We start from the raw sequence: 57,671 nt of genomic DNA, 5'->3' as shown, positions 1-57,671 counted from the left end.
GGGTGAATACGGTGTGCTGGTCGGCGAGGCATTCCAGCTGCGCGACGATCTGCTCGGTATCTTCGGTGAGCCGTCGCTCACCGGTAAACCCGCGAACGCGGATCTGCGGGAACGTAAAGCCACCACGGTCGTCGCGCTGGCCGAACGCTTGGCCGGGCCGTCCGGGCGAGCCCGGCTACACGACCTCTGGCGGCGCGACACCTTCGATGACAGTGCGGTGCAGACAGCCCGGGAGTTGATCGTGGACAGCGGTGCGCCCCAACGCGCCGAGCAGATGATCGCCGACCGCGTCGAGGACGCGCGGACGCTCCTCGCGGACAGTGTTCTCGACCCGGCGGCGACCGCCGCTCTGCAGCAGATGGCACTGCTGTGCACCCGACGTAGCACCTGAATCCGCAACATCACGCGACACAGCCAGACGGCCGGAACAAAGAGAAAGAAGGACCATGCGGACCGTAACCGGGAGCACCGACCGTGTCGTCGTGGTGGGCGCGGGACTTGCCGGGCTCGCCACCGCACTGCACCTGGCCGGACGCGGGCGCGCGGTCACGGTCGTGGAACGCGAGCCCGTGCCGGGCGGGCGAGCGGGGCGGCTCGATATCGGTGGATATCGCCTCGACACCGGCCCGTCGGTGCTCACCATGCCCGACATCGTCGCCGATACCCTCGCGGCGGTAGGCGAGGACATCGGAGCCCGGCTCGATCTGCAACCCGTGGTACCGGCCTACCGGGCCTGCTTCGCCGACGGCAGCGCACTGGACGTGCACAGCGACCGCGACGCGATGGAACACTCCATCGCCGAATTCGCCGGACCGGGTGAGGTGGCCGGCTATCGAAGACTGCGGCAATGGCTGACCGAGCTGTATCGCATCGAGTTCGACCGGTTCATCGCCGCCAACTTCGACTCACCGCTGTCGCTGGTGACCCCAGCGCTGGCCCGGCTCGTCGCTTTGGGGGGCTTCCGCCGTCTGGATCGGGTCATCGCCGAGTTCTTGACCGATGCGCGGTTGCGCCGAGTATTCACTTTCCAATCTCTGTACGCGGGTGTGTCGCCGCAGCGGGCCTTGGCTTTGTATGCGGTGATCGCTTATATGGACACCGTCGGCGGCGTGTACTTCCCGCGCGGGGGGATGCGCGCCCTGCCCACCGCGCTGGCAGCAGCCGCCACGGACGCCGGCGTGCTGTTCCACTACGGCGAAGCGGTGACCGAACTGGAACGGCGCGGCAACCGCATCAGCGCTGTACACACCGATAAACAGCGGCGGATCACCTGTGATGCGGTGGTGTTGGCCACCGAACTGCACACGTCCTACGAGTTGCTGCGCCGATCACCGCGGCGGCCGGTGCGGGCGCAGCCCGCGCCGTCGGCGGTCGTCGCGCATATCGGTGTGCCCGCCGGTGCGCCGACCGCACATCACACACTGCTTTTCGGTGCCGCCTGGGAGCAGACGTTCGACGAACTGATCAACCAGGGCGTGCCGATGAGCGATCCCTCGCTGCTGGTCACCCGTCCCACTGCTACCGATCCGGCCCTCGCCCCGCCCGGTCACGACCTGTTCTCGGTGCTGGCCCCCGCCCCCAATCTCGACCGTGGCGCACACCTGGATTGGCAGCGCCGAGCTCCTGGATACGGCGCGAACCTGGCCGCGATCGTCGAACAGAGGCTGTTGCCGGGATTCGCCGAGCACGCCGATATCGTCCATCTGGACAGCCCCGACGACTGGGCACAACGGGGCATGCCGGCGGGTACACCGTTCTCGCTGGCGCACACCTTCACCCAAACCGGACCGTTCCGGCCGGCGAACCTGCCGCGCGGCGTATCGAATGCGGTGCTCGCCGGCTGCGGCACAGTGCCCGGCGTCGGAGTGCCGACCGCCCTGCTGTCGGGCCGGCTCGCTGCCGACCGCATCACCGGCGCCGCCGCCGGCCGCAACAACCCGGCACCGACCGCGAACACCAGCGGGGTACGGCCATGATTCGCGCCGAACTCGACGCCGCCGGCATCGGTGACCCGCGACTGCGTGACGCTTACCGGCAATGCCGCGACCTCAACGCCACTCATGGGCGCACGTTCTTCCTCGCCACCCGGCTGCTCGCACCGGCACAACGTCCGCCGATCCACGCCCTGTACGGATTCGCCCGGTGGGCCGACGATATCGTCGATCTCCCCAACGGGCAGACCCTCACTCCGGTAGAGCGTTTGGAAGCATTGGCGCAGCGCCTGTTCGACGGTATCGACAACAGTGCCGGGGCAGACCCGATCGTGGCCGCGGTGAGTGACACCGTCGCACGTTTCGATATCGACCGCGCTTTGTTCCAGGATTTCCTGGCCTCGATGCGGATGGATCTGACGGTGACCGACTACCCGGACCGGGCCGCGTTGGATCGCTATATGCGCGGATCCGCCGAAGTGATCGGCCTGCAGGTGCTCCCGGTGCTCGGCACCGTCGGCCCCACCGAGAACGCGGAACCCTCTGCGGCCGCGCTCGGCAAGGCATTCCAGCTCACCAACTTCCTGCGCGATATCGCCGAAGATCTCGACCGCGGCCGGGTCTACCTTCCGGCCGACGAATTGGCCGCCTTCGGCGTGGACCGCGACCGGCTGCAGTGGTGCCGTGACCATCTATGCACCGACACCCGGGTGCGCTCGGCGCTGGCGGCCCAGCACGCGATCACCCGCCACTGGTACCGGGCCGCTCGCACCGGAATCGAGCTGTTGCACCCGGTGTCACGGCCCTGCGTCACAACGGCGGCAATGCTGTACGCAGAGATTCTGGACCGGATCGAGGCAACAGAATTCGCGGTGTTCTCCCAGCGCGCGACCGTCGGCCGCGCCCGCCGCGCCGGTGTCGCAGCACCCGCACTGGCCCGCGCGTTGTGGGCCCGCCGCGGTGGTGCCGCCGGCGCACTCACTACGGAGATGCCGTCGTGACCGGGCAATCCGGAGAGCGCGTGGTACTGCTGGACGCCAGCGGCGGGCACGCTGGATCGATTCCCGGTCCGACAATTTGCCGTGCGTCCGCACGGATCGGTAGTGCCGATGAGCGTGTCGGTGACAGAACCGATTCGCGGCCGAATGGGTCTGAACCGCGTACCTGGAGTGGCCGTTGGCGCTGATTTGGGTCGGCCGCAACCCCGAAACCGGCTGCAGAACCGCCGCCGGCCCCGAAATTACGGCGACGCGCATAACGGCAATATGCAGGCAACCACCACAGTTACCCCTGTTTCTGGTGCCCTCGGCAGGACACACAAAACATGGGCAACTGGAAAACGCCTGGTCATAGCTTGTAGTTACCCAGTCAAAGTACAGGTATGTACCTGCGTTGTCGCTCGCCGTTTGCCATGGGCGGGCGCGGGTGGGGTGGACGGGCCCCCGGTCGGCAATCCAGCCCCATCAATCACGCAAACCGTCACAGATCTATGGTTTTCCGGCATCACCGTGACCACGAGTTACTGACGGAACCTCGCTCCCGCGATGCTGGTCTCCGCGGTCGGGTTCGTCTTCGGCGTGATGGGCGCTGACCCCAGGCGGCGGTGTATCACGTGGACAGCGACAAGGCGGGCATCGCCTCCGCCCTGCTGTACTCGGCCGAGCAAATCGGCGTCGCACTTGGCATTGCGATCATGGCCGGCGTTGCCGCCACCGGCACCGCCCAATCCACACGCACCTATTCCGGAGCCGCGCTCATCGACGGGTACAGCGCCGCCCTTCTGGTGTAGTTCGCCATCCACTTCTCGAGCGAGCAAGCCGCGTTGAAGTGCCTGTATCTCGTGACCCGGTCCCTGGATCACCGGCGGTGGTAAGAGACCGTGGGCGATGCGGTGGAAACCCGCACTGAACGCATTCGCGATCATCGTCGAAGGCCGGATCACTCGGTGGGTCAGGGGGCGAGGAATTTCGCGGCGATCGGGGCGAACTTCTGCCAGTACTGGAAGATGCCGCCGTGCCCCGAGTTCGGGTAGATGATCAACTCGCTGTTCTTGATCCGCTGGTGCAGGTCCTCGGACAGGACGGATGGGACCATGCGGTCGTTGTCGCCGTTGACGATCAGTGTGGGCTGGGTGATGACGGACAGGTCGGAAGACGTGGAGCGTCCGTACTTCGCGATCGCCTTCAGCTGGGTCCGGAACGCGGAGAGCTTGATGTTCTTGTCCCGGTCCGTGGTGCGTTCCTCGAGCCGCTTCACGAATGCCTTGCCGGCCCTCTTGCCTTCGGCGTCGCGGTTGAAGAAGAGGAACTCTTTCGGGTCGGAGAAGGTCACGGCAGCGCGGAGCATATCCCAATAGGTGGTGGCGATGACTTTGTCGATGTCCTTCCCGCCGCGGGGTCCGGTGCCGGTGAGGACGAGCTTGCGGACCAGATCGGGGTGCTCGAGGACCAGGTCTTGGGCGATCATGCCTCCCATGGAGAAGGAGAAGATGTCGATCTTGTCGTACCCGAGGCCCTTCGTGATGAAGGTGTAGGCGTCGTCGGCCGCCTTTTCGAGGGTGTCGGGGACGCGGCCGCTGGATGCGCCGACACCGAGCTGGTCGAAGGTGATGACCCGGCGGTTCTTCGCGATGGCGTCCACGATGCGCGGGTCCCAGTTGTCGAGGGTGCCGGCGAGGTGCACGAAGAAGATCACCGGGATCTCCGCTACGGGGCCGAGCTCGCGGTAGGCGAACGTGTCGCCTCCCGCGATGAGGGTCTTCGCGGGTGCGTTCGCGTATGCGGTGATGACGGGCTCGTCGGCGGTGCTCATAACGCTTTTCTCCTCCTGGGATCGGGTTGAATGCAGTTGACGACTTGGCGGTGGGTTCGGTGGTCGGCGCACATCGACGTGTTGTCGGTGCGGGATGTGTTGCCTTCGAGCTGATAGAGAGAAACTTCGCGCGCCGGGCCTCGGCTCTGGTCCAGTACGGACGTCGATCAGGGCGGGGCGGGTCGAGAGCCTCGCAACCGATGTCAGCTTCGGAACATCGGGAACTAGGCACTCCAACCATCCTGTTCCGTAGATGGGTTGCTTCGTTGGAGGCCAGGCTGATGTCTTTTCCTGATGGCCGGATGGTTAGTCGGCGAGGAATTGCAACGCGTCGGGTACGAAATTCCGGTGGTGCTGGAAGATGCCGCCGTGCCCGGAGTCCGGGTAGATCTCGAGTTGTGCGTTGGGTAGTCGGCGCGCCATATCGGCGGAGTGGCTGCTGGCGACCATGAGGTCGTTGTCGCCGTTGGCTACCAGGACGGGATGGGTGATGACGGACAGGTCGTCGGGTCGGGAGCGGCCGGCGTGCCGGATGGCCTTGATCTGGGCGATGGCTGCCTGGATCGAGATCCGCTTGTCGCGGTTGTCGGTCCGTTCTTTGAGGCGGCGCAGGTAGTCGGCCGCGGCCTGTTTTCCTTCGGGGTTGCGGGGGAAGAACAGGAAATTGCGGGGGTCGCTGAGGGTGAGCAACGCTTTGAGGTAGGCGCCGGCGACGATGGAGCCCATCTTGTCGATGCCGCCGCCGCCGCGGGGTCCGGACCCGGCCACGATCAGGCGGCGGACCAGTTCGGGGGCTTGCAGGACCACCATCTGGGCGACACCGCCACCGAGTGAGAACCCGAGCAGATCAACTTTCTGCAGGCCGAGTGCGCGGATGAACGCGATGGCGTCGGTGCCCATCTGTTCGACGGTGGATGGCACCGATCCACCGGTGGCGCCGACGCCACGGTTGTCGAAGGCGATGACGCGATGGTGTGCGGCAATGCCGTCGATGACGCGGGGGTCCCAGTCGTCGAGGACCGCGGTCAGATGGTGCAGGAACACCACGGGGACCTCGGAGGGTTCGCCGAGTTCGCGGTAGGTGAAGGTGGTGCCGTTGATGTCGATCGTGCGGTTGGGCGCGTCTTTCCAGGTCGCCATGGCGGGCCTTTCTCAGTAGATCCGGTGTATCTGTCCGGCGAGTGCGATCAGGGGGCGATGGCGTGGCTCTAGTGCGGTCAGGATTCACATAATCGTGCTGGTCGCGGGTTCAGGGCACCTGTCCGCACAGCAAGCCCGCACCACTTAGCTTATGTTCATAATATTATGACCGTAAGCCAATCTGGTAGGCTTGACAAGTACGAGATTTTCGACAGTGATCAGGAACCCAGTAGCCATGCCGAGATATGACGCGCAACACAAAGCCGAAACCCGGCGCCGGATCGTCGATACTGCCAGTGCACGCTTCAAGCAGACTGGCATCGACGCATCAGGCATCGCGACACTGATGTCGGACGCGGGCCTGACCAACGGCGCGTTCTACGCACACTTCGCCTCGAAGAGCGACCTGGTGGCCAACGTGATGGCCGATCAGCTGCGCATCCAGTACGAGACCCTGAGCGCGCTACCGCCCGGACTCGCAGCAATCGACGAGTTCGTGCGCGAGTACCTTTCGCCATACCATCGTGACCATCCCGAATCGGGCTGCCCCAACGCCGCCCTGCTCGACGAGGTCGGCCGCTGCGACGATGCCGTGCGCCAGGCTTACACCCGCGGCATGCAGGCCATCGTCAACGAGATCGCCGCGCGCTTGTCCCCTGCTGATCCCGCCGGGGCGCGGACCACTGCGCTGGGACTGTTCACCATCCTCGTCACCACACTGCAACTCGCTCGCGCCGTCTCCGACCCGACACTGTCCGACGAGATCCTGGCCGCTGGGATCGGAAATGCCCACAAGCTCCTCGAAACGTAATGCGTACAGGAACTTTCATTCTCCACGCGGCCTCGAACAAGAAGACAAGGTTATGAAGGGTTCGCCGTCGCGCGACACGGAAAACGAGGTACCCGCGACAGTCTCGATGCCGCCGCCCGCCAACAGAAAGGCAGATTTGTCATGAAGGCGTTCGTCGTTCGGAAATACGGCAAAGAAGGCCTGGGCGCCGCAGTGGTACCGGAGCCGACCGTGGGCCCTACCGACGTGCTGGTCAAGGTGAGCGCAGCGGGCATCAACCCATTGGACACAATGGTCCGCAACGGCGAGTTCAAACACCTGCTCGAGTATCGCAAGCCATTCATCCTCGGACACGACGTCGCGGGTGTAGTCATCGAGGTCGGTTCGGCGGTGCAGGGTTTCGCGGTGGGCGACGAGGTCTATTCGCGGCCCCGTGACCTGTGCATCGGTACCTTCGCCGAGTACATCGCGATCGATCAGGCCGATCTGGCACTCAAGCCGGTCTCGTTGAGTTTGCCCGAAGCCGCAGCGGTTCCGCTGGTCGCTCTCGCCGCCCAGCAAGTCCTGCTCGACCGTGCACACCTGCAGCCCGGTCAGAAGGTCCTCATTCACGCCGGTGCCGGAGGCCTGGGATCCACCGTCATCCAACTCGCCAAGCACCTCGGCGCACACGTCGCCACGACCGCCAACGGTCGCGACACCGACCGCCTGCACACGCTCGGCGCCGATATCGTCATCGACTACACCAAGGAAGATTTCTCGCAGATGCTGTCCGGGTACGACTTCGTACTGGACTCGCTCGGCGGGAAGAACCTCGAAAAGTCCATCACCGTACTCAAACCGGGAGGCCTGGCCATCGGAGTCGCGGGCCCACCCGACGCCGGCTTCGCCAAGCAGTTGGGTCTGCCCCGCGTCATGCGGCTGCCACTGGATCTGCTCAGTCACCACATCCGCAACGCCGCGAAAAAGCGGGGCGCGCGGTACGAGTTCTTCTTCATGCAAGCCAACGGAGCGCAACTACGTGACCTTGCCGCCCTCTACGACGCCGGCGTCCTTCAGCCGGTCCTGGACCGAACCTTCCCGTTCGACCGAACCCTCGAAGCCCTGGCGTTCGTCGAACAAGGCAAAGCCCACGGCAAAGTCGTCATCACGATGGACTGAAGAACCTCCCCGCCCTCGCAGAAGTAGCGACTGCGGTAGCCACACCCCGCACGCAGTGGGCCAACTCGGGCCTCTCCGCGAGCGCTGCTCCCGCTCTATCACCAGGAGGCGCCCGTCAGGTTGTCCGGGGCAAGGCGGAGGTGGAATCGATGGTCGCGAGCGTGACCCGCATCCGCATTCCCCGGCGCGCACCCTGCGCTGGTCCGCCGATTCGTCAACACCATCGGGCCCGGCAACAGCCGCCGCGCCTACACCATGGCGGTCGTCGAGACCCTCGACCGGCTCGACGGCTGCGCACCCGACGCTGCCCGGCCCCAGCCGGGCCGTGGACTCGGTCTCCGACGACGAGATCGGCGCAGCCCTCGAAACACCGTGGGGCCCAGCGGCGGCAATACCTGGAACGCGCGTCGTGCCGCGGCACCCGTCGACGTCATCCGAGGTCACCGACGTCGTGTGAGGCGGCATTCTTCTCGTCCGGCATCGCAACAGCGACGATGCGGCAGGCCGGGACAGGCGCCGAGCCGAATGCGAGGAACGCCTGGCAGCGGCCGACGGACCTCGGGTCGATCCCATTATCCGGCCTATTCGCCGCAGGTGAGGAAGCCGACGCGGCCATGGTCGATCGAGCCGAGCGGAAGCAGGATGTCGTCTCCGTGTCGGCGGCTCGGGTCGCGGCCGCCGGCGGCCAATGAGACGAGCAGGACATCGCCTTTCGCGATCCGGCTGCAACCCACCTCGAGTTCGAATCGTCGGCCGCGAATCGGAATGGCATGTGCAGGATCAGCGGATTGCGGCGCAGATCTCCTTCACCACCGCGTCCCAGGATATTTCGCCGGCCAGCTGACCCTGAATTCCGGTGACTTGCCTGGTCCAGTTGCCCTTGTTTTATGTTTCCCCGAGGATCGAACCAGGGCAACCGTTCGACGTGCACATATACGGTTCTGCTGCTGATTTACCAGCCCGCCGCAGATCGAGAAATCCAGTTGACCTGCGGAAATGCTGTCACAGATTGTGCCCTCGGCAGGATTCGAACCTGCGACACCCGCTTTAGGAGAGCGGTGCTCTATCCCCTGAGCTACGAGGGCCGGCCGAGGGCCAGTGGGCAGGAGTCTACCGGGTCCCCCGCCCGGGGGCCGCATCGTCGTCCGACCGGCCCCGGGTACTCAGGAGGCGAGGGTTGTCTCGTAGTCGGAGGGGTCGAAGGTGCGGGTTTTCCAGCGGTAGAGGACCGTGGCGCCCGGCCAGTTGTTGGTGATGCGGCCGGAGGCGTTGCGGTACCAGCTGGAGCAGAAGTTCCAGGGGGTGTCCTTCAGGCGTTTCTGGAGCCAGGTGTCCCAGCGCTTTTCGGTTTCGGTGTGGGCGGCGACGCCGCGGCCGGGGTTGGCGCGGAGGTAGTCGATGGCCTGGCGGATGTAGCGGGCCTGGGATTCCAGCATGTAGACGATTGAGCCGGACCCGACGTTGGTGTTGGGGCCGTACATCATGAACAGGTTGGGGAATTTGGGGACGGAGACGCCGAGGTAGGCGCGGGCGCCTTCGGCCGCCCAGGTGTCGGCGAGTTTGCGGCCACCCGCGCCGTAGATGTTCATGGGGGCGAGGAATTCGGTGCCCTTGAAACCGGTGCCGTAGATGATGACGTCGACGTCGTGGTGGATACCGTCGGCGGTGCGGACGCCGGTTTCGGTGATCTCGGTGATCGCGTTGGTTTCCACGGTGACGTTGGGCCGGGCGAGGGCGGGGAAGTAGTCGTTGGAGAACAGGGCGCGTTTGCAGCCGGGTGCGTAGTCGGGGGTGAGCTTTTCGCGCAGGATCGGGTCGGGGACCTGGCGGGCGCGGTGGCCGTCGGCGACCTTGACGACGGGCTTCTGGATGCCCTGGAGGTCGGTGAGGGCGAGGGCCATCACCTCGAAGAACATCCACCAGCCGAAGCGTTCGGCCCAGCGAACCGGGGGAACGTATTTGAAGACGGCGTGGTGGCGGGGTTCGTATTCGGCGTCGGCTTTGGGCAGCACCCAGGCGGCGGAACGCTGGAAGAGGGTGAGGTGTTCGGTGAGCGGCTGGATGCGGGGGATGTATTGGATGGCGCTGGCACCGGTGCCGATACAGGCGACTCGTTTGCCGGTGAGATCGACGGAGTGGTCCCATTCGGCGGAGTGGAAGGCGGGGCCGGCGAAGGTGTCGATACCGGGGATGCTCGGCAGCGCGGGGCGGGAGAGCTGGCCGACGGCGGAGATCAGCACGTCGGCGGTGAGGGTGTCGCCGTCGGTGGTGCGGATCTGCCAGGTGGCGGCCTTCTCGTCGTATTCGGCGTCGCTGATCTCGGTGCCGAAGCGGATCTTGCGTTCGAGGTCGTATTTGCCGACGACGCCGCGCATGTAGTCGTGGATATCGGCCTGCTCGGAGAAGCGCCGGGGCCAATCGCTGCGGGGTTCGAACGACCAGGAATAGAGGGGAGAGGGCACGTCGCAGGCGGCGCCGGGGTAGGTGTTCTCCCGCCATACGCCGCCGAAGTCCTGGGCGCGCTCCACGATGGTGAAATCGCTGATACCGGAACGCAGGAGCTCGAGCCCCATGCCGAGCCCACCGAACCCGGCCCCGATGATGATGATCGACGGCGATGTCATGCTCCAAGATTAGGGCGGTGGGGGGCCGGATCGAAGAGAAGCACGGACAGCGAATCGATATTTTCGGCCACGGCGTGCCGGTGCCCGTGCATATGTAAGCGATGACGGATTTAAGTACTACTTTGGTGCGTTATGGGAATAACGTGTGGTCGGAGTGTTCCGCTGAGCGGAATTCGTCCCATCGGTCGGTACACGGATCCGGGCTGTGTCTCGTTTGGATGTCATTCCGTTATCTGACTTGGCAGTGAGCCGAAATCCCGGTTATCACATACGAGTGCTCGGCGGCGATGGCGCAGTGCCGGTGGCCCGCAGGGGGCGTCGCGGGCGCTGCGTCTCATCCCGTGTCCGATATTGCGGGCACCCGGCCTCACTTTCACCCCGCTGACCTGCGCGCTCCCGGAAATCTCCCCGTTTCGTCCTACTCGCGCCATGTGTGGCTACTCCACGGTAGTGTGCGGCTGTGTGATGTGAGTCATGTTCACTTCTATGTCTCACTGGGAAGCGGGCCGGCTCACATCACCACCGTCCGCCACCCAGAGAAGTGAGGGGTTTTCCCGATGTTGAGCACGATGATGGACGACCAGTTGTCGCTGGCGACCCTGCTGCGCTACGCGTCCACGTTCGTCGGTGATTCCACGGTGTCCACCTGGACGGGCGACGGGGTGCGCACGATGACCTATCGCGAAGTCGGCGCCGATTCGGCCCGGCTGGCGAATGCGCTGACCGATCTCGGTATCGGCGGCAGCGACCGGGTCGGCACATTCATGTGGAACAACAACGAGCACCTGGTGGCCTATATCGCCATTCCGGCGATGGGGGCGGTGCTGCACGCGCTCAATATCCGGCTCTCGGCCGAGCAGCTGATCTTCGTGGCCAACCACGCCGAGGATCAGGTGGTACTGGTCGACGGCAGCCTGGTGCCGATGTTCGGCCGGTATCTGCCGCATCTGAAATCCGTCCGGCACGTGATCGTGGTCAACGGAGACGCGGCCGCGGTGGACGCGCCGGCGGGTGTGACCGTGCACGACTACGCCGAGCTGCTCGCGAAGTACCCGGACACCTACGACTTCCCGGTTCTGGACGAACGGACCGCGGCCGCGATGTGCTACACATCCGGCACCACCGGTGATCCGAAGGGCGTCGTCTACTCGCACCGGTCCAACTGGCTGCACGCCATGCAGGCGATCATGCCCTCGGGGATGGGGCTGCGGACCGACGACACTGTGCTGGGGATCGTGCCGATGTTCCACGCCAACGCCTGGGGCCTGCCGTACGCGGCACTGATGACCGGCGCGAATGTGATCATGCCGGACCGCTTCCTGCAGCCGGTGCCACTGCTGGAGATGATGGCCGCCCTGAAACCGACCTTCGCGGCGGCGGTTCCGACCATCTGGGGTGGGGTGCTCGCGGCGCTGGCCGCCGCCCCGCAGGACATCTCGCACCTGCGCGAGGTCGTCGTGGGTGGTTCGGCCGCGCCGCCGTCGATGATGAAGGCGTTCGAGGAGAAGCACGGAGTGAAGGTCGTGCACGCCTGGGGGATGACCGAGACCTCACCACTGGGCAGTCTGGCGCATCCGCCGCAGGGAGTCAGCGGCGAGGACGCCTGGGCCTACCGGGTGACGCAGGGGCGTTTTCCGGTGGGTGTGCAGGCCAGGCTGATCGGTGACGACGGCAGCGTGGTGCCCAATGACGGAAAGTCGCTGGGAGAGCTCGAAGTCCGCGGTCCGTGGATCACCGGCTCGTACTACTCGCCGGACGATGTGGCCGTGGACCCCGGAAAGTTCGACGACGGCTGGCTGCGCACCGGTGACGTGGGCAAGATCAGTGCGGACGGCTACCTGACGCTGGTGGACCGGTCCAAGGACGTGATCAAGTCCGGCGGGGAGTGGATCTCCTCGGTGGATCTGGAGAACGCGGTCATGGGTCATCCGGCGGTCGCCGAGGCCGCGGTGATCGGAATCCCGGACGAGAAATGGGACGAACGCCCGCTGGCGGCCATCGTGGCGGCCGAGGGGGCGACGGTGACTCCGGAGGAACTGCGCGAATTCCTCTCCGCGAAGTTCGCGAAATGGCAGCTGCCGGAGTACTGGACGTTCATCGCGGAGGTGCCCAAGACCAGTGTCGGAAAATTCGACAAGAAGGTGCTGCGGGCGCGGCACGCCGACGGCGAACTGGATGTGACGACCGTGCGCTGACTGCGCGGGCGTTCCCCGGCGCGAAACCTGTTCGCGCCGGGGAACGGACGCAGTCAGCAGTTACGCAGTTCCGGGCTCTGGTTGAGGAGCTGGTTCCGGGGGCTGATGAACCGGTTGTAGGTTTCGCCGCCGACGGCGGCCAGCGGGAACGCGGCCACGCGGTGGCAGTTCTGGAACGCCAGTTTCACGCCGAAATGCCGTTCCAGGCCGCCGCGGATGGCGTCGGAGGCCAGGGCCCGCAGCAGCTGACCGCGGGCGGTCTCGTCCGGCGGTTCGGTCTCGTTGTCGGCGAATTCGGCGGTGCCGGAACCCAGTTCGCCGGCGACGCGGCTGACGACCTCCCATGCGTAGGGCAGAGAGGTGCGGACGCATTCGACGAATTCGGCGTCATCGATCTCGCCGCTCTCGGCGCGTTCCAGTAAAGCGGTGGGGACATCTAGGGACACGGTGACCTCCTGGGTGCACTGGTCAGTGACTGGTGGTGCGGAACTCCGCGGCAGATCTGCCCGGCCGAGTCTAATCGAAATCGGTTGTCAATAGCAGTAAATCGCCGCCGAAAGTTGTTCGAGGGTCGCACCTTTCGGGTTAGCCGGGGTATTGCCCGAGGTGGCGGGCGGTGCGCCGAGGGTGTGTGGAGCCCGCGGAGGGAGTCCGGCGCGCGTCGGGGAGGCGGGGTTGCTGTCTTGTTCCCCGGGCGGCTGCCCGATCTGTTCAGGGGTGTGGAAATATCACGGAATCAGGGCCGATCGTAACCGTTTCACATTGGTTTCCATGGCTGTGACCTGGTCGTTTTTCGAAAAGGTTGCGATATGGTCACGGGGCGGTAGAGTTACCGTCACAACGGATGCCGAAACGTTACGTTCACCGGAGCCGGCGCAATAGCCGAAGCAACTGGATCCGTACACGGCGTTCGAGAACTTGTTGACCGGATAGCGAGGACGGACCTTTGGCGCACCACCGACTGGGCCCCAGTTCTATCACCGTGATGAGCCTGATCGGCGACGAAGTCACCGCCCGCCCGCGCCGTCACCGCGCCGAAGTCACCAAGGGCGAAAAGGTCCGCGCCGCCGCCGGCGCCGCTGTCGCGGCCGGTGCGCTGATCGGCACCGCCTCGCAGCTCGCTCCCGCGCTCGCCTACGCCGCGCCGCTGCTCCCCGGCGGCGGGCACGACGACGCCCTCGAGGCCGAATCGGTGGCCCCGGCGCCCCAGCAGGCCGCGCCGGTCGCCGCAAAGATGGCGGCGCCCGCACCCACCCCTGACCCCGCACCTGTGCAGGCCGCGCCGATCGCGGCCCCGGCCCCGGTGGCCGCGCCGTTCGGTCTGCAGAACCTGCCGCCCGAGGTCGCCGCCCCGCTCGCGCACGCCGAACAGCAGTTGCACCAGCTGCAGCAGCAGTTCGCGCCCGCCCCCGTGGTCCGCCCGGTCGCCGGCGCCGTCAGCTCGCAGTACGGCAGCCGCTGGGGCTCGATGCACTACGGCCTCGATTTCGCCGATACGCTCGGCGCCCCGATCAAATCGATCGCCGACGGCACCGTGATCGAGGCCGGGCCCGCGTCCGGCTTCGGAATGTGGGTCCGGGTGCTGCACGACGACGGCACCACCGGCGTCTACGGCCACGTCAACGATATGTATGTCACCCAGGGGCAGCGGGTGAAGGCCGGCGATGTGATCGCCACGGTCGGCAACCGCGGCAACTCCACCGGCCCGCATCTGCATCTGGAGATCTGGGACCAGGGTGGCAACAAGATCGATCCGATGAACTGGATGCTCTCCAAGGGGGTGCCGCTGGAGTGGGGTCCCTCGCACTGAGCTCGACGAGCTCCCTCGATCGTCCGATACTTGCCACCCCCTCGGGGTTGCAGGCAGAACTGCGAACTCCCGGCGTGACCGAACTGGCCGAAATCTTCGAACCCGACTCGATCCACGGTCGTGTCTACGCGACCCTCGTGCATCGACCCAGGTCGGCGCTCGCGGAGATCGCGCGGCATACCGGTCTGTCCGACACCGAGACCGAAACCGCGCTGGCCGAGCTGTGCGGCCTGCGGGCCGCGGTCCGGCTCACCGATCCCGACGGGACCGCCCGCTGGGACGCGCACGCACCGGAATCGCTGTCCGAGGCCGAGGCCCGGCGGCGCCGCCAGCAGATCAGCACCATGCACGCCGCAGCGGCCAGGCTCAGCGAGACCTTCCGGTCGGTCCGGCGTTCACAGGGCTGGAACGGTGTGGTGGTTCCCGTCTTCGAACGGGCGGAACTGCTCGCCGATTTCGAGGCGCTGCACGCCAACGCGGGCGAATCCGTGAAAATGGTCGACCGCAGCCCGCATCTGAGCGACCCCGAACGCGACAGCCGGATCTCCGAGCTGAAGCAGGCCCGGATGGCCGAAGGCGTCCGGTACCGGATCCTCTACCAGGACACGATCTATCAGGACGCGGACCGGCTGCGGCACACCCTGGCCACCAACGCGCGCGGAGCCCAGGCGCGTACGCTGCCCGATCCGCCGTTCAAACTCATCATCGCCGACGACGAACGCGCCAGCCTCGTCCTGCACACCGACGAACGCCGGCCCGACCCGATGGCCCTGCGGATCAGCGGGTCGCCGTTACTGGACATGCTGACGCGCAGCTTCGACGTGCTGTGGACCCTGTCCGCGCCCATCTCGGTGCGGCCCGCCGCCGACGAACTCGACGAACGCGACCGGGCGATCCTCACCATGATGAGCATGGGCGCGACCGACGATACGATCGCGCGCCGGCTCGGCATGTCGCGTCGCACGGTGGTCCGGCGTACCGCGCGGCTGCTCGAACGGCTCGGAGCGAGCACTCGTTTCCAGGCCGGAGTACAGGCGATCCGTCGCGGCTGGCTGTGACCTGATTCACCGCCGGCGGCCCGGTCTGCAACGCCGGGCGGCGTGGCAACGATGTAGCACCCGGAGACGATTCGGCGGGCGCGTGCCGGGAGTGGCAGACAGCGTCCGCCGGTTTCGTTCCCCGGGCGGCGACACTGGGCGCTCCCGATATGATGGCCAGACCGCGCTGGCCCCCGGTCGAGATGCCCCTTCGCCATACGGGCACGCAGGGGCGGCCGGGGTCCTGGCTCAACGCGAGAGGTGATTGCACTCGAATGGAAACTGCCCGTCGTTCTTCGCGTGGTAGCCGTCGGCGCCGCTCGGGCAGCCCGCTCTTCGGACAGCTGCTGACCGCCGCGGTCGAATCCGCCGCCTCCGAGGTGGCGATCCGTTACAACCCGACGGGCGAACCCGCCGACCAGCGGGAAATGACCTACCAGCAGCTCGACGAGGCCTCTTCGCAGCTCGCGCGCGATCTCATCGAACGCGGAATCGGTCCCGGCGATGTGGTGGCGATCGGTATCGCGCGCAGCCTGGAATCGGTGCTGGCCGTCTGGGCCATCGCGAAGACGGGCGCGGCCTACGTCCCCATCGACCCGAGCTACCCCGCCGACCGCATCGACCATATGGCCACCGACTCCGGTGCCGTGCTCGGTCTGACCACCTCGAAACACCGGTCCGCGCTCGGCCGGTCCCTGTACTGGGTGGAGCTCGACGATCCGGTGCAGGCCGAACGGATCGCCCAGCGGCCGAGCCACCCGATCTCCTACGCCGACCGGGTGCGCCTGCTCGACGAACGCCACCCGGCCTATGTGATCTACACCTCGGGGTCCACCGGTAAGCCCAAGGGCGTGATGGTCTCCCACAGCGGTCTGGCGATGGTGGTCGCGGCCGCCAACGAGTACTACGGGATCACCAGCGACTCCCGGGTGACCCATCTGTGCTCCCCGAACTTCGACGTCTCGATCCTGGAACTGCTGCTCACCTTCACCAGCGGCGCGACGCTGGTGATCGTGCCCGCCGGGGTGCTCGGCGGGCAGGAAGTGGCCGATCTGGCCCGTCGCGAGCGGGTCACCCATATGATCTCCACGCCCGCCGCCCTGGAATCCGTGGACCCCACCGGGCTCACCGATCTGGCGCTGGTGGTCGCCGTCGGCGATAAATTCGGCCCGGAGCTGGTCGGCCGCTGGGCGCGGGAACACGCGTTCATCAACTCCTACGGTCCCACCGAGGCCACCATCATCGCGACCAGCACCGGCGCGATGGACCCGGACGAGACGATCACCATCGGCACCCCGCTCAGCGGATTCGGTGTCTTCGTGCTGGACGCGCGATTGCGCCCGGTGCCCTCCGGTGTGGTGGGCGAACTGTATCTGGCGGGCCCGGCGCTGGCGCACGGCTACCTGAACCGTCCCTCACTCACCGCGGAACGGTTCGTCGCCGGGCCGTTCGGCGCCGACCTCGGTGCGCCGGGCACCCGCATGTATCGCACCGGTGATCTGGTGCGCCGGATCGACACCCCGCACGGGGAGCACATCGAATATCTCGGCCGCACCGATTTCCAGGTGAAGGTGCGCGGGTTCCGGATCGAACTCGGCGAGATCGACAACGCGCTCACCCGGCACCCCGGCCTCGACTACGCGGTGACCATGGGTAAGACGCTGCCGTCGGGGTCGACGGCGCTGGTGTCGTATGTGCTGCCGCAACGGGGCGCCACGGTCGGCGGCGAGGAGCTGTCCGCGTTCCTCGCCGAATCGCTGCCCTCCTATATGATCCCCGCCGCGTTCGTGGTGCTCGACGAGATCCCGTTGACCCCGGTCGGCAAACTCGATCGCGCGGCACTGCCCGAACCGGTCTTCGAAACGAGCGGTTCCCGCGCTCCGGCGGGCGAACTCGAAACCCGCCTGGCGGAACTGTTCGCGCAGGTCCTCGGGCTCGACGAGGTCGGCGCCGACGATCCGTTCTTCGCCCTCGGCGGCGACAGCATCCTGTCCATCCAGCTGGTATCGCGGGCCCGGAACGCGGGGATCCTGTTCACCCCGCAGGATGTGTTCGAGCACCGGACGGTCGCCGAACTCGCCAAGGTCGCGGTGGCCGGTGACGCCTCCACGGTGCAGCGGCTCACCGAACTCCCCGGCGGCGGCCTGGGTGAGGTACCGCTGACCCCGATCCTCGCCCAATACCTGGGCGAGGGTGTGCATCCCGGATTCGCGCAGAGTATGGCGCTGGCGCTGCCCGACGGCATCGATCGCGCCGGTCTCGCCGCGACGCTGGGCGCGGTGATGGACCGCCACGATATGTTGCGCGCGCGACTGGTCGCCGAGGACGGCGGGTACCGGCTCGAGGTGCCCGAATCACAGCCGACGGCGGCGGGCGCGATGGTCTCCGAGGTGGAGGTGCCCGCGGGCAGCAGCGCCACCGAGGTCACCGAGCTGGCCGGTGCCGCGATGAGTTCGACGGTGGCGCGACTGGACCCGGCGGGCGGCCGGATGGTCGCCGTGACCTGGCTGCGGCGCCCGGACGCGCGCGACGCGCTGCTCATCGCGGTCCACCACTATGTGGTGGACGGGGTGTCCTGGCGCATTCTGATCTCCGATCTGGTGCTGGCCTGGGCCCAGGTGTCGCAGGGTCTGCGCACCGAACTGCCCGCTGTCGGCACCTCGTTCCGGCGCTGGGCGCACGGTCTGGTGGAGGCCGCGACCGATACCGGGCGCGCCGGGGAGCTGCCCTACTGGCGCAAGGTCCTCGCCACCCCCGATCCGCTGATCGGTTCCCGCCCATTGGATCCCGCGGCCGACACCTACGCGACCGTGCGCCGGTTCGCGGTGGAGGTACCCGCCGATATCGCGGGCACGGTGCTCACCGAGGTTCCCGGGCTGTATCGCACCGGTGTGAACGATCCGCTGCTGGCGGCACTGGCCCTGGCGGTGCGCAACTGGCGCATCCGGCGCGGGGTGGACAGCGCGGTCACCCGGATCCGCCTGGAAGGGCACGGCCGGGAGGAATCCGTGCTGCCGGGGTCCGATATCACCCGCACCGTCGGCTGGTTCACCACCGCGTACCCGGTGGCCCTGGATCTCTCCGATATCGACCCGCGGGCCGCGCTGGCCGGTGGCAAATCGACCGCCGCGCTGCTGCGTTCGGTGAAGGAACAGCTCGTCGCGGTCCCCGAACGCGGTATCGGCTTCGGACTGTTGCGACACCTCGCCCCGGAAACCGGTGACGATCTCGGTGCCGGTGCGGTCGCCCAGATCGGCTTCAACTACCTCGGCCGGGTCTCCGCCGGTGATGTACCCGCCGGAATCGACGATACGGCGTGGCTGCCCACCGGTGACCTGGGCGAATTCGAGGCCGAATTCGATCGCGGGATGCCGGCGGGCATGGTGATCGATATCAACGCCATCGCCGCCGCCGGGGGCGGGATCAGCGTCGCCTTCGCCTACGCCTCCGCGTTGCTCGACGAGACCGCGGTCCGCGAACTGGCCGACGAGTGGCTCGCCGCCGTCACCGCGATCGCCCGCCACACCGAGGACCCGGAAGCGGGCGGCCTGACCCCGTCCGATCTGCCGCTGGTGCGGGTCGGGCAGGGGGAACTCGACACCTGGCGCGGCGCCTACCCCGGTCTGACGGAGGTGCTGCCGCTGTCGCCGCTGGGCGCCGGCTTGTTCTTCCACTCCCAGCTCACCGCCGGTGGACCCGACGACTACGTGATGCTGTTCGCCATCGAACTCGGCGGCGCCGTCGATCTGGAGCGGTTGCATACCGCCGCGCAGGGCCTGGTGGACCGGCATCCGGTGCTGCGCACCGCGTTCGTGACCGCCGCCGACGGCAGTCCGGTGCAGCTGGTCACCGAGCATGCCGAGGTGCCGTGGCGGGTGGTCGACAATGTCGGCGACTACGAAATGCCCGAACTGCTGGAAGCCGAGCGGCTCACCCGGTTCGAGGTCGGTACCGCGCCGCTGCTGCGGATCACGGTGTACCGGACGGTGTCCGGACGCACGCATTTCGCCCTGGCCGCCCACCATCTGCTGTTCGACGGCTGGTCGATGCCGATCCTGCTGAAGGATCTCCTCACCCTCTACGCGCTGCGCGGCGACCGGTCCGCGCTGCCGCCGGCTCCCGCCTACCGCGACTACCTCACCTGGCTGGCCCGCCAGGACGCGGAGGCCACCCGCGGCCGCTGGTCGGAGGTGCTGCTGGGCGCCCGGCCCACCGAACTCGCCGCGGTGCTCGCCGCGCCGGCCGAACCGGAAACCGGGGTCGGGGAACTCGATCTCGCGCTGAGCGAAACCGAGACGGCCGCGATGACCGCCTACGCGGCGGAAGCCGGGGTCACGGTGAACACCGTGGTCCAGGCGCTGTGGGCGCTGCTGCTGGCGAGCCTGACCGCCCGCGAGGACATCGTGTTCGGCGCGGTTGTCTCGGGCCGGCCGCCGGAACTGCGCGGGGTCGACGAGATCGCCGGTCTGTTCACCAACACCATTCCGGTGCGGGTGCGTTTCGAACCCGGCTGGACGGTGCGGGATCTGCTCACCCGTATCCAGTCCGAACAGGCCACCCTGCTCGAACACCACTACCTGGGACTCGCCGATATCTCGCCGGGCACGGCCGGATTGTTCGACACGTTGCTGGCCTACGAGTCCTATCCGGTGGACGCGGAGGGGTTGCGTGCCGCGGGCGGCGGTATCGACGGACTGGAGATCCTGGATCTCACCTCCCAGACCTTCACCCACTATCCGGTGACCCTCGTGGTGGAAGCGGCCGACCGGCTGCTGCTGCGGCTGTGGTACCGGCGCGATACCGTCGCCGAGACCGCCGCCCAGGCGCTGAGTGCGCTGCTGCACGCGCTGGTGGGTCAGTTGCTCGCGGTGCCCGCGGAGACGATGGCCCTGCCGGCTCCCGACTGGTGGCGCGCACCCGGCGCACTCGGCGGGCACGGTGAACTGCCCGCCGACCGGCCGCGTCCGGCCACACCCTCGCGGCGCAGCGGGCAGGTGTCGCGGCAGTTGGATGCCACGCTGCTCGACGCGCTGAACGCGCTGGCCCAGGACCGGGCCACCAACGCGTTCACCGTGGTCCAGGCGGGTCTGGCGACGCTGCTGGCCCGGCTTTCCGGCGCCCGGGATATCGCCGTGGGCGCGTTCACCGCGCACGATTCCGCCGCCGGCCTGGCCGTATTGCATACCGAGGTGGATCCGGCGCTGAGTTTCGACGCGTTGCTGAACGCCGCGCGGGAAGCACGCGGGGCGGCGCTGGGCACGATGGGGCGCGGCGGCGAACGGCTCGGATCGCTGATCGACACCGTGCGCACCGTCGCCGGGCAGCCGCCGTTCCGGGTGCTGCTGGCCGCCGACGAGGAGCCCGGCGATCTGCCCGGCACCCTGGATCTGCGGGTCGACCTGACCGATACCGGCTCCGGTCCGAAGCTGACCTTCACCTACGCCCGCGATCTGTACGACGCGGCGACCGTCGGCGATCACGCCGACCGGCTGATCCGCGTCCTCGCCGCGGTGGCCGCCGACCCCGGGGTCACCGTCGGCGATATCGATCTGCTCGCCCCCGGTGAACGCGAACTGGTACTGCGGGAATGGAACAGCACCGGGGCGTCGGTGCCCGCGGTGACGCTCGTCGACCTGATCGAGGCCCAGGCCCGGCTGCGGCCGCGGGCACCGGCGGTGCGTTTCGGCGACACCACCGTGACCTTCGAGGAACTGCTGGCCCGTTCGGCGCGGGTGGCGCGCGGGCTGATCGAGGCCGGGGCGGGACCGGAAACCCTGGTGGCGGTGGCGATGCCACGTACCGAGGAACTACCGGTCGCGCTGCTGGGCGTACTGCTGGCCGGAGCCGGGTATCTGCCGATCGATACGACCTACCCGCGGGCCCGGCTGGAATTCATCCTCTCCGACGCCCGCCCGGCCGCGATCCTCACCACCGGATCCGAACTGGACGCGGTACCCGCCGGGGAGACGCCGGTGGTGCTGATCGAGGACACCGCCCAGCACTCCCCGGCCCCGGTCGCCGATTCGGATCGGCGGGCGCCGCTGCGTCCCGGCAACCTGGCCTACGTCATCTACACCTCCGGGTCCACCGGCGTCCCGAAGGGCGTGGGCGTCGCGCACCGCAATGTGGTGGAACTGTTCGCCAACACCCAATTGCTGTTCGAATTCGACGACGCCGACGTCTGGACACTGTTCCACTCGTTCGCCTTCGACTTCTCGGTCTGGGAACTGTGGTGCGCGCTGGCCAGCGGTGGTTCGGTCGTGGTGGTCGACTACCTGACCTCCCGGTCGCCGGAACAGTTCCGGGAACTGCTGGTCCGCGAACAGGTGACGGTGCTCAACCAGACGCCGTCCGCCTTCTATCAGCTCGCCGAGGCCGACCGGGTCGCGCACGCCGCCGACTCCGCCGGCGCGCTGGCGCTGCGCTATGTGGTCTTCGGCGGCGAGGCACTGGATCTGCGCCAGCTGCGGCGCTGGTACGAGCGGCACGGCGGGCCCGCCGCCGGCGGAACCGAATCCCCGTGGCTGGTCAATATGTACGGCATCACCGAGACCACGGTGCATGTCTCGTTCCTCGCGCTGGACGAACAGCTCATCGACAACCCGGCCAGCGTGATCGGGCGGGCGCTGCCCGGCCTGGACGCCTTCGTCCTCGACGACCGGTTGCATCCCGCGCCCGTCGGGGTGCCGGGGGAGATCTATGTGGCCGGTGACCAGCTGACCCGCGGCTACCTGGATCGCCCGGGCCTGACCGCGACCCGGTTCGTGGCGAACCCGTTCGGCGCGCCCGGATCCCGGATGTACCGGTCCGGCGATATCGGCCGCTGGGCCGGATTCGGCGGCCGCGCCAATCTGGAGTACGCCGGTCGCGGGGACGCGCAGGTGCAGTTGCGCGGATTCCGGATCGAACTCGGCGAGATCGAGGCCGCGCTGCTGCGCTGCCCGGGTGTGGGCCAGGCGGTGGCGCTGGTGCGCGGTGACGGTGACGCCGGAGACCGGCTTCTCGGCTATGTGGTGCCGGCCGCCGACCAGGAGACGGCGCCGGACCCGGCGCGGCTGCGCGAACAGGTCGCGGAATTCCTCACCGACTACATGGTTCCCGACGCGGTGCTGGTGCTGGACGCACTGCCGCTGACCCCCAACGGAAAACTCGATCGCGCGGCGCTGCCCGATTCCGCGATCGTGAGCCAGGTGCCCTACACCGCGCCGGATGGCCGGGTGGAAACGGTGGTGGCCGAGGTCTTCGCCGATCTGCTCGGCGCCGACCGGGTCGGCGCGGACGACGATTTCTTCGCCCTCGGCGGTAACTCCCTGCTGGCGACCCGGGCGGTGGCGCGGATCAACGAAGCGTTGTCGGCCGATATCGCCGTGCGGGCGCTGTTCGAGACGCCGACCGTCGCGGCCCTGGCCGCAGGGGTGGTGCCCGGCGAAAGCCCGCAGATCCCGCGGCCCGTACTGGATCGCGCGGAACGCCCGGAGCGGATCCCGCTCTCGCCGGCCCAGCACCGGATGTGGTTGCTCAACCAGTTCGACCAGGAGTCGGCCGCCTACAACATCCCGCTGGCCATCGGTCTCACCGGCGCGCTGGACACCTCGGCGCTGCGCTACGCCATCTCCGATGTGCTGGAACGGCACGAGGCGCTGCGCACCCGGTACCCGGCGGGTCCGGACGGGCTGCCCTACCAGGAGATCCTGCCGGTGGCCCAGGTGCTGCGCGGTGGTCTCGAGGTGGCCGAAACCGAGGACGCGCTGAACCGGATCGGTGAACTGCTCGCCGCCGGGTTCGATGTCACCGCCCAGGCGCCGATCCGCGGCCTGCTGCTCACCACCGGCGCAGACGAACATGTGGTCGCGCTGGTCGTGCACCATATCGCCGCCGACGGCGCGTCGCTCGCCCCGCTGGCGCGTGATCTGATGACCGCGTATCTGGCGCGGGTCAGCGGTGAATCGCCGCGCTGGGCGCCGCTGCCGGTGCAGTACGCGGACTACGCGATCTGGCAGCGCGCGGTGGTCGGCGACGATTCCGACGAGAACTCCGTCGCGGCCCGGCAGCTGGACTACTGGCGCGGTCAGTTGCGGGGGTTGTCCGGGGAACTGGAACTGCCGCTGGACCGGCCCCGCCCGGCCCTGCCGTCGATGCGCGGCGGCGCCGTCGGGTTCGCGGTCGGCGCGGGTGTGCACCGGTCGCTGGACCAGCTGGCCCGCGATCGCGGCGCCACGCTGTTCATGGTGATGCACGCCGCGGTGAGCGTGCTGCTGCACCGGCTGACCGGGTCCGACGATATCGCTGTCGGCACGCCGATCGCGGGTCGCGGTGAGCGCGCCCTGGACAACCTGGTGGGTATGTTCGTCAACACCCTCGCCCTGCGCACCCGGGTGCGGCCGGCGCTCACCTTCACCGAACTGCTCGACGCCACCCGCGAGACGGATCTGTCCGCGTTCGCCAACGCCGATATCCCGTTCGACCGGGTCGTGGAGGTGGTGGCGCCGGGCCGGGCCACCGCGCACAATCCGCTGTTCGGTGTGGTGCTGTCGTTCCAGAACAATGAGCAGGCCACGCTGAAACTGCCGGGACTCACGGTGCGCGGACTCGGTCAGGGCACCCTCGCGGCCAAATTCGATCTGCAGATCGATATCGACCCGGGCCGCGAAGCGGACGGGACTCCCGGTGAACTGCAGGCCGCATTGACCTACGCCACCGATCTGTTCGACGAGGAGACGGCCCGCTCGTTCGGGCGGCGGCTGGAACGAATCCTCGCCGCCGTCGCCGCGGATCCGCGGGTCCCGGTGGGCGATATCGATATCCTCGACGAGGCCGAACGTCACCGGCCCGCCGCGACCGCCGAACCGACGACCCCGGCCGCCACCGCGGGTACCGCGCTCGCCCAGACACTGAGCGCGTCCGTGGAGGACGATCCCGACGGCCCGGCGGTGGTGTGGGGCGAGGAACTACTCACCTACCAGGAGCTGGACGCCAGGTCGTCGCGGCTGGCCCGGGTGCTGATCGCCCGGGGCTGCGGGCCGGGCACCGGTGTGGTGACCGCGCTGGAGCGCGGTACCGATTCGGTGATCGCCACCTGGGCCGTGCTCAAGGCAGGTGCGGCGCTGGTTCCGGCCGACGCCGTGGACACCGATGCCGTGGCCGACCTGGTGGTGGAGACCGGTGTGGCCGCCGGGCCCGCGCCCGCGGTGCCGGGCGTGAAATGGCTGGTCCTCGACGATCCGGCGGTGACCGCCGAAATCGCGGCCGAATCGCCGCGACCGGTGACCTACGCGCACCGGGTGCGGCCGCTGCGCGGGACGGATCCGGTCGCGGTGGACGCCGCCGGCTGGCGGACGGGTTACGACCAGCTGGCCGCGGCGGTCGCGCAGGTGCATACCGCCGCGGACCTCAGCTACGAATCCCGGACCTATCGCTACGGTCGCGGCGACGATCCCGCCGCGGTGCTCGAGATCGTGGCGGCGGGCGCCGCGGGCGCCTCGGTGGTGCTGACTCCCGGCGAACCGGGGACCACCACCCCCGCGGGTGAATGGGTGACCCACCTGTGGACCGGCGGCGCCGGGCTGAGCGCGCTCGACCCGGACGCGCTGGAGGATCTCACCGCGCTGATCCTGGACGCGGAGGAGGATCCCGGCGCGGCCTGGTCCGGGATCGAAACAGTGCTGGATCTGCCCACACTGCTGGGCCGATAGGGGTCCGGGGCGGCCGGTAACGGCCGTCCGGGATCGGACCGATGCAATGATAGCGACGCGAGCGAACAACACAGCGAGCGTGAACACGACGCGAGTACCGCGGCGGCGCTGTGCCGCGCCGGGTGCGCCGCGGTGGCGACGAGGCAGACGAGGCAGGTAGATGGGTTCGGTAGTCGGACAGCGGTGTGAGCACGTTCAGGGTGTGAGGCAGGTATGACCCGCCCCGCACGTACCCGGCCCACCCGCACCCGACGGCCCCGGCTCACCGCGCTGCCGCAGCTCATGGCCACCGCGGTGGAAACGAATCCGACCGGTATCGCGGTCGTGCACGCCGACGCCGGCGCCACCCTCGCGACCCTCACCTACGCCGAACTCGACGAACGTTCCAATCGGCTGGCCCGGCTGCTCATCGCCCGGGGCATCGGGCCCGAGGACCTGGTCGCCATCGGTATCCCGCGCTCGGCGGATTCGGTGGTGGCGGTGTGGGCGGTCGCCAAGACCGGCGCCGGGTATGTCCCGGTGGACCCGAACTACCCGATCGACCGGGTACGCCATATGGTCACCGACTCCGGCGCGGTGTTCGGGCTGTCGGCGGGCGAGGCCGCCGCCGGCCTGCCCGAGCAGGTGCAGTGGCTGCGGCTCGATTCCGCCGAGACCGCCGAGCGGCTGGCCGCCGAATCCGCCGATCCGGTGACCTTCGCCGACCGGGTGCGCCCGCTGCGCGCCGAACACCCCGCCTACGTGATCTACACGTCCGGTTCCACCGGAACCCCCAAGGGTGTGGTGGTCACCCAGGCCGGGCTGGCCGGATTCTGTGCCGAGCAGCACGACCGGTACCGGGTCGACACCTCCTCCCGGACCCTGCATTTCGCCTCACCGTCGTTCGACGCGTCGGTCCTGGAACTGCTGCTGGCATTGGGCGGCGCGGCGACCATGGTGGTGTCCTCGCCCACCGTGTACGGCGGTGACGAACTGGCCGCGCTGTTGCGCCGCGAGCGGGTGACCCATGCCTTCATCACCCCGGCCGCGCTGGCCTCCCTCGATCCGGCGAACCTGGACGACCTGCGGGTCGTGGTGGCCGGCGGCGAGGCCTGCCCGCCGGACCTGGTGCGCCGCTGGGCCGGAACCCTCGCCGACGGCCGGCCGCGCGAGTTCTACAACGGTTACGGTCCCACCGAGACCACCATCATGACCAATATCAGCGATCCGCTGGCTCCCGGCGATACGGTGGTCATCGGTGCGCCGACCCGGGGTATCACCGAATACGTGCTGGACGAACGGCTTTCGCCGGTGCCGAACGGCGTTGTGGGGGAGTTGTACATCACCGGCGCGCAACTGGCCCGCGGCTATCACGCCCGCCCCGGCCTGACCGCCGCGCGGTTCGTGGCCGACCCCTTCGGTGACGACGCCTCCCGGCTGTACCGCACGGGCGATCTGGTGCGCCGGCTGCCCGACGGGGCGCTGGAATATCTGGGCCGCAACGACTTCCAGGTGAAGATCCGCGGTTTCCGGATCGAGCTCGGCGAGATCGACGCGGTGCTGGCGAGCCACGAGTCCGTGGATTTCGCGGTCACGGTGGGGCACGACGTCGACAGCGGCGCCACGGTATTGGCGGCCTACGTCCACGCCGCGGACGGGTGCACGGTCGATACCGAGGAACTGCTCGCGCTGGCGGCGAGCCGGCTGCCCGCGCATATGGTCCCGGCCGGTGTCACCGTGCTGGACGAGATCCCGCTGACCCCGGTCGGCAAGCTGGACCGCGGGGCGTTACCGGCCCCGCAGCTGCGGACCAGGACCTACCGGGCGCCGGAGACAGCCCTGGAGAAGCGGGTGGCCGAGGTGTTCGGCGATCTGCTGAACCCCGCCGACCCGATCGGTGCCGACGACGACTTCTTCGAACTGGGCGGTAATTCGCTCATCGCCACCCAGGTCGCGGGGCGGCTCGGTGCGGCGGTGGACGCCCGGGTGCCGGCGCGGATGATCTTCGAGGCGTCCACCGTCGCTTCGCTGGCGGCCCGGCTGGCCGAGCTGAGCGGTACCGGCGGACGTCCGGCCCTGCTCGCGAAGGAACGCCCGGACAGCATCCCGCTCTCCCCGGCTCAGCAGCGGATGTGGTTCCTGAACCGGTTCGACCCGGCGTCGGCGGCCAACAACATTCCCTTCGCGGTGCGGTTGTCCGGTGAGCTGGACGTCGCGGCGCTGCAGGCGGCGCTCACCGATGTGCTGCGGCGGCACGAATCGCTGCGCACCGTGTACCCGGAGGTCGACGGGTCCGGGCATCAGGTGGTGCTGCCCGCCGAGCGGGTCGCCCCGGAACTCACCCCGCGGCCGATCGCGGCGGACGAGGTCGAAACCTGGATCGTCGGGCAGGCGCTCACCGGATTCGATGTGGCGGCCGCGGTTCCGCTGCGGATCGCACTGGCCCGTATCGAGGGCGCCGAACCCGCCTATGTGCTCTCGGTGGTGGTGCACCACATCGCCGCCGACGGTTCGTCGATCGGTCCGCTGGTGCGCGATCTGATGACCGCCTATCTGGCCCGGACGTCCGGAGAGGCACCCGAATGGGCGCCGCTGCCGGTGCAGTACGCCGATTACACCCTGTGGCAGCGGGCCGTGCTCGGCGACGAGGACGACCCGCGTTCGGTGGCCGCCGCGCAACTGGCCTACTGGCGAGAGCGGCTCGCCGGTATCCCGGACCGCCTCGACCTCCCCGCGGACCGTCCCCGGCCCGCGGTGGCCTCCGGTGCCGGTGCGATCCACGGGTTCGAGGTGGATGCCGCGACCGGCGCCCGGCTCGAAGAACTCGCCCTGGCCTCGGGCGCCTCGGTGTTCATGGTGGTGCACGCGGCGCTGGCGGTGCTGCTGGCGCGACTGTCCGCGACCACCGATATCACCATCGGCACCCCGGTCGCGGGCCGCGGCGAACGCGAACTCGACGATCTGATCGGCATGTTCGTCAATACTCTGGTACTTCGCACCGAGGTCGACCCGGGGCGCGGGTTCGCGGATCTGCTGGCGGGGGTGCGCGAATCGGACCTCGCCGCGTTCACCCACGCCGATCTGCCGTTCGAGCGGCTGGTGGAGGCCCTGGACCCGGTGCGGTCGCAGGCGCATCACCCGCTGTTCCAGGTGGCGCTGTTCTACCAGAATATGGAGACCCCGGCGCTGGAACTGCCCGGGCTGTCCGTGCAGGGGGTCGAATTCGACGGCGCGGTGGCGAAATTCGATCTGCAACTCTCGATCGGTCCGCGCGACGACGGTGGTCTCGGTGCCATGTTCACCTATGCCACGGAGCTCTTCGACCGCGCGACGGTGGCGGAATTCGCCGACCGGCTGCTGCGCGTGCTGGACGCGGTCGTCACCGACCCGGACCGGCCGGTCGGCGAGATCGAAATTCTCGCCGCGCCCGAACGTCTGCGGATCCTGCGGGAATGGAACGACACCGCGCACCCGCTTCCGGCGGAACTGCTGCTCGACGGTTATCGTCGCGCGGCCGCCGCGTATCCCGGCGCGGTGGCGGTGGTCTACGAATCCGAACGCCTCACGTACGCGGAGTTCGACGCGCGTGTCAACCGGCTGGCCCGGCTGCTGATCGAGCGCGGCGTGGGTCCGGAAGTGCTGGTGGGGCTGGCGATCCGGCGGTCGCTCGATCTGGTCGTGGGTATGTACGCGATCGTGGCCGCGGGTGGCGCGTACGTCCCGCTCGATCCGGACCACCCCGCCGACCGTATCGCCCATGTGCTGGATACCGCCCGCCCGCTCGCGGTGCTCAGCACCACCGGCGCCGCCACCGGGCTGCCGTCGGACGCGCCGGTGCTGAACCTGGACGAACTCGATACCGCGCAATACGAATCCGGGCCGATCAGTCCGGCGGAACTGCCTATCCCGGTCCGTCCGTACCACCCGGCCTACGTCATCTTCACCTCCGGTTCCACCGGCCGGCCCAAGGGTGTCGCCGTCCCGCATGCCGCCATCGCCAACCAGATCGCCTGGATGCTGCACGAGTACCCGATGGGTCCCGGCGATGTGTACCTGCAGAAAACGGCGACCACCTTCGATGTCTCGCTGTGGGGCTATTTCATGCCGCTGCGGTCGGGTTCGGCCCTGGTGGTCGCCACCCCGGACGGGCATCGCGATCCGGTGTACGTGGCCGAGGCCATCGCGGAGCACGGGGTCACGGTCACCGATTTCGTCCCGTCCATGCTCACCGTTTTCGCCGCGCACACCACGCCCGGCAGCTGCCCGACCCTGCGCGATATCTTCGTGATCGGGGAGGCGCTGCCGCCGGAGACGGTGGCCGCGGTGCGCACCGTCACCGGTGCGGCGGTCCACAATCTGTACGGGCCCACCGAGGCCGCGGTATCCATCACCTACTGGCCGGCGGAGCAGTCGCTGGACCGTTCGGTTCCGATCGGCCTGCCGCAGTGGAACAGCCGGGTCTACGTTCTCGACGGCCGGTTGCGCCCGGTGCCGGTGGGTGTGCCCGGCGAACTCTATCTGGCCGGTGACCAGCTCGCCCGCGGCTACACCCGGCGGCCCGACCTGACCTCCGACCGGTTCGTCGCCGACCCGTTCGATACCGGCCGCCGGATGTATCGCACCGGCGATCTGGTGACCTGGCGCGTCCATCCGGATACCGGCTCGGTGGTGCTGGACTATCAGGGGCGCACCGATTTCCAGGTGAAGTTCCGCGGTCAGCGGATCGAATTGGGTGAGATCGAGACCGCCCTGCTGGCCGAACCCGTGGTGAGCCAGGCGGTGGCGCTGGTGACGGCCTCCGATCTCGGTGACCAGCTGGTCGCCTATGTGGTGCCCGCACCCGGCGCGACCATCGACACCACCGCCGTCCGCGCCGGTCTCGGGGACGTGCTGCCCGCGTACATGGTTCCGGCCGCCCTGGTGGTGCTGGACGCCTTCCCGCTCAACCCCAGCGGGAAACTGGACCGTAAGGCGCTGCCCGCGCCGGAATTCGCCGGACGGGACTTCCGGGCCCCGGCCACCCCGGTGGAGGAGATCGTCGCGGGCGTGTTCGGCGAGGTGCTGGGCGTCGCCCGGGTCGGCGCCGACGACGACTTCTTCGCGCTCGGTGGTAATTCACTGGTCGCCACCCGGGCCGTGGCCCGGCTGGGTGCGGCCATCGGGGCGACGGTTCCGGTGCGCGCACTGTTCGAATCGCCGACGGTCACCGCGCTGGCGGCGGTGGTGGAATCGCAGATCCACGACGGTCGCGGGATCACGCTCACCGGTATCGAGCGCCCCGAAACGCTGCCGCTGTCGCTGGCCCAGCAGCGGATGTGGTTCCTCAACCGGTTCGATCAAGGGGAGGACGCGGCCGCCGCCGCGGGCTCGGCCGCCTACAACCTGCCGTTCGCGCTGCGGCTCACCGGCAGTCTGGATATCGCGGCGCTGGGGGAGGCGCTGCACGATGTCGCGGCCCGGCACGAGGTGCTGCGCACCGTCTACCCCGAAACCGGTGACGGGCCGGTGCAACTGGTACTGCCCGCCGGGCGGGTACGGCTGGACACCGCCGCGCATCGGGTGGAAGCGGCCCGGGTGCCCGCGGAGGTGTACACCCTGGCCGCCGCTGCGTTCGATGTCACCGAACAGGTTCCGGTCCGGGTACGGCTGCTCGAGATCGCCGATATCCCGGCGGGTTCGGACCCCGAATACGTGCTCGCGGTGGTGGTGCACCATATCGCCGCCGACGCCTCCTCGATGGCGCCGCTGGTGCGTGACGTGATGGTCGCCTACGCGGCGCGCAGCGCCGGCTCGGCCCCGGAATGGGCGCCGCTGCCGGTGCAGTACGCCGACTACGCGCTGTGGCAGCGCGCGGTGCTCGGGTCCGACGATGATCCGGATTCGGTGGCCGCCCGTCAGATCGGTTACTGGCGCGAAACGCTCGCCGGGTTGCCGGATGTGCTGGAACTGCCCACCGACCGGCCCCGGCCGGCGGTCGCGTCGATGGCGGGCGACCGGGTCGCGGTGGCGATCGACGCCGAGACCCATACCGCGCTGCTACGGCTGGCCCGCGCGCACAACGCCACTCTGTTCATGGTGGTGCACACCGCGTTCGCGGTGCTGCTCGCGCGGCTGTCGGGGTCCGACGATATCGCCGTCGGCACGCCGGTGGCCGGGCGCGGGGAACGCGAACTCGACGATCTGATCGGCATGTTCGTCAATACGGTGGTGTTCCGCAGCCGGATCGAGCGCGGGGAGACCTTCGCCGCGCTGCTGGAACGGCAGCGGGTCGCCGATCTGGCCGCCTTCGGCCACGCGGATATCCCGTTCGAGCGGCTGGTGGAGGCGCTGAACCCGCCCCGGTCGACCGCCCATCACCCGCTGTTCCAGGTGGGGCTGTCGTTCCAGAACGTGGCCCGCGAAGCGCTGGAACTGCCGGGGTTGTCGGTGGCACCGGTCGACGCGGAACTGCGGGTCTCCCAGTTCGACCTGCATCTCATCGTCGGCGACGGTTACGACGCGGCGGGCGAACCGGCCGGAATCGGCGGGTTCCTCACCTACGCCACCGACCTCTTCGACGCCGCCACCGTCGAAACACTGGTGACGCGCCTGCACCGGTTGCTGAGTGCCCTCGTCGCCGATCCGGCCGCCGTGGTCGGCGATATCGATCTGCTCGATACGGCCGAACGGCACGAGCTGCTGGTGGGTCGCAACGCCACCGAGCACGCCGTCGACACCCCGGACACCCTGGCCGGTTTCCTGGATCGCGCGTTCGCGGCCCGGCCCGACGCCCCGGCCCTGGTCACCGACGACGGCACCCGGATCGGTTATGCGGAACTGGGTGCCCGGGTGCGCCGGCTGGCCCGGCGGCTGATCGCGCAGGGGGTGGGCCCCGAGGACCGGGTCGCGCTGGCCATGCGGCGCTCGGCCGACCTGGTGGTCGGTATGTACGCCGTCACCGCCGCCGGCGGCGCGTATGTACCGGTGGACCCGGACCAGCCCGCGGAGCGGATCGACTACATCCTGGAGACCGCCGCACCGGTCGCGGTGCTCACCGATACCGCCACCGGCTTCGTCACCGGGGTGGCTCCGGTGCTCACCGTGGACGATCCGGACGACGCTGCCGGGCCGGACGACGGTGACGCCCCGATCACCGACCGTGACCGTGTGCGCGCGCTGCGGCCGCACAACACCGCCTACGTGATCTTCACCTCCGGGTCCACCGGCCGCCCGAAGGGTGTCGCGGTCCCGCATTCGGCCATCGTGAACCAGCTGGCCTGGAAGACGGCCGAATTCGGGCTGCATTCGGTGGATACGTTCCTGCTCAAGACCGCCGCCACCTTCGACCTGTCGGTCTGGGAGTTCTGGTCCGGGGTGGCCTGCGCGGGCACGCTGGTGATCGCCGCGCCGGACGGACACCGCGACCCGGTGTACCTCGACGACCTCATGCGGCGGACGGGGGTCACCACCCTGCACGTGGTGCCGTCGATGCTCGACGCCCTCGCCGCCGACGGCACCCCGGAATCGCTGCGGCGGATCCTGGCCATCGGTGAGGCCCTGCCCGCGGCCACCGCGCAGCGGGTGCTCGCCGACCGCCCGGATACCGCGCTGTACAACCTGTACGGCCCCACCGAGGCCGCGGTATCGATCACCGTGCACCGGGTCACCGCCGCGGACGAACTCGGTGTGGCGATCGGGGTGCCCGAATGGAACAGCCGGGTGGAGGTACTGGATCCGCGCCTGAACCCGGTACCGCCGGGGGTGACCGGCGAGCTGTATCTGGCGGGTGCGCAGCTGGCGCGCGGGTACTTCGGCCGCCCCGAGCTCACCGCGGAACGGTTCGTCGCCGATCCGCTCACCCCCGGCGAACGTATATACCGCACCGGCGATCTGGCCGCCTGGAACGCGGCCGGTGAACTGGAGTACCGCGGCCGCACCGATTTCCAGGTGAAGGTCCGCGGGTTCCGGATCGAACCGGCCGAGATCGAGGCGGCGCTGCTGGCGTCGCCGGATATCGCGCGCGCCGCGGTGGTGGCGGTCGCCGATCCCCATGCCGGGGAGCGGCTGGTGGCCTATCTGGTCGCCGCGGAGGTGGACGGGACGCACGCCGCGATCGATACCGCCGCCGTGCGGACCGCGCTCACCCGGGCGCTGCCCTCCTACATGGTTCCCGCCGCCTTCGTCGTGCTCGACGCTTTGCCGTTGAACAGCAACGGCAAACTCGACCGGAAAGCCCTGCCGGAACCGGAGTTCGCCGCCCGCGGCTTCCGGGCGCCGAGCACACCGGTCGAGGAACTGGTCGCCGGTGTGTTCGCCGAGGTGCTGGGCGCCCCGAAGGTCGGCGCCGATGACGATTTCTTCGAACTCGGCGGAAACTCGTTGCTGGCCACCCGGATCGTGGCCCGGCTGGGCGCCGCGCTGGACACCCGGCTGCCGGTGCGGACCCTGTTCGAGGCCACCACGGTGAGCGCCCTGGCCGCCCGCGCACAGTCCCAGGCCGGGCAGGGCGGACGGCCGCCGCTGGTCGCCGGGCCCCGGCCCGACCCCGTCCCGCTGTCGCTGGCCCAGCAGCGGATGTGGTTCCTCAACCAATTCGACACCGGTTCGGCCGTATACAACATCCCGGTGGTCATCCGGCTCACCGGCGACCTCGACACCGGTGCGCTGCGCGACGCGGTGGCAGATCTGGTGCGCCGCCACGAGATCCTGCGCACCACCTATCCGCAGACCGCCGGCGGTCCGGTACAGCGGATCGCCGCGGCCGTCCCGGTGGAGCTGCCGGCGCTGGCCGTGAACGAGACGGTACTGCCGGGGGCGGTGTGGTCGGCGGTATCCGAGGGCTTCGACGTCACCCGGGAGCTGCCGTTCCGGGTGCGGTTGCTGAGCCTGGCGCCCGACGACCACGTGCTGGTCTTCGTCGCCCATCACATCAGCACCGACGGCTGGTCCATGGGTCCGCTGACCCGCGACCTCATCACCGCCTACGCCGCCCGCCGCGGTGGCGCGGCCCCGGCCTGGGCGCCGCTGCCGGTGCAGTACGCCGACTTCAGCGTCTGGCAGCGGGCCCTGCTCGGCGACGAGGCCGATCCGGGCAGCGTGCTCAGCGTGCAGTCCCGGTACTGGCGCGACACCCTGGCGGGTCTGCCCGAGGAACTGCCGCTGCCCGCCGACCGCCCCCGGCCCGCCGCCGCGTCCTACCGCGGCGAAACCCTCGCCTGTGAGATCGGCGCGGATCTGCGGTCGCGGCTGGAAGCGGTGGCCGCACAGCACAACGCCACCCCGTTCATGGTGGTGCACGCGGCGCTGGCACTGTTGCTCGCGCGGCTGTCCGGGACCCGGGATATCGCCATCGGCACCCCGGTGGCCGGGCGCGGTGAGGCCGAACTCGACGATCTGATCGGCATGTTCGTCAATACGCTGGTGCTGCGTACCGAAGTCGATCCGGGGGAGAACTTCTCCGGGCTGCTCGAACGCACCCGGGCCACCGATCTGGGCGCCTTCGGCCACGCCGATCTGCCGTTCGAGCAGTTGGTGGAACTCCTCGACCCGGTCCGGTCGGCGGCCCGGCACCCGCTCTTCCAGGTGATGCTGACCTTCCAGAACCTGGGCAGCACCGATCTGGAACTGCCGGGGCTCACCGTCTCCGGTTTCGATTCCGGAGAACCGCCGGCGAAGTTCGATCTGCAGGTCACCATTGCCGAGGCGGCCGCCGAAGGGCCGATGACGGCCCTGTTCACCTATGCCACCGACCTTTTCGACGCCGCCACCGTGCGCGGTATCGCGGATCGGTTCGTGCGGCTGCTCACCGCGGTCGCCACCGACCCGGCGACGGTCACCGGCGATATCGATCTGCTCGCGCCCGGCGAGGCCGACCAGGTGTTGCGCGCCTGGAACATCCGCGGCGCCTGGGTGCCGGGCGCCACCCTGCCCGATCTGATCGCCGAACAGCTCTGGCGGCAACCGGACGCCACCGCGATCCGCGCCGGTGACACCACCCTGACCTACGCCGAACTGCACCGCCGGGCCAACCGGGTGGCGCGGGCGCTGATCGCCCGCGGTGCCGGTCCGGAATCGCTGGTGGCGGTGGCGGTCGGACGCGACGCCGAGCTGCCGGTCGCGCTGCTCGGTGCGCTGCTGTCCGGCGCGGCCTATCTGCCGGTGGACACCGGATATCCATCCGAGCGCCTGGAATTCGTCCTCGCCGACGCGGCACCGGTCTGCCTGCTGACCACCGCGGCCGAACAGGGTGCCGTCCCGTCCGGCGACCTGCCGGTGGTGCTGCTCTCCGAGACCGGGGACTTCGCCGATCACCCGGTGCGCGACGCCGACCGCCGGGCGCCGCTGCGCCCCGACGGCCTCGCCTACGTCATCTACACCTCCGGCTCCACGGGCGTGCCCAAGGGTGTGGGGGTGGCACACCGCAATGTGGTGGAACTGTTCGCCAACACCCAGCCGCTCTTCGAGTTCGGCGCCGACGATGTGTGGACGCTGTTCCACTCCTACGCGTTCGATTTCTCGGTGTGGGAACTGTGGGCGGCGCTGGCGACCGGCGGTTCGGTGGTGGTGGTCGACTATCCGACCTCACGCTCCCCGGAACAGTTCCGCGAGTTGCTGATCCGGGAGCGGGTCACCGTACTCGACCAGACCCCGTCGGCGTTCTATCAGCTCGAAGCCGCCGACCGTGAGGCCGCGCCGGCCGAATTCGCCTTGCGCTACGTGATCTTCGGTGGTGAAGCGCTGGATCCCCGTAAGCTGGCGCGCTGGTTCGACCGGCATCCGGCCGGGGCGCCGCGCCTGGTGAACATGTACGGCATCACCGAGACCACCGTGCACGTCTCCTTCCTGGAAGTGGACGAGACCGCGACCGCCGAGAGCGCCAGCGGAATCGGGCGGGCGCTGCCCGGGCTGAACGCCTATGTGCTGGACGACCGGCTGCGGCCCGCTCCGGTGGGAGTGCCCGGCGAGCTGTACATCTCCGGTGCGCAACTGTCCCGCGGGTATCTGGGCCGGCCGGGCCTCACCGCGACCCGGTTCGTCGCGAATCCCAACGGCGCACCGGGATCCCGGCTGTACCGCACCGGCGATCTGGGCCGGTGGTCGCCGCGGCCGGAGCGGTCCGGGCTGGAATACTCGGGTCGCGGCGATCAGCAGGTGCAGTTGCGCGGTTTCCGGATCGAGCTGGGTGAGATCGAGGCGGCGCTGCTGCGCTGTGCGGGCGTCGATCAGGCCGTGGTCACGGTGCGGACCGGCGAGGCGGGCGACCGGCTCATCGGATACGTCGTACCCGCCGCGGCCGCCCGGCTCGATCCAGCGGAGATCCGGGACGCGGTCGCGAAATTCCTGACCGGCTATATGGTTCCCGACGCCGTCGTGGTGCTAGACGCGTTGCCGCTCACCCCGAACGGCAAACTCGATCGCGCGGCGCTACCGACGCCGGCGGTCATCGGAAGCGCGGCCGCCCGCGCGCCGGAGACGCCGATGGAACAACTGGTGGCCGCGACCTTCGCGGAACTGCTGGGCGCGGACGAGGTGGGCGCCGGCGACGATTTCTTCGGTCTCGGCGGCAATTCGCTGCTGGCCACCCGCGCGGTCGCGGCACTGCGTGAGCAGACCGGGATACCGGTGGCGGTGCAGTGGTTCTTCGGCGACGCGACCGTGGCCGGGCTCGCGGCCCGGCTCGGCGGCGACGCGGAGCCCACCGCCGCCGAAGCCGGTCTGGGCGTGCTGCTGCCCATCCGTGGAACCGGTACCGCCGCACCACTGTTCGCCATCCACCCGATGTACGGCCTGGCCTGGTGCTATGCCGGGCTGGCCGGGGAACTCCCGGCCGGGCAGCCGATCTACGGTGTGCAGTCGCCCGCGCTCACCGAAGCGGATTACGCACCCGATTCGCTTGACCAGGTGGCCGCCCGCTATCTGGCCGAGATCCGGCGCGTCCAGCCCGAGGGGCCCTACCGGCTGCTCGGCTGGTCGCTGGGCGGGGTGCTGGCGCACGCGATCGCGACCGCACTGCAGCAGTCCGGGCAGACCGTCGAACTGCTGGCGCTGCTGGACAGCCATCCCGACCCCGATACCGCCGGGTTCGAGGACGCGGTGCGGCAGGCGCTCGGTGAACTCGGCATCGGCGCCGAAATCCTCGGTGCCGGCGCCGATATCCGCGATCTCGGGGACGAGGCGCTGGCCCGGCTGCACGCGCTCATTCCGCCCGATCTCGTGGGTATGACCCCGCAGCGGTTGCGGCAGGTGTACCGGGTGGCGGTGCGTTCGGCCGAGCTGATCGCCGGGTACCGGCCCGGTGTCTTCCACGGCGCGGTGGACTACTTCGGCGCCGTGGTCCCGACCCCCGGCCCCGGCGGGCCCGCCCCCCGGGCGCAGGACTGGCAGCCCTACGTCTCCGGTGCGGTCACCGAGTATCCGGTACCCGTCTCGCATGCCGAGATGACGTCGCCGGAGGCGCTGTCGATCATCGGCCCGTGGCTGGCCGAGCGGTTGGAATAGGGCCGCCCCGGCGTCGGCCCGGCTGCCGCGGACCGGGCGAAACGGGCATCCAGCGGCAGCGGTTCCCGCCGACGTGTAGCTGTCGGCGGTCCGGGCCGGTAACCTGCCGGGTGCCATACCGGGCGGCGGCGCATTGTGGCAGGCTGCATCCGAGCCGCGGCCACGGTACGGCGCGGCGGTGAAGTGCGATAGGCAGGCGAGGCGGACAGATGGATGCGGTAGTCGGTGCGCGGTGTGACCACGTCCGGAGGGCGAAGTCGGTATGACGCGGCCAGTCCGGACCCGGCCCCACCGAACCCGGCGGCCCCGCGTGACCACCCTGCCGCAGCTGATCGCCAATGCGGTGGAGACCAATCCGGACGGCGCCGCTCTCGTGCTCGCCGACGGCACCGGCCCGCTGGAGCAGGTCAGCTACGCCGACCTGGATGCCTGGTCGAGTCGGCTGGCCCGGGCGCTGATGGCCCGCGGTATCGGCCCGGAGGATCTGGTCGCGGTGGCCATTCCGCGTTCGCTGGACGCGGTGCTGGCGGTCTGGGCGGTCGCCAAGACCGGCGCCGGATTCGTACCCATCGACCCGGCCTATCCGCCGGGCTGGTTCGCGCATCTGCTGGTCGACGCCGGCGCGGTGTACGGCCTCGCGGTGTCGTGGGTGCGCAACGAACTGCCCGACGAGGTCGAGTGGTTGCAGGTCGACACGATCGATACCGCCCGCACGCTGGAACAGTTCTCCGCCGATCCGGTCACCTACGCCGACCGGATCCGCCCGCTGCGCGCCGAGCATCCCGCCTACGTCAGCTACGCCGGTGACGGTGAGACCTCCCCGGACGGTGTGGTCGTCACCCAGGCCGGGCTGTCCGGACTGTGTTCCGAACAGCAGGGGCGCTACCGGGTGGAACCCGAAGACCGCACCCTGAACTTCGCCCCGCTGCCCTCGGATTCGGCGGTGCTGGAACTACTGCTGGCGCTCGGCGGCGCGGCGACCATGGTCGTGGTGTCGCCGCTGGTGACAGCGCCGGACGAACTGACCGCCCTGCTGCGGCGCACCGGGGTGACCCATGCCTATCTGCCCGCCGACGCGTTGCCGGCGATCGATCCGGCGGGGCTCGACGAACTGAGCGTCGTGGTGACCGGCCGCCGGCCGTGCCCGCCCGAATTCGTAGGGCGCTGGGCCATCCCGGTGGGCGGCGGTCTGACCCGGGCCTTCTATCAGGGGTACGGCCCGGCCGAGGCCACCATCATGACCAGTATCAGCTCCCCGCTGGCGCCCGGCGGCCCGCCGACCCTCGGCACGCCGATCCGCGGCGTGACCGCCCATATCCTGGACGAGCGGCTGGCGGCGGTACCCGACGGCACGGTGGGCGAGCTCTACCTCGGCGGTGCGCAACTGGCCCGCGGCTATCACCGCCGTCCCGGCCGTACCGCACAACTGCTGGTCGCCGATCCGCTGGCCGTGGACGGCACCCGCCTCTACCGGACCGGGGATCTGGTGCGCCGCATCCCCGGCGGCGAGATGGAGTACGTGGGCCGGGTGGCGGTACCGGGTGCCGGGGGATCCTCCGCACCTGCGCGCGGGGCGGCGAAAGCCGCGGGTAACGGACTGCCCGAGGAGGTGCCCGGCCGGTCGGCGGGGTACGACCCGCTGCCCGATTACGAGGAGAGCCTGCCGATCCGCGAGGCCACTGCCGCCCCCGCGGAACCGGAGTCCGACGACCGGCTCGCCTCGGCGAAGCGGGATCTGGACCTTCCCGGCCGGGGTTATCTGGAGATGCCCGACCGGCAGCAGACCCTGGGCGGGCGCGATCATCGTCCCGGCGCGAACCCCCCGGCGCCCGCCGCCGAATCGGCCGTGCCCCGGCCGCCGGTCGCCGACGACGACTGGCTGAGCAGCGGCCGGCAACTCCCGACCCCGGGCGAACCGGCCGGTGCCGCGGGCCGGACGGTGGCGCCGTCGTCGGCGCGGTCGGCCGGAGACGCCCTGGCGTTCTACGAAAACCCGCGGTCCGGCCCGGAAGAACCGCCTGCGGCCGAGTCCCCGGCCCGGCCCACCGGTATCCCCGCCGCTGCCGGCCCGCGGCCCGGACGACCCGCCGACTCCGTGGCGTCGATCTCGGCCGCCGCACCCTTCGGGGCCGCTCCCGCGGGTCCCGGACCGCTGTGGCCGGAGCCCGGTGCTCCGGCGGACGGCCCCCCGGCGATCGCTCCTCCACCCCCGGCCGCCGAATCCCCGGTGGAGCGCCCGGCCTCGATACCGCTTTCGCCCGGCCAGCGCCGCCTCTGGGAACGCAACCGGTCGGCGCCCGAAACCGCGTCCGATACCGTCACCGCCGCGATGAAACTGTCCGGCACGCTGGACGCCACGGCCATGCAGGCCGCCGTCGCCGATGTCGTGGACCGGCACGAGACCCTGCGCACGGTGTACCCGGTGGCCGGCGGCGGGGAACCGCATCAGGTGGTGCTGCCGCGGGAACAGGCGGTGCCGGAGGTCGTCGCGGACCCGCTCCCCGCCGCCGAGGTGGCCGGCTGGCTGCATACGCTGTCGCGAACCGATTTCGACGTCGCCGACCCGGAACAGGTCCCGGTGCGTTTCGCGCTGGCCGAGATCGGACCCCGGGAACATATCGTCGCGGTGGTCGTGCACCGGATCCTCGCCGACGAGGTATCGGCCGGGCTGCTGTTGCGGGATCTGCTGCGCGCCTTCCTCGGCCGGCGCAACCGGTCGCGGCCGCTGTGGCAGCCGCTGTCGGGGCAGTACCTCGACTACTACCTGGCCCGGCGGGCCGAACTCGGAGATATCACCGACCCGGATTCGCCCGCCGCGACCCGTCTCGCCTACTGGCGTGAGCAACTGGCCGGCCTGCCGCCGCGCCTGGAATTCCCGCTCGCCGACCCGCATCCCGGGGCCGAGGGCGAGAGTGTGCACGATTTCGAGATCGGGACCCGGACCCATCGCCGGGTGACCGATATCGCCCGCCGTGCCGGCGTCTCCGAATTCATCGTGGTGCGAGCCGCGTTCGCGGTGCTGCTGTCCCGTTCGGCCGCGGTCGGCGATATCGTGCTGGGCAGTGCGGTACGCGGCCGGGACGAGCGCGAACTCGACGATGCGATCGGCCCGTATGCCAACAGCGTGGTCCTGCGCACCCGTATCGACCCCGCCGAGTCGTTCCTCGATCTCGTGCTCCGGGTCGCCGAGTCCGACCGCGCGGCGTTCTCGCACGCGGATCTGCCCTTCGAAGAGATGACCGCGGCGCTGGGAGTGGACCCGTCGCACTTCGATGTGGCCGTCGCGCTGCGCCACAACGATATCCCGCGCCTGGAGATGCCCAGTCTGGCGACCGAACCGGTTCAGGTCGCCAACCCGTCTCCCGACACCCGATTGCGCCTGGTCATCGACCCGCACCGCGCGCCCGACGGTTCACCCGACGGGATCGCGGCGGCCCTGCACTACGCCGCGGACCGATTCACCGAACCCGCTGTCGCCGAATTCGCGCGCCGGCTGCAGCGCGTGCTCACCGTCGCGGGCGGCGATCCGGAGGGACCGGTGGGCGATATCGATCTGCTGTCCCGGTCCGATCTCGACCGGTTGCTGGTGGTCTGGAACGACACCCGCTATCCGGTGGCGCCCGAACTCCTGCTCGACGGGTACCGCCGCACGGTCGCGATACGCCCGGACACCCCCGCGGTATCCGATGCCGGGACCGAGCTGACCTATCAGGAATTCGACGCCCGGGTCAATCGGCTGGCGCGCCGGCTGATCGCCGCCGGTGTCGGTCCGGACGCCGTGGTGGGCGTGGCGATCCGCCGTTCGCCGGACCTCGTCGTAGCTCTCTACGCGGTGCTGACCGCCGGGGGCGCCTGCCTGCCACTGGATCCCGATGATCCGGCCCGCTGGACGGCGCAGGTACTCGATACCGCCCGCCCCGTCTGTGTGCTGGCAGACCGGCCGGACGAACCCCGCCTGGTCGCGGCGGCGAAACCGGTAGCCGGTCGTCCGGCCGTCCCCATCGTGGCGGCCGACCCGCACACCCTCGCGCAGTACTCCGCCGACCCGTTGCGTCCCGGCGAACTGCTGGGCGAGGTGCGCCCCGCCAACGCCGCCTACGCGCTCTGCGCGTCGGCGTCGGCGGACGGTCCCGAACTGGCGGTGCTCTCGCACAGCGCGATCAACAATCAGATCACCCTGATGCTGGCCCAGTTCCCGCTGGGATTCACCGATATCTACCTCCAGCAGAACCCGGCGACCTGCGATACCTCGCTGTGGGGGCTGTTCCTGCCGCTGCGCGCCGGGGCCCATCTGGTCCTGGCCGATCCGGCTGCCGCCGGCGACCTCGACCGCGTGGCCGCGACGATCGCCGGGAACGGGGTCACGGCCACCGATTTCGGCCCGGCCGAGCTGGCGGCGCTGGCGAACCACGCCGACCCGGAACAGCTGCGGACGCTGCGTGAGATCTTCGTAACCGGCGAGCCCCTGTCCCCGGACGCGGTGGCCGCGTTGCGCGGCCGGTGTGGCGCGCGAGTGCACAACCTCTACGGCACCTGCGAAACCGCGGTCTCGGCTACTTCCTGGCCTGCGGCCGGATCGGCGGAACGCTCGGTGCCGATCGGGCTGCCGCAGTGGAACACCCGGGTCTACGTGCTGGACACCCGGCTGCGGCCGGTGCCGCCCGGAGTGCCCGGCGAACTGTATCTGGCCGGCGACCAGCTGGCCCGCGGCTACGCCGGGCGCCGGGGCGCGACCGCGGACCGTTTCGTCGCGAATCCCTTCGGATACGGCCAGCGCATGTACCGCACCGGCGATCTGGTGCTGTGGCGCGATGCCACCCCCACCACACCGCAACGCCTCGCTTACCTGGGCCGCACCGACGACCGGAGCCGGTTGCGGGGGCATCGTATCCAGCCGGACCTCATCGCCGCCGCGTTGCGCGCGCTGCCGGAGGTCGCCGACGCGGTTGTGCTGTCCCGTAGCGCGACACCGGGCCGGCCGGGCGACCGTTTGACCGCGTTCGTGGTGCCCGCACCGGATGCCGGCTGGGATGATTCGTCGGCGGGCCGCCTCCGGGCCGCCCTGTCCCGGTCGATCCCCGCTCATCTGGTGCCCGCGGCGTACGCGGCGGTCGAGTCGAGCGATCTCGCCGACCCGGCTCGGCTACCGGATCCGGATCGGGTGCCGCAGCTCCCGCCGGCCCTCCCGGTCGAGGACGACGACCCGTCCGAGCCCCCCGCGGCCCGCAGCGCCGACCACGCCGCCGCCGGCGGCCCGCTCCTCGATACCGCGCCGACCGGCACGACCGGACCGGGCCCCGAACCCGCCGCACCCGCCGAACCCGCCGATCCGGAGTTCACCGGGGAGCTGCCCGCCACGGCCACCGCCGTACGGCTGCTGGACAATCCGGCGCCCGGGGTCGAGATCCGGTCGATCGTGCTCGACGTACCGGCCGACCGGACCCCGGAGAGCGTCGAAGCCATGGTGCGCGCCCTGGTGCTGCGGCATCCGATGCTGTGGGCCCGGCTCGAAGCCGGTGAACAGGGAACGACGCTGTGGATTCCGCCCCGGGGTCAGCGTGGCGAGCGCCAGTACTGGTGGCTCGGACCGGAATCCGGCGAGAACACGGTGGCCACCGATGATGTCGTACAGGCGGCGGCCGACGCCCTCGACCCGGTGAGTGGGCGCAATATCCATTTCGTGCTGACGGGCGCCGAACCGGAACGCCGGCTGGTTGTCGTGGCCAACGGCCTGGTTGTGGACGACCGATCGTGGCGGATCATCATCGACGGACTCGGTACCGGTGCGCTCGGCGACGCCCGCGAAACCCGGCTCCCCGAACTCGCCCGGGCGCTGGACGCCCGCGCCCGGTCCATCGACCTGCTCGACGAAGCGGGCTGGTGGCGGCGGAATCTGGCCGCCGCCCGTACCACGGCCCCGATCGGTACAGCCGATCTCCATTCCCGGCGGCGGGTGTCGCTGGCGATCACCGCCGAAGGCACCGCCGCGGTCACTGCCGCGGCCGGCGCCTACCGCACCACGGTGCCCGAAGTGCTGCTCACCGCGGTCGCCATCGCCCTGCACACCGCGCAACAGGGCATGGTGGCCCGGGCGATCGGCTCGCTGGTGCGCTGCGACGCCGACAGCCGCTCCCTCAGCGCCGCGGCCGACGGCCTGGTCGGCGGATTCACCACCGAATTCCCACTGGCCCTGCGCCTCACCGATATCGACACCGCCGAGGCGCTGGTGGGCGGACCCGCCGCGGGCGCGGCGCTCGTACAGATCCGTGACCTGGTCCGATCCGTCCCCGCGGGCGGTGCCGGCTACGCGCTGCTGCGATACCTGAACCCCGAGACCGCGGCCGAATTCGCCGCGGCCGAATCGGGCCGGTTCACCCTGCGCTACCGGGATCTGCGGCCCGCCCGGGTCCACACCGACGGACCCGCCGACGGTGTCCCGCTGGCGCTCACCGTCGACGCCACCGACGACGGTCTGCTGTGCCGGTTCGACTACGCCACCGCGGTGTTCGTGGGCGAGGACGTGAAAACCTTCGCGGAACACTGGGTCCGGGCCCTCGGCGGTCTCGCCGAACACGGCCTGCGTCCCGGCGTGGCCCCCACCGACCCGGAACCCGGGCCCGGTCGAGGGGGCACTCCGGAAGAGAGTGCTCCGGCCGGGTCGCCGGAGACCGGCCGAGAGGCGCCGTCGACGGAAGCCGAGCACCGTGCGGCGCAGCCGGATGTCGGCTACAGGGGGTTGTCGCAGGAAGCCGAGCACCGGGGGGCCGGCTACAAGGGGTTGTCGCAGGAAGCCGACCACGGCTCCCCGCGGACCGAGGTCGACCCCGGGGGGTTGTCGCCGAATACCGGCCAGGGGGCGCGGCCGGAAGCCGGCTACCGAACGTTGTCGGCTGAAGCGGGACATCCGGCACCACCGCGGGAGGCCGAACCCGCGGCTCCGGCGCCGGAGGCCGCTTACCCGGCACCCGCTCCGGACGCGGTCGACGCCGTTCGCGCACCCGCCGCGAACGACCCGGCACTCCCGCCGGATGCCGAGACCACCTCGCTGCTGCGGCCGATCACCGCCGATCGCCTCCCCGCCCGGCCCGCGTACGGTTCCACCGATCCCGGACCGGCCGGCCTGCCGCAGCGGCGGCCACGTTCGGCCGCGCCCACGCCCGCTCCGGAGCCGAATCCCGATGCGGGCGAGCCCGGTTCCGGTTCGCTGCCGCAGCGCCGGTCACAGTCGGAATCCGAATCCGCCCCGGAGCTCACGGCGGGTCCGGGTTCGCTCCCGCAGCGCCGTCCCCGGCCCGAACCGGAGTCGGCGGCCGAGCCGGTACCGTCGTCACTGCCGCAGCGCCGCGCGCAACCGGATTCGGTTTCCCCGGCTGCGGCCGAGCCGGAGTCGGTCTCGCTTCCGCAGCGGCGCCCGCGACCGGATACGGATTTCCCGGCTGCGGCCGAGCCGGAGTCGGTCTCGCTTCCGCAGCGGCGCCCGCGACCGGATACGGATTTCCCGGCCACGGCCGAACCGGAACCCGTCTCGCTTCCACAACGTCGGCCTGCGGCGCAGCAGGGGTCCGAATCGGCGGGTCCGAGTGGTCTTCCGCAGCGCCGTTCCGCGGCATCGGAAACCCCGCCGGATCTCGACGGTGCGCCGGGACCGGTGTCGCTGCCGCAGCGTCGCCCGGAACCCGAGGTGTCCGAGGCCGATCCCGAACCGGCCCCGCCCGCGTTGCCGCAGCGGCGCTCCGGGACCGACCCGGCATCGTCGAACGCCCTGAGTGGCCTGCCGCAACGCCGGCCGCAGACGGCGTCACCGGACCAGGAACCGGCAGCGACCGACGCACCCGCGGTCCTGCCGCAACGAGGCGCCGCCGGCGAGCCGGTCGCCGAGCAGCCGGAACCCGCCCGCGACCCGGGACTCGCGCCGTTGCCGCAGCGCCGCCCCAGGGCCGAGCCGGAACCGGCCGCGACAGCGGGGACCGGCCTGTCCCCACTGCCGCGACGCCGTCCCGCCGCGGCGGCGCCCCCCGCCGAGGCCCCCGCGGCGGACCGGGTAGCGGTAAATCTGACGACCGAACCGGAATCCACCGCGGATCCGGAACCGACCACGTTCCTGCGCCCCATCGCCGATGTCGAGACCACCGCGTATATGTCGCCGATCCTCGACCTCGGCCTGCGTGACGACGAGAGCACGCTGCTGACGCTGTTCGACGAGCAGGCCGTACGCACCCCGGCGGTGCCGGCGGTACGGCAGGGCGCGCGGGTGCTCAGCTACGCCGAGCTGGATCGCAAATCCCGGGCGCTGGCCGTGGAGCTGATCCGGTTCGGTGTCCGCGCGCAGACTCCGGTCGCGGTGGCCATGCAACCCGGTATCGACCTCGTGGTCGCGGTCTGCGCCGTACTGCGTGCCGGCGGAGGCTACCTGCCGGTCGATCCCGGCCGGCCCGCCGAGGAGATCGACCGGGTGCTGTCCGCGGCCGCGCCGATCTGCGTACTGAGCACCTCCGACGAGGGCGTCGGCACCGACACCGGGATCTCGGTGGTCGCGATAGATCTGCTCTACCTCGACCTGCCGGCCGACCCCGCCGCCGATCCGGTCGTGGCCGCCGACGACATCGCCGATATCCGCTACCTGCCCGGCTCCGATACCGGTGTCACCGGCACCCACCGGCAGCTGGTGGAACGGTTGCGGCGGGCACAGCGCAGCCACCCCTACGATTCGGCGGACCTGGTGCTGCACGCGGCGCCCACCGTCGGCGATATCACCCTGTGGGAGCTGTTCCGGCCGCTGCACAGCGGCGCCCAGATACTGATGCCCGACCATCCGGGCCGGGCCGCCGACCTCTCCCGCTCGATCGCGGCCAACCGGGTGACCATCGTGCACGTCGTACCGGCCCTGCTGGACCGGTTTCTGGATTCGGTCACCGACGGCGGCGGCCGGGCCGCCCACCCCAGCCTGCGCAGGGTCGTGGTGGACGGGGCCGCGCTGCCCGCCGGCGGTGTCGAACGATTCATGACACAGCTGCCCGGCGCCGAACTGGTCATCTGGTACGGGCACAACGAAACCGGCGTGATCACGGTCGGCTCGGTCGGCGGACGCCCGGTCACCAACGACCGGGTTTACCTGCTCGACGAACGGCTGCGCCCGGTCCCGCCGGGCACCGCCGGTGAGATGTACATCGGCGGCCCGCAGCTGGCCCGCGGCTACTACGACGCCCCCGGCCCCACCGCGTCGCGTTTCGTGGCCGCGGCCGGCGGCGGCCGGTTGTACCGCACCGGTGATATCGTGCGGCGTCGCGACGGTGTACTGGAATATCTCGGCCGCGTCGAGCGCGTCGTGCTGAGCGCCTCCAACCGGGGCGGGCATGATTGAGCTGCGATACGTGTGTTTCCCGTCACCATCGCGGACGTATGCCGATTCCGAAACCCCACAGCGTGCTCGGCCGCAGCGAGACCATCGGGCAACGCTACGGTAACGATATGTCCGCAACGGACGACTACATGGTCGGAACACCCGGGGCGCGGTGACTCGCGCCCGGATACTGTGAGGCGTTCGGGCCCGGGGGCCGGTTCGTAGCGGACGGAGCCCGAATGAAAATTCGAGACGAAGCGAAGGTGCGAAATTGATACGTCGACTCACCCGGCGTGGCGGAAGGCGCGCCGCGGCGATGGTCGCGGCCACAGCGGTGCTCACCGGAGTGATGACGGGGCTCGGCGGTAGTACCGCCGCGGCCGATCCGATCATCGAATCCAAGACGCTGCTGGCCGACCCCACGGCACCCGACGGATCACGCATCGTCAAAGCCGAGTACAAGGACGACCGCAGCCTGCGGCTCTACGTCCACTCCACGGCCATGGACCGGGATATCACCGTCGACGTGCAACGCCCGGCCGACGCCTCCGAGCCCCGCCCCACCCTGTACCTGCTCAACGGTGCCGGTGGCGGCGAGGACTCGGCGTCCTGGCAGGCGCAGACCAACACCCTGGACTTCTTGTCCGACAAGAACGTCAACGTGGTGCAGCCCATCGGCGGCAGCTGGACGTACTACACGGACTGGATCAAGGACGAGCCGGCGCTGGGCGGCCGCAACAAGTGGAAGACCTTCTTCACCGAAGAACTTCCCCCGCTGGTCGACGGCGCCCTCGGCACCAACGGCGTCAACGCCATCGCCGGCCTGTCCACCTCCGGCACCACGGTGCTGGCGCTGCCCATCGCCAAACCGGGTCTCTACAAGGCGGCCGCCGCCTACAGCGGCTGCGCCCAGACCAGTGACCCGGTCGGCTCGGAATTCGTGCGCCTCACCGTCGAAACCTGGGGCGGCGCCGATACCGAGAACATGTGGGGTCCGCAGGGCTCCGAGGAATGGGTCAAGAACGACCCGTACGTCAACGCCGAAGCACTGCGCGGTGTCGACCTCTACGTCTCCACCGGTAACGGCCTCCCCGGCCGCTGGGACACCCTCAACGGCCCGCACACCCTCCCCGGCTCCTACGGCCTGGCCAACCAGATCCTGGTCGGCGGTGTGATCGAGGCGGGTACCAATTTCTGCACCCACAACCTGAAGAACCGCCTGGACTCGCTGGGCATCCCGGCGACGTTCAACTTCCGGGACACGGGAACCCACTCCTGGGGTTACTGGGAGGACGAGTTCAAGGCTTCCTGGCCGGTCCTGGCCGGTGGTCTGGGAATCTAGTCCCGCCCGTTCTGCTCACGCCCGTGCCGGGCGGCCACGTGCCGCCCGGCACGGGCGTTTTCGTACCTGTTCTCGGTTCAGATCCCGCGACCCGGGGCGGCGAAGACGATATCGGCGATCTCCGCGCCGGGATCGGTGAAGCGGAGCAGCGCGCCGGGTGCGGTAGCCCTGTCGGCGGTATGCCTCGGTGAGCACCCGGCTCCGGTCCGCATGCGAGAGCAACAGGTTGTCGAAGTCGTAGAGGAACCGGGGTGGCGCCGGTGTATCGGGATCGGGGCGCGGGGCGTCGGGCAGATCGAACAGTTCCCGCCCGTCCTCGTCTGTGAAAACCGCCAGATCCGGCCGCATGGTCTGGACGATTTCGCTCAGCCGGGTCAGTCCCGACCACATCTGCACATCCTTCACCTCGGCCGGTCCGAAGGCGGTCAGGTAGCGCAGGACCATCTGCTCGAGCGAAAACGGGCGGGGGTCGGCCGGCCCGAGCCACGCATCGAGGGTGGTGTGGGCGATCGGCCCGCTGCGGCCCCAGATACCGCGCGGTGGCACCTGGACCAGCGGTACCTGGTTGCGGATCGCGTAGACCAGCGAGGCGGGGACGCGACCCGGCCAGCGCGGGCCCAGCAGTTCCCCGAGTTGTCTGTTGGTCAGCGGCCTGGGCGCGAGCAGTTCGATCCCGTCGGCGACCAGCCCGGCCATATCGATACCCGCCACGGGCTTGCCGTGTGTGTGGTTGCGGTACAGGTCACGATCGAGCACCGGCTGGATCAGCGGACGTAGCGCGCGTGCGTCGCGCGGGGTCACCAGGTGGATGGTCGATCGCATCAGGGCGACCCGGATCAGGGCCCGGTCGGTGAGGAGGTCGGCCGCGCGGCCGGGAACGAATCCGGCCAAGCGTGACCACAGGCCCACGTACCAGCTGTGCGGGGTCTGTGCCTGGATCCCGACCAGATGTTCCACCGCGTCGGCGACCGGTAGGTCGCTGCGACGCAGCAGCAGCTGTCGCTCCAGGGTGGCCCGGTTGAGCGCGCGGCGGCTGAGTACCTGCATCTTCGGCGGAACCTTTCGACCCGATGATCATTCGGGACGAAAGGTTGCTGTGCAACTCCGGCCCCGGCCCGCCCGGCCCGGGCAACTGCGGCTAGTCGGCGAAGGTGGCTTTGCGTTTGCCGAGCATGGCGGCGGCGCCTTCGAAGAAGTCGGGGGACTGGAGGAGTTCGATCTGGCCGGCCTTCTCTTCGGCCAGGGCGGTGTCCAGGGCGGTGAGGGTGGCGCGGTTGAGGGCCTTCTTGGTGAGCTCCAGGGCGCGGCGGGGGCCGTGGGAGATCTTGGCGGCGGCGGCCTCGACGGCGGCGTCCAGATCCTCGGGGGTGGCCAGGACGTCGGCGAACAGGCCCTCGTCGCGGGCGACGGTGGCGGGGAGGCGTTCGCCGAGCAGGGCCATGCGGGCGGCCAGGGGGCGGCCTGCCGCGGCGGCGACGAGTGCGGCGGCGCCGCCGTCGGGCATCAGGCCGATATTGACGAACGCCAGCAGCAGGTAGGAGTCGGCCTGGGCGTAGACCAGGTCGGCGGCGAGGGCGATCCCGACACCGACTCCGGCGGTCGCGCCCTGGATGCGGGCGATCACCGGTACCGGAAGGTCGGCGATCGCGCGGACCAGGCGGTTGGCGGCGTCCATGACCATATCGGGGGTGATCCCGCGGGAGCCTTCGGCGGCGCCGGCGGCGAGGTCTGCGCCGGTGCAGAAATCGCCGCCTTCCCCGGTGAGCACCACGACGCGTACGGTTTTGTCCTCGGCCGCGGCCAGGAAGGTGTCACCGAGCGCGACCATGGTGTCGTAGTCGATGGCGTTCTTCCGCTTGGGCTTGGTGAGCGTCACCCGCAGCACCCGGCCGTCGTGCACGGCAGCGAAACCGGACGGCTGTGTGGTGGGAGTGGGGGAATCGGTGTTGACCATGCGCGCTCCATCGGGTGCTGTCCGGTGCCAACCGTACTGCGAATAGCGGTTAACGTTGCGAATTGTGGTTAACTTAGGTTGACTTGTCGGGCGCTGTCAACACCGGCGGCGCCGCCGAGGCGAACGGAGAATGCATGGTCGCGGATAGCAGCCGGGCCGACCCGGTGCGCCTTCGTCCCGCCGACCGTGGCAACGGCCAGAACGGGAGGCGCCGGCCCAAGGACCGTAAGGTGCAGATCATGCGCGCGGCGGCCCGGGCCTTCAGTGAGCGCGGATATTACCCGGTGGGGGTGGACGAGATCGCCGCCGAGGTGGGGATCTCCGGCCCGGCTCTCTACCGTCATTTCGCCAACAAGTACGCGTTGCTGGTCGCCGCGGCCGAAGAGGGTGCCACACAGCTGCTCGAGGCGGCCCGGTCCGGTGACGATCGTGCGGCGAGCGCCGACGAACGGCTGGACGGACTGATCCGGGCGGTGGCCGAGCACACCATCGAGATCCGGCGGGAAGCCGGGCTGTATCGGTGGGAGGGCCGCTATCTGGAGCAGCCCGACCGGGCCCGGATCCGCACGCTCTACAACGAGATCAACAACACCTTCGCGACGCCCATCGCGGACCTGCGCCCCGATGCGCGCGCGGAGGACGTCGCGCTGCTGGCCGCCGCGGTGCTCAGCGTGATCGGCAGTATCTCCGCGCATCGCACCGCGCTGTCCAGCGCGAAACTGCTGCCGCTGCTGCGCGATATGGCATGGTCCATCGTCCGCGCCGAACTGCCACCCGCACCCGCGGCCGGGGTGCCGGACGACCAGCCGCGCGGCCTGCCGGTGACCTCGAAGCGGGAGCAGTTGCTCACCGAGGCGATCCGCATATTCGGCCGCCGCGGCTATCACGAGGCCAGTATCGAGGAGATCGGCGCGGCGGTCGGCATCAACGCCTCCAGCGTGTACCGGTACTTCAGCAGTAAATCCGATCTGCTGGCGGCGGCCTTCCACCGCACCGGCGAACGGCTCGCCTTCGCCATCACCGAGGCGCTCGGTGAGGCCACCGGCCGCGCCGACGCGGTCGCCAAGATCGCCGACCGCTATGTGCGGCTCAGCTTCACCATGCCCGAGATCATGTCGGTGTATTACGCGGAGTTCCCGAACCTGCCGCAGGCCGAGCAGCACAAACTGCGGGCCATCCAGCGGCAGAACGTGCACGAATGGGCGAATCTGCTGGACGGTGATCCGATCGAGGCCCGGTTCCGGGTGCATTCGGCGATCGGCCAGGTGATCGATGTGGGCCGGCTGATCCGTTTCGACCCCCGCCCGGAACACATGGCCCGGGTCCACGCCCTCATGATGGCCACCCTGCTCGGGACGTCCGGGGAGGGCTGAACCGACGGTTGGGCGCCGGTTTGCCGCCCTCGGCACGCCCCCGTGCGCGCCCGTTCTAACCGTGGCGGAACCGGAACACCGTGCGGGCTATCCGCAGCCGTCGCCGGTTCCGGTTGAAACTGGACAGGCCCAGCGGTTCGCCGTATCGGTTGCGGGTGATCGAGAGGGTGCGGCTGAACTCGCGCAGCCCCAGCACACCGTGGCTGTGGCCCTGACCGTATTCGCCGACCCCACCGAACGGCAGCGCCGGGATGCTCGCGTAGGTGGTCGCGGTATTCACGGTGACGACGCCCGCGCGCAGCCGTTCGGCGTAGATCTCGACCTCGGCGATATCGCGGGTGAACACGGAGACCGCGATACCGCGCCGGGCGTCGTTGATGCGGGTGACGGCGTCGTCGAGATCGCGCACCTTGTTCACGATGAGCACCGGTCCGATGCCCTCCTCGGTGATGGCGATGCTCTCCTCCGGCACATCCGCGAGCACGATCGGCTCCACATAGGGTTCGCGGATCGAGTCCAGACCGCCGACGACCGCGCGCCCGCCGCGGGCCAGCGCGTCGCGGACCTGCTTGCGAACCACCTCGGTCTGGGTTTCGAGGATCATCGGCCCGTAGGACGCGCGCCTGTCGCCACCCGGACGCAGCGCCTGCGCGCGCGCCACCACCAGCTCGAGGAACTGGTCGTAGACCGACGCGGCGACGTAAGCTCGTTGCACCCCGGTGGCGTTCTGCCCGGCGTCGGCCATGGATCCGAACACCGCGGCCTCGGCGGCGTCGTCGAGTTTCGCATCGACGTGCACGATCATGGCGCCCTTACCGGAGCTTTCCACGACCACCGGCGTCATCGTCTGAGCGCAGAGCGAGATCACCTCGCGGCCCGGTGCCTCGGGCCCGGCGTAGGCGATCTTGTCCACGCCGGACCGGCACAGCGCGGCGGTGGTGGAGTCGTCGCCGGTGACGGCCACCAGGACCGGTTTGTCCGGCGCGACCTCCCGCCAGGTCTCCGCCAGCCACGCGCCGGTGCCGCTGGTAAGCTCATGCGGTTTGAAGACCACCGCGTTTCCGGCGGCCATGGCGTAGGCGATCGACCCCATGGGCGTGAAAACCGGGTTCTGCCAAGGTCCCAGGACTCCGACGACGCCGAGCGGCAGGTATCCCACCGACGCGCGCTGGTTGCGGGTGAGCCAGTTCGAGGCCAGAGCGCGCCGGCCCAGTGCCCGGCCCGCGTTGCGGGCCGCCCAGTCCAGATTCTCCACGGCGAGCCAGACCTCGATGGCGGCATCGGCCTCGGGTTTACCGGTCTCCTCGCGCAGGATGTCCACCAGTTGCGCGGCCCGGCGCGCGATTACGCGTTTCCACTCCAGCAGCAGTCGTTTACGGGTGCCGAAACCCGCTGTCGACCACCAGTTCTCGACGGATCGTGCGGTGTCGACGGCGCGGGCGAGCTCGCTCGGGCCGGCCACGGGGTAGGTGCCGACGATCTCCCCGGTGCGGGGGTCGTGGGACGTGAGCACGCTCGGTCGGCCGGGTCCTCCCGAACGCGCCGCCACCTCGGGCTGCGCGGTATCGGCCATGAAATTCAGATTATGGTGGTGCACACCGGGCCGACAAGGCACCAGCACTGCCCGTGCACTGTCCTTGCGCCGCCGACCAGGGTAAACAATGGATCGGCCCGGTGTTGTGAGCAAACGCACAGTTGATCCTGTCGAGGTTCGGGGTAAGGCGGCGGGCCGGGGGCTGTGACCTCAGCCGGTAACATCGCGCCCGGCGCCAGGGATCATCCAGCGGGATACCGATGCGCCGGTCACCCGCAACACTTGTCCGGCCGATAGTGGAGAGTTGATGCCGAGTTCGAACGATGCCGGGACAGCCGCCGGCGACAATGTCCCACCGGCAGAGTCGGTGGGCACCCGCCCGTCCGGGCTCGAGACCACGACCCGGGGGGCGGAGAACGGGGCGCCCGCTCGGGCCGCCGCGCCGGCCTCGACGGTGTCCGATGACGCGGTGCGGGTCGAGGGCATCACCAAATCCTTCGGGGACGTGCACGCGCTGCGCGGGGTCGGTTTCCGCGCCGCCCGCGGCACCGTGCTGGGAATCCTGGGGCCCAACGGCGCCGGTAAGACGACCGCGGTGAAGATCCTGTCCACGCTGCTGCGCCCGGATTCCGGTACCGCGGTCGTGGCGGGTCACGATGTGCGCCAGAACCCGGCGGGGGTGCGCCGGTCGATCATGATGACCGGCCAGTACGCCGCTCTCGACGAGAACCTGACGGGCCGGGAGAACCTGGAGCTGTTCGGCCGGTTGATGGGCCTGAGCCGGTCCGCGGCCCGCAAACGCGCCGATACCCTGCTCGCGGAATTCGATCTGGTCGACTCGGGCCGGCGCGCGGTGCGCCAGTACTCCGGCGGCATGCGCCGCCGGGTGGATATCGCCTGCGGGCTCGTGGTGCGGCCGGAGGTCGTATTCCTCGACGAGCCCACCACCGGTCTCGATCCCCGCAGCCGCCAGGGCGTCTGGGATCTGGTGGGCGCGCTGAAGGAACAGGGCATCACGGTCCTGCTCACCACCCAGTACCTCGAAGAGGCCGATGTCCTGTCGGACAACATCATCGTGATCGACAAGGGCACGGTGATCGCCGAGGGCACCGCCGACGAACTCAAGGAGAAAACCGGCGGTAGCTACTGCGAGGTGGTTCCGCTGGACCCGAGCGCGCTGGCCCGCGCCGCCGCGGCACTGGGCGAACTCGTACCGCCCGCGGTGTCGGCCGAACTGGCCGACGCCGACCGGCTCTCGATTCCGGCCCCCGAGGGCGCCGCCACGCTGGCCGAGGCCCTGCGGCGGCTGGACGCCGCCGATATAGCGCTGGCCGATATCGGGCTGCGCCGACCCTCGCTCGACGATGTCTTCCTGTCGATCACCGGTCAACCGGGCCAGGGCGAGGGCTCGGGGGAGACCCCGTGAGCGCGCCCGCCCTCGCCCCCGCCGAACTGTTCGCCGAACTGCCGCGCACCCGGGTGTCGTCGTTCGCCCAGTGGCGAGCGCTGACCGGCCGCGTGATCTGGACCATGGCGACCCGGGGCGAACTGATCGCTGCCATCCTCACGCCCCTGGTGTTCACAGTCGGCTTCTACCTGCCGCTGCGCTATGTCATGCAGTTCCAGGGCATCGATTACGCCCAGTTCGTGATGCCGATCGTGGTGTTGCAGACGATGGCGTTCACCATGATGTCCAATGCGCAGCTGGCCGCCTTCGAGGCACTCACCGGCTTCAGCACCCGGCTGCAGACCATGCCGATCGGCATCCTGGTGCCGCTGACCTCGCGGATCGCCGCGGGCCTGGTCCGATCGGTGACCTCGCTGACCGCCGCGCTGATCTACGGGCACATCATCGGTTTCGAATTCACCGCCGGCTGGGGTCAGACGATCGGATTCTGCGCGTTCGCGCTCGCTGTCGGCACCGTGCTGGCAATCGGCGCCGACGGACTGGGCAGTCTCACCAAGAGCCCGGAATCCCTCAGTCAGGCGCTCACCCTGCCGACCCTGATCTTCGGCATGATGTCCTGCGGTTTCGTCCCCGAGACCGGTTTTCCGGAATGGGTCCGGCCGTTCGTGCGCAACCAGCCCATCACCCAGTTCGCCTACGCGATGCGCGATATGGCCGGTGACGGTGTGACCTGGGAGGTGCTGCGGGTGGGCCTGATCTGGCTGATCGCGCTGGCGGTGCTGTTCGTGCCGTTCGCGGTGTGGGCGAGTGTGAGGCGGGCATGAGCGTTATCGATTCTTCCGTTCGCACCGGTCCCGGCAACCGGGAGCGGGCCGCGGCGCTCGAACTGCCGCGGGCCGATCCGCGATCCGAGAAATCCCCGGTCGTCTGGGCGGTGCACAGCTGGATCCAGTGCCAACGCCTGCTGACCGCGTGGTTGCGCGATCCGGCGACCACCATCCAGACGATCGTCTACCCCGCGCTCACCCTGGTGATGTTCTGGATCGTCCTCGACGACTCCATCTCCTCGTTCACCGGGAAGCCCGCGGTCTACGGCACGGTTCCGATGATCATGCTGGTCGCGGCGATGACCGGTGCGGTGGTCAGCGCGCTGGGCTTCAAGACCGAGAAGGCCACCGGTCTGCTCGGCCGGTTCTGGACCATGCCGATCCATCGCGCCGCGGGCCTCACCGGACGATTGCTGGCCGAGGCCATCCGGGTGCTGATCACCACACTGATCGTCCTGGCGGTGGGTTTCGCGCTCGGCTTCCGATTCGGTCAGGGCCCGTGGGCGGCGCTGGCGTTGATCGGTATCCCGGTCCTGTTCGGTATCGGTTTCGCCGTGTTCATCACCGCGGTGGCCACCTTCACCGAAGGCGCGCTACTGGTTCAGGTGGTCGGCCTGCTCACCAACCTGCTGCTGTTCTTCAACTCCGGTTTCGTCCCGGTCTTCGCGTATCCGTCCTGGCTGCGATCCACCGTGGAAAACCAGCCGATGAGCTGCGCCATCGAGGCGATGAAGGGTTTGTCCTACGGCGGCCCCGTGGCCGAACCGCTCATCGACACACTGCTGTGGGTGGGCGGGGTGATCCTCGTGCTGGGCTACCCCGCGGTCCGCGGTTACCGGAAGGCCGCCGAGACCGGCGGCTGAGCGCCTACCGCTGAGGCTCCGTCGCCCGCCGCTCACTATCGGCGGGCGCGAAGGGGAAATCCACCCAGCGGTCGCGATTCCGCCAGCCGACCAGGTCGAAACGCCAGCGGAACGGCCAGGTGCGGGAGACGGTGTTGACCAGCACCGCGCCGAGGGCCGCGTAATCGTCGTGGGCCGAGAGCAGAGCCCGCTGCCCCCGTGGGGACGCGGAGAAGAACGAGTCGAACATCGCGATCGACTGTTCGGTGGTGAGGCGCCCCAGGCCCCACAGCCCGCGCATCCGCATCCAGTAGGTGAGGCGGGCCTGCCACGGCCACAACGCGGCGACCGCGTCCTCGCCCCGCTGGACAGCGGCGACCGCGGTATCGGCCAGTGCGAACGAATCGGCGACGCTGTAGCCGGTGCAGGGGTGCATCATCCCGCCCCGTGACCCGTACGGCACCACCCGGCCCACGCCCTTCGCCGGAGGCGGGGAGTCCAACGGGTAGTGGGCGGCCTCACTCGGTTCCTCCCCGGTGAGCACGATCCCATGGGCCGCCAGCCGCGCCAGGGTGCGCCTGCGCAGCTCGTGCTGCGGCATACCGCCGCGCAACCCCAGACTGGTCTCCTCGAAGATCACCGTGCCGTCGCCCAGTGGAACCGCGTACAGGAACGACGGGGGCTCGTCGGGGCCGGCGCCGTTCTCCGGCCGCCAATCCAGCAGCAGCCCCTCACCCGCACCGACCATCGGCGCCGCCGTCTCCGCCGCCACGAAGATGCCGTGCGCGCTCGCCGCGCGCCGGTCACCGAGGGTGGGCATACCGCGCGAATCCACCACCACTCCCGCGCGAATCACCGTGCCGTCCGCCAACTCGACCTCATGCGCGTCCACCCGGGTGGCCCGTCCCGCGTACACGCGGGCGTCGTCGAGCGGCAGCGCATCGCGCAGCAGCGGTTTCGACAGCACGCAGTAGGGCCGGTCGATTCGGATCGCGGCGGTCGTCCAGACGACGGGCGCCGGAATGCGGCTCGCGATCACACTGTGCGGCAACCAATCCGGGAGCTCGTCGATCCAGCAGGAGAAGGTCGGCGGCCACAGACGGTCGGGCCGGGGGTCGACGGCGGCGACGCGCAGACCGGCCACGGTGGCGCGGTGGGCCAGGGCTCTGCCGGAGGGGCCCAGCCCCACGACACAGATATCGAACTCCCGGACCGCGCTGTCTGCCATGGTTTGCATTCAACGGGGTGGGGGCGGGGAGGGCAACAAGGTCTGTGTTTTTGGCGCGCTGGCGCGCGCGGGGTTCGGCCCCTTTGGCGTCTGCTGTCAGCCCTCGAGACTCGTGGCTTCGCCCGTGCCAGATCATGAACACCAGCAGTGTCCACAACCGGCGGCTGTGATCGGAC

25 protein-coding genes and 1 tRNA gene (1 of these 26 running past the window's edge) are annotated in these 57,671 nt (G+C 69.8%); 17 read left to right on the top strand and 9 right to left on the bottom strand.

Annotated elements, in window-relative coordinates:
* The 4 genes from AB0F41_RS11470 to AB0F41_RS11455 form a co-directional block, all read left to right on the top strand.
* Positions 1–391 carry the 3' portion of a polyprenyl synthetase family protein gene (locus AB0F41_RS11470; protein ID WP_357422787.1) on the top strand. Its footprint begins 629 nt before the window's first position, so 391 of the gene's 1,020 nt are visible here — the last part of the coding sequence; its start codon lies beyond the left edge, outside the window; it ends in the stop codon at positions 389–391.
* A 55-nt stretch (positions 392–446) separates the two neighbouring features.
* The gene (crtI, locus tag AB0F41_RS11465; RefSeq protein WP_357422707.1) at positions 447–1,976 is read left to right on the top strand and encodes a phytoene desaturase family protein; all 1,530 of its coding nucleotides are present in this window, start codon (positions 447–449) and stop codon (positions 1,974–1,976) included.
* Entirely contained in the window at positions 1,973–2,932 is a 960-nt protein-coding gene (locus AB0F41_RS11460; protein ID WP_357422706.1) for a phytoene/squalene synthase family protein, read from the top strand. Before crtI ends, AB0F41_RS11460 begins: the two co-directional genes overlap by 4 nt.
* A gap of 611 nt (positions 2,933–3,543) precedes the next feature.
* Positions 3,544–3,720 carry a hypothetical protein gene (locus AB0F41_RS11455; RefSeq protein ID WP_357422705.1) on the top strand — a complete coding sequence of 59 codons (177 nt, stop codon included), beginning with the start codon at positions 3,544–3,546 and terminating at the stop codon, positions 3,718–3,720.
* A 161-nt stretch (positions 3,721–3,881) separates the two neighbouring features.
* On the opposite strand, the gene AB0F41_RS11450 is transcribed toward AB0F41_RS11455, so the two are convergent.
* Both AB0F41_RS11450 and AB0F41_RS11445 read right to left on the bottom strand, forming a co-directional pair.
* The gene (locus AB0F41_RS11450; RefSeq protein ID WP_357422704.1) at positions 3,882–4,742 is read right to left on the bottom strand and encodes an alpha/beta hydrolase; all 861 of its coding nucleotides are present in this window, start codon (positions 4,740–4,742) and stop codon (positions 3,882–3,884) included.
* Positions 4,743–5,048: 306 nt separating this feature from the next.
* Positions 5,049–5,882 carry an alpha/beta hydrolase gene (locus tag AB0F41_RS11445; RefSeq protein ID WP_357422703.1) on the bottom strand — a complete coding sequence of 278 codons (834 nt, stop codon included), beginning with the start codon at positions 5,880–5,882 and terminating at the stop codon, positions 5,049–5,051.
* Between the two features lie 235 nt (positions 5,883–6,117).
* Here AB0F41_RS11445 and AB0F41_RS11440 point away from each other — a divergent pair, with 235 nt between their 5' ends.
* Together AB0F41_RS11440 and AB0F41_RS11435 are read left to right on the top strand one after the other, a co-directional pair.
* On the top strand, positions 6,118–6,693 hold the full coding sequence (locus tag AB0F41_RS11440) for a TetR/AcrR family transcriptional regulator (protein WP_357422702.1): 576 nt from the start codon (positions 6,118–6,120) through the stop codon (positions 6,691–6,693).
* Positions 6,694–6,834: 141 nt separating this feature from the next.
* Positions 6,835–7,833: an NADP-dependent oxidoreductase gene (locus AB0F41_RS11435; protein WP_357422701.1), complete on the top strand. Its 999-nt coding sequence runs from the start codon at positions 6,835–6,837 to the stop codon at positions 7,831–7,833.
* A gap of 1,012 nt (positions 7,834–8,845) precedes the next feature.
* On the opposite strand, the gene AB0F41_RS11430 is transcribed toward AB0F41_RS11435, so the two are convergent.
* Positions 8,846–8,918, bottom strand: a tRNA-Arg gene (locus tag AB0F41_RS11430).
* A 78-nt stretch (positions 8,919–8,996) separates the two neighbouring features.
* Complete coding sequence (locus AB0F41_RS11425) at positions 8,997–10,457, bottom strand: NAD(P)/FAD-dependent oxidoreductase (protein WP_357422700.1); 1,461 nt, start codon at positions 10,455–10,457, stop codon at positions 8,997–8,999.
* 557 nt (positions 10,458–11,014) lie between these two features.
* On the opposite strand from AB0F41_RS11425, the gene AB0F41_RS11420 reads away from it, so the two are divergent.
* A complete protein-coding gene (locus AB0F41_RS11420) occupies positions 11,015–12,652 on the top strand; it encodes a long-chain fatty acid--CoA ligase (protein WP_357422699.1) in 1,638 nt (545 codons plus the stop codon).
* Between the two features lie 53 nt (positions 12,653–12,705).
* Here the strand turns inward: AB0F41_RS11420 and AB0F41_RS11415 are convergent, their stop codons facing one another.
* Complete coding sequence (locus tag AB0F41_RS11415; RefSeq protein WP_357422698.1) at positions 12,706–13,098, bottom strand: SCO5389 family protein; 393 nt, start codon at positions 13,096–13,098, stop codon at positions 12,706–12,708.
* A gap of 539 nt (positions 13,099–13,637) precedes the next feature.
* Between AB0F41_RS11415 and AB0F41_RS11410 the strand changes: the two genes are divergently transcribed.
* From AB0F41_RS11410 to AB0F41_RS11385, 6 genes are all read left to right on the top strand, one after another.
* Positions 13,638–14,462, top strand: a complete 825-nt coding sequence (locus tag AB0F41_RS11410) for a M23 family metallopeptidase (protein ID WP_357422697.1) — start codon at positions 13,638–13,640, stop codon at positions 14,460–14,462.
* A 74-nt stretch (positions 14,463–14,536) separates the two neighbouring features.
* Positions 14,537–15,520, top strand: coding sequence for a LuxR C-terminal-related transcriptional regulator (locus AB0F41_RS11405; RefSeq protein ID WP_357422696.1), 984 nt, complete (start codon positions 14,537–14,539; stop codon positions 15,518–15,520).
* Positions 15,521–15,774: 254 nt separating this feature from the next.
* Complete coding sequence (locus tag AB0F41_RS11400) at positions 15,775–25,191, top strand: amino acid adenylation domain-containing protein (protein WP_357422695.1); 9,417 nt, start codon at positions 15,775–15,777, stop codon at positions 25,189–25,191.
* 213 nt (positions 25,192–25,404) lie between these two features.
* Positions 25,405–37,647 carry an amino acid adenylation domain-containing protein gene (locus AB0F41_RS11395; RefSeq protein WP_357422694.1) on the top strand — a complete coding sequence of 4,081 codons (12,243 nt, stop codon included), beginning with the start codon at positions 25,405–25,407 and terminating at the stop codon, positions 37,645–37,647.
* Positions 37,648–37,957: 310 nt separating this feature from the next.
* Positions 37,958–47,008 carry an AMP-binding protein gene (locus AB0F41_RS11390; RefSeq protein ID WP_357422693.1) on the top strand — a complete coding sequence of 3,017 codons (9,051 nt, stop codon included), beginning with the start codon at positions 37,958–37,960 and terminating at the stop codon, positions 47,006–47,008.
* 295 nt (positions 47,009–47,303) lie between these two features.
* A complete protein-coding gene (locus tag AB0F41_RS11385) occupies positions 47,304–48,329 on the top strand; it encodes an alpha/beta hydrolase family protein (RefSeq protein ID WP_357422692.1) in 1,026 nt (341 codons plus the stop codon).
* Positions 48,330–48,344: 15 nt separating this feature from the next.
* Here AB0F41_RS11385 and AB0F41_RS11380 read toward each other — a convergent pair whose 3' ends face one another.
* Both AB0F41_RS11380 and AB0F41_RS11375 read right to left on the bottom strand, forming a co-directional pair.
* Complete coding sequence (locus AB0F41_RS11380; RefSeq protein WP_357422691.1) at positions 48,345–49,376, bottom strand: winged helix DNA-binding domain-containing protein; 1,032 nt, start codon at positions 49,374–49,376, stop codon at positions 48,345–48,347.
* Between the two features lie 91 nt (positions 49,377–49,467).
* Entirely contained in the window at positions 49,468–50,283 is an 816-nt protein-coding gene (locus AB0F41_RS11375) for an enoyl-CoA hydratase-related protein (protein ID WP_357422690.1), read from the bottom strand.
* 134 nt (positions 50,284–50,417) lie between these two features.
* Between AB0F41_RS11375 and AB0F41_RS11370 the strand changes: the two genes are divergently transcribed.
* Positions 50,418–51,656 (top strand): TetR family transcriptional regulator, encoded by a 1,239-nt coding sequence (locus tag AB0F41_RS11370; RefSeq protein WP_357422689.1) that lies wholly within the window; start codon positions 50,418–50,420, stop codon positions 51,654–51,656.
* 55 nt (positions 51,657–51,711) lie between these two features.
* Here the strand turns inward: AB0F41_RS11370 and AB0F41_RS11365 are convergent, their stop codons facing one another.
* Entirely contained in the window at positions 51,712–53,229 is a 1,518-nt protein-coding gene (locus AB0F41_RS11365) for an aldehyde dehydrogenase family protein (protein ID WP_357422688.1), read from the bottom strand.
* 268 nt (positions 53,230–53,497) lie between these two features.
* Here AB0F41_RS11365 and AB0F41_RS11360 point away from each other — a divergent pair, with 268 nt between their 5' ends.
* From AB0F41_RS11360 to AB0F41_RS11350, 3 genes are read left to right on the top strand one after another with little or no spacing between them, the layout of a single operon-like run.
* Positions 53,498–54,616 carry an ATP-binding cassette domain-containing protein gene (locus tag AB0F41_RS11360; protein WP_357422687.1) on the top strand — a complete coding sequence of 373 codons (1,119 nt, stop codon included), beginning with the start codon at positions 53,498–53,500 and terminating at the stop codon, positions 54,614–54,616.
* A complete protein-coding gene (locus tag AB0F41_RS11355; RefSeq protein ID WP_357422686.1) occupies positions 54,613–55,422 on the top strand; it encodes an ABC transporter permease in 810 nt (269 codons plus the stop codon). The genes AB0F41_RS11360 and AB0F41_RS11355 overlap by 4 nt, the downstream gene beginning before the upstream one ends.
* Entirely contained in the window at positions 55,419–56,288 is an 870-nt protein-coding gene (locus tag AB0F41_RS11350) for an ABC transporter permease (protein WP_357422685.1), read from the top strand. Before AB0F41_RS11355 ends, AB0F41_RS11350 begins: the two co-directional genes overlap by 4 nt.
* Before the next feature lie 4 nt (positions 56,289–56,292).
* On the opposite strand, the gene AB0F41_RS11345 is transcribed toward AB0F41_RS11350, so the two are convergent.
* The gene (locus tag AB0F41_RS11345) at positions 56,293–57,495 is read right to left on the bottom strand and encodes a lycopene cyclase family protein (protein ID WP_357422684.1); all 1,203 of its coding nucleotides are present in this window, start codon (positions 57,493–57,495) and stop codon (positions 56,293–56,295) included.
* Between the last annotated feature and the right edge of the window lie 176 nt (positions 57,496–57,671).

It is taken from the genome of Nocardia sp. NPDC024068 (genome assembly GCF_040638875.1).
GTDB lineage: Bacteria > Actinomycetota > Actinomycetes > Mycobacteriales > Mycobacteriaceae > Nocardia.
Note: the sequence above shows the minus strand (reverse complement) of the source record. Positions and strands in the feature narration are given on the sequence as shown.

Bases quoted from the DNA above. Each gene is read 5' to 3' on its own strand.
- AB0F41_RS11435 (WP_357422701.1), top strand. From the start codon at position 6,835: ATGAAGGCGTTCGTCGTTCGGAAATACGGCAAAGAAGGCCTGGGCGCC.
- AB0F41_RS11420 (WP_357422699.1), top strand. From the start codon at position 11,015: ATGTTGAGCACGATGATGGACGACCAGTTGTCGCTGGCGACCCTGCTG.
- AB0F41_RS11360 (WP_357422687.1), top strand. From the start codon at position 53,498: ATGCCGAGTTCGAACGATGCCGGGACAGCCGCCGGCGACAATGTCCCA.
- AB0F41_RS11385 (WP_357422692.1), top strand. From the start codon at position 47,304: ATGGTCGCGGCCACAGCGGTGCTCACCGGAGTGATGACGGGGCTCGGC.
- AB0F41_RS11395 (WP_357422694.1), top strand. From the start codon at position 25,405: ATGACCCGCCCCGCACGTACCCGGCCCACCCGCACCCGACGGCCCCGG.
- AB0F41_RS11370 (WP_357422689.1), top strand. From the start codon at position 50,418: ATGGTCGCGGATAGCAGCCGGGCCGACCCGGTGCGCCTTCGTCCCGCC.
- crtI (WP_357422707.1), top strand. From the start codon at position 447: ATGCGGACCGTAACCGGGAGCACCGACCGTGTCGTCGTGGTGGGCGCG.
- AB0F41_RS11425 (WP_357422700.1), bottom strand. From the start codon at position 10,457: ATGACATCGCCGTCGATCATCATCATCGGGGCCGGGTTCGGTGGGCTC.
- AB0F41_RS11445 (WP_357422703.1), bottom strand. From the start codon at position 5,882: ATGGCGACCTGGAAAGACGCGCCCAACCGCACGATCGACATCAACGGC.
- AB0F41_RS11345 (WP_357422684.1), bottom strand. From the start codon at position 57,495: ATGGCAGACAGCGCGGTCCGGGAGTTCGATATCTGTGTCGTGGGGCTG.
- AB0F41_RS11410 (WP_357422697.1), top strand. From the start codon at position 13,638: ATGAGCCTGATCGGCGACGAAGTCACCGCCCGCCCGCGCCGTCACCGC.
- AB0F41_RS11365 (WP_357422688.1), bottom strand. From the start codon at position 53,229: ATGGCCGATACCGCGCAGCCCGAGGTGGCGGCGCGTTCGGGAGGACCC.
- AB0F41_RS11440 (WP_357422702.1), top strand. From the start codon at position 6,118: ATGCCGAGATATGACGCGCAACACAAAGCCGAAACCCGGCGCCGGATC.
- AB0F41_RS11450 (WP_357422704.1), bottom strand. From the start codon at position 4,742: ATGAGCACCGCCGACGAGCCCGTCATCACCGCATACGCGAACGCACCC.
- AB0F41_RS11375 (WP_357422690.1), bottom strand. From the start codon at position 50,283: ATGGTCAACACCGATTCCCCCACTCCCACCACACAGCCGTCCGGTTTC.
- AB0F41_RS11350 (WP_357422685.1), top strand. From the start codon at position 55,419: ATGAGCGTTATCGATTCTTCCGTTCGCACCGGTCCCGGCAACCGGGAG.
- AB0F41_RS11460 (WP_357422706.1), top strand. From the start codon at position 1,973: ATGATTCGCGCCGAACTCGACGCCGCCGGCATCGGTGACCCGCGACTG.
- AB0F41_RS11380 (WP_357422691.1), bottom strand. From the start codon at position 49,376: ATGCAGGTACTCAGCCGCCGCGCGCTCAACCGGGCCACCCTGGAGCGA.
- AB0F41_RS11400 (WP_357422695.1), top strand. From the start codon at position 15,775: ATGGAAACTGCCCGTCGTTCTTCGCGTGGTAGCCGTCGGCGCCGCTCG.